Origin of the sequence: Maribacter luteus, from assembly GCF_009674825.1 — a bacterium.
GTDB classification, from domain to species: domain Bacteria; phylum Bacteroidota; class Bacteroidia; order Flavobacteriales; family Flavobacteriaceae; genus Maribacter_A; species Maribacter_A luteus.
On sequence record NZ_WKJH01000004.1, the window covers coordinates 1 to 57,671 of the forward strand.

The 57,671-nt window shown below is 38.8% G+C and carries 47 protein-coding genes and 1 tRNA gene (1 of these 48 running past the window's edge); 12 read left to right on the forward strand and 36 right to left on the reverse strand.

Annotation, left to right across the window (positions count from 1 at the left end; translation table 11 throughout):
* Window positions 1–355: 355 nt before the first annotated feature.
* The 8 genes from GJ691_RS06800 to GJ691_RS06835 all read right to left on the reverse strand — a co-directional run bounded on the left by GJ691_RS06800 (window position 356) and on the right by GJ691_RS06835 (window position 7,068).
* Window positions 356–937 carry a hypothetical protein gene (locus GJ691_RS06800; protein ID WP_154365149.1) on the reverse strand — a complete coding sequence of 194 codons (582 nt, stop codon included), beginning with the start codon at window positions 935–937 and terminating at the stop codon, window positions 356–358.
* Window positions 938–1,206: 269 nt separating this feature from the next.
* Window positions 1,207–1,836, reverse strand: a complete 630-nt coding sequence (locus tag GJ691_RS06805) for an Imm43 family immunity protein (protein ID WP_154365151.1) — start codon at window positions 1,834–1,836, stop codon at window positions 1,207–1,209.
* A gap of 293 nt (window positions 1,837–2,129) precedes the next feature.
* A complete protein-coding gene (locus GJ691_RS06810; protein WP_154365154.1) occupies window positions 2,130–2,813 on the reverse strand; it encodes a lysoplasmalogenase in 684 nt (227 codons plus the stop codon).
* 6 nt (window positions 2,814–2,819) lie between these two features.
* Window positions 2,820–3,002 (reverse strand): CDGSH iron-sulfur domain-containing protein, encoded by a 183-nt coding sequence (locus tag GJ691_RS06815; RefSeq protein WP_154365156.1) that lies wholly within the window; start codon window positions 3,000–3,002, stop codon window positions 2,820–2,822.
* A gap of 41 nt (window positions 3,003–3,043) precedes the next feature.
* A complete protein-coding gene (locus GJ691_RS06820; protein WP_154365158.1) occupies window positions 3,044–4,471 on the reverse strand; it encodes an amidohydrolase in 1,428 nt (475 codons plus the stop codon).
* A 98-nt stretch (window positions 4,472–4,569) separates the two neighbouring features.
* The gene (locus GJ691_RS06825; RefSeq protein ID WP_154365160.1) at window positions 4,570–5,880 is read right to left on the reverse strand and encodes a cryptochrome/photolyase family protein; all 1,311 of its coding nucleotides are present in this window, start codon (window positions 5,878–5,880) and stop codon (window positions 4,570–4,572) included.
* A 1-nt stretch (window position 5,881) separates the two neighbouring features.
* Entirely contained in the window at window positions 5,882–6,571 is a 690-nt protein-coding gene (locus GJ691_RS06830) for an SDR family NAD(P)-dependent oxidoreductase (RefSeq protein ID WP_154365162.1), read from the reverse strand.
* 2 nt (window positions 6,572–6,573) lie between these two features.
* Complete coding sequence (locus GJ691_RS06835; protein ID WP_154365164.1) at window positions 6,574–7,068, reverse strand: SRPBCC family protein; 495 nt, start codon at window positions 7,066–7,068, stop codon at window positions 6,574–6,576.
* Between the two features lie 101 nt (window positions 7,069–7,169).
* Between GJ691_RS06835 and GJ691_RS06840 the strand changes: the two genes are divergently transcribed.
* From GJ691_RS06840 to lacZ, 3 genes are all read left to right on the forward strand, one after another.
* The gene (locus GJ691_RS06840) at window positions 7,170–8,333 is read left to right on the forward strand and encodes a T9SS type A sorting domain-containing protein (protein ID WP_154365166.1); all 1,164 of its coding nucleotides are present in this window, start codon (window positions 7,170–7,172) and stop codon (window positions 8,331–8,333) included.
* Window positions 8,334–8,422: 89 nt separating this feature from the next.
* Window positions 8,423–9,274 (forward strand): DUF2911 domain-containing protein, encoded by an 852-nt coding sequence (locus GJ691_RS06845; protein WP_154365168.1) that lies wholly within the window; start codon window positions 8,423–8,425, stop codon window positions 9,272–9,274.
* 120 nt (window positions 9,275–9,394) lie between these two features.
* Window positions 9,395–12,607, forward strand: a complete 3,213-nt coding sequence (lacZ, locus tag GJ691_RS06850; protein ID WP_154365171.1) for a beta-galactosidase, LacZ type — start codon at window positions 9,395–9,397, stop codon at window positions 12,605–12,607.
* A 58-nt stretch (window positions 12,608–12,665) separates the two neighbouring features.
* On the opposite strand, the gene GJ691_RS06855 is transcribed toward lacZ, so the two are convergent.
* From GJ691_RS06855 to GJ691_RS06885, 7 genes are all read right to left on the reverse strand, one after another.
* Complete coding sequence (locus tag GJ691_RS06855) at window positions 12,666–14,402, reverse strand: sodium:solute symporter family protein (protein ID WP_154365174.1); 1,737 nt, start codon at window positions 14,400–14,402, stop codon at window positions 12,666–12,668.
* Window positions 14,403–14,507: 105 nt separating this feature from the next.
* A complete protein-coding gene (locus GJ691_RS06860) occupies window positions 14,508–17,039 on the reverse strand; it encodes a PIG-L family deacetylase (RefSeq protein WP_154365176.1) in 2,532 nt (843 codons plus the stop codon).
* An 81-nt stretch (window positions 17,040–17,120) separates the two neighbouring features.
* Window positions 17,121–17,654: a mechanosensitive ion channel family protein gene (locus GJ691_RS06865; RefSeq protein WP_154365178.1), complete on the reverse strand. Its 534-nt coding sequence runs from the start codon at window positions 17,652–17,654 to the stop codon at window positions 17,121–17,123.
* Between the two features lies 1 nt (window position 17,655).
* The gene (locus GJ691_RS06870; RefSeq protein ID WP_154365180.1) at window positions 17,656–18,603 is read right to left on the reverse strand and encodes a septum formation inhibitor Maf; all 948 of its coding nucleotides are present in this window, start codon (window positions 18,601–18,603) and stop codon (window positions 17,656–17,658) included.
* 33 nt (window positions 18,604–18,636) lie between these two features.
* Entirely contained in the window at window positions 18,637–19,224 is a 588-nt protein-coding gene (locus GJ691_RS06875; RefSeq protein ID WP_154365182.1) for a Maf-like protein, read from the reverse strand.
* 3 nt (window positions 19,225–19,227) lie between these two features.
* Entirely contained in the window at window positions 19,228–19,755 is a 528-nt protein-coding gene (locus GJ691_RS06880) for a KdsC family phosphatase (protein WP_154365184.1), read from the reverse strand.
* Window positions 19,739–20,503, reverse strand: coding sequence for a Rossmann-like and DUF2520 domain-containing protein (locus tag GJ691_RS06885; protein WP_154365186.1), 765 nt, complete (start codon window positions 20,501–20,503; stop codon window positions 19,739–19,741). The genes GJ691_RS06880 and GJ691_RS06885 overlap by 17 nt, the downstream gene beginning before the upstream one ends.
* A gap of 223 nt (window positions 20,504–20,726) precedes the next feature.
* Here GJ691_RS06885 and GJ691_RS06890 point away from each other — a divergent pair, with 223 nt between their 5' ends.
* A complete protein-coding gene (locus tag GJ691_RS06890) occupies window positions 20,727–23,906 on the forward strand; it encodes a cytochrome c biogenesis protein (RefSeq protein ID WP_154365188.1) in 3,180 nt (1,059 codons plus the stop codon).
* A 33-nt stretch (window positions 23,907–23,939) separates the two neighbouring features.
* Here GJ691_RS06890 and GJ691_RS06895 read toward each other — a convergent pair whose 3' ends face one another.
* Window positions 23,940–24,533 (reverse strand): DUF4405 domain-containing protein, encoded by a 594-nt coding sequence (locus tag GJ691_RS06895; protein WP_154365190.1) that lies wholly within the window; start codon window positions 24,531–24,533, stop codon window positions 23,940–23,942.
* Between the two features lie 278 nt (window positions 24,534–24,811).
* On the opposite strand from GJ691_RS06895, the gene GJ691_RS06900 reads away from it, so the two are divergent.
* A complete protein-coding gene (locus tag GJ691_RS06900; protein ID WP_154365192.1) occupies window positions 24,812–25,993 on the forward strand; it encodes a trans-sulfuration enzyme family protein in 1,182 nt (393 codons plus the stop codon).
* 80 nt (window positions 25,994–26,073) lie between these two features.
* Window positions 26,074–26,796 carry a bacillithiol biosynthesis deacetylase BshB1 gene (gene bshB1 / locus GJ691_RS06905; RefSeq protein WP_154365194.1) on the forward strand — a complete coding sequence of 241 codons (723 nt, stop codon included), beginning with the start codon at window positions 26,074–26,076 and terminating at the stop codon, window positions 26,794–26,796.
* Here the strand turns inward: bshB1 and GJ691_RS06910 are convergent.
* Complete coding sequence (locus GJ691_RS06910; protein ID WP_246200137.1) at window positions 26,793–28,889, reverse strand: ATP-binding protein; 2,097 nt, start codon at window positions 28,887–28,889, stop codon at window positions 26,793–26,795. The genes bshB1 and GJ691_RS06910 overlap by 4 nt on opposite strands.
* Before the next feature lie 268 nt (window positions 28,890–29,157).
* Here GJ691_RS06910 and GJ691_RS06915 point away from each other — a divergent pair.
* Window positions 29,158–29,233, forward strand: a tRNA-His gene (locus GJ691_RS06915).
* A gap of 59 nt (window positions 29,234–29,292) precedes the next feature.
* Here GJ691_RS06915 and GJ691_RS06920 read toward each other — a convergent pair.
* Complete coding sequence (locus GJ691_RS06920; RefSeq protein ID WP_154365196.1) at window positions 29,293–30,852, reverse strand: M28 family peptidase; 1,560 nt, start codon at window positions 30,850–30,852, stop codon at window positions 29,293–29,295.
* Window positions 30,853–31,186: 334 nt separating this feature from the next.
* Between GJ691_RS06920 and GJ691_RS06925 the strand changes: the two genes are divergently transcribed.
* Entirely contained in the window at window positions 31,187–32,770 is a 1,584-nt protein-coding gene (locus GJ691_RS06925; RefSeq protein WP_154365566.1) for an aldehyde dehydrogenase (NADP(+)), read from the forward strand.
* Between the two features lie 58 nt (window positions 32,771–32,828).
* On the opposite strand, the gene GJ691_RS06930 is transcribed toward GJ691_RS06925, so the two are convergent.
* From GJ691_RS06930 to GJ691_RS06960, 7 genes are all read right to left on the reverse strand, one after another.
* Window positions 32,829–33,977 (reverse strand): efflux RND transporter periplasmic adaptor subunit, encoded by a 1,149-nt coding sequence (locus GJ691_RS06930; protein ID WP_179955056.1) that lies wholly within the window; start codon window positions 33,975–33,977, stop codon window positions 32,829–32,831.
* Window positions 33,978–34,039: 62 nt separating this feature from the next.
* A complete protein-coding gene (locus tag GJ691_RS06935; RefSeq protein ID WP_154365201.1) occupies window positions 34,040–38,377 on the reverse strand; it encodes a CusA/CzcA family heavy metal efflux RND transporter in 4,338 nt (1,445 codons plus the stop codon).
* Window positions 38,378–38,446: 69 nt separating this feature from the next.
* Window positions 38,447–38,788: a hypothetical protein gene (locus GJ691_RS06940; RefSeq protein ID WP_246200138.1), complete on the reverse strand. Its 342-nt coding sequence runs from the start codon at window positions 38,786–38,788 to the stop codon at window positions 38,447–38,449.
* A 447-nt stretch (window positions 38,789–39,235) separates the two neighbouring features.
* Window positions 39,236–39,910 (reverse strand): SGNH/GDSL hydrolase family protein, encoded by a 675-nt coding sequence (locus GJ691_RS06945; protein WP_154365204.1) that lies wholly within the window; start codon window positions 39,908–39,910, stop codon window positions 39,236–39,238.
* 120 nt (window positions 39,911–40,030) lie between these two features.
* Complete coding sequence (locus GJ691_RS06950; protein ID WP_154365207.1) at window positions 40,031–40,885, reverse strand: hypothetical protein; 855 nt, start codon at window positions 40,883–40,885, stop codon at window positions 40,031–40,033.
* Between the two features lie 105 nt (window positions 40,886–40,990).
* Entirely contained in the window at window positions 40,991–41,638 is a 648-nt protein-coding gene (locus GJ691_RS06955) for a chloramphenicol acetyltransferase (RefSeq protein WP_154365209.1), read from the reverse strand.
* Window positions 41,639–43,123: a S10 family peptidase gene (locus GJ691_RS06960; RefSeq protein ID WP_154365211.1), complete on the reverse strand. Its 1,485-nt coding sequence runs from the start codon at window positions 43,121–43,123 to the stop codon at window positions 41,639–41,641. It abuts the gene before it with no gap.
* 357 nt (window positions 43,124–43,480) lie between these two features.
* Here GJ691_RS06960 and GJ691_RS06965 point away from each other — a divergent pair, with 357 nt between their 5' ends.
* Complete coding sequence (locus GJ691_RS06965; RefSeq protein ID WP_154365213.1) at window positions 43,481–45,094, forward strand: PhoX family protein; 1,614 nt, start codon at window positions 43,481–43,483, stop codon at window positions 45,092–45,094.
* Between the two features lie 74 nt (window positions 45,095–45,168).
* A complete protein-coding gene (locus GJ691_RS06970) occupies window positions 45,169–46,983 on the forward strand; it encodes a cytochrome-c peroxidase (protein ID WP_154365215.1) in 1,815 nt (604 codons plus the stop codon).
* A 2-nt stretch (window positions 46,984–46,985) separates the two neighbouring features.
* Here GJ691_RS06970 and GJ691_RS06975 read toward each other — a convergent pair whose 3' ends face one another.
* Window positions 46,986–47,750 carry a TIGR02757 family protein gene (locus tag GJ691_RS06975; RefSeq protein ID WP_154365217.1) on the reverse strand — a complete coding sequence of 255 codons (765 nt, stop codon included), beginning with the start codon at window positions 47,748–47,750 and terminating at the stop codon, window positions 46,986–46,988.
* On the reverse strand, window positions 47,747–48,454 hold the full coding sequence (locus tag GJ691_RS06980) for an ABC transporter ATP-binding protein (RefSeq protein WP_154365219.1): 708 nt from the start codon (window positions 48,452–48,454) through the stop codon (window positions 47,747–47,749). Before GJ691_RS06980 ends, GJ691_RS06975 begins: the two co-directional genes overlap by 4 nt.
* Window positions 48,455–48,647: 193 nt before the next feature.
* Between GJ691_RS06980 and folE the strand changes: the two genes are divergently transcribed.
* Window positions 48,648–49,247, forward strand: a complete 600-nt coding sequence (gene folE / locus GJ691_RS06985) for a GTP cyclohydrolase I FolE (RefSeq protein ID WP_154365221.1) — start codon at window positions 48,648–48,650, stop codon at window positions 49,245–49,247.
* A 72-nt stretch (window positions 49,248–49,319) separates the two neighbouring features.
* Entirely contained in the window at window positions 49,320–49,628 is a 309-nt protein-coding gene (locus GJ691_RS06990) for a hypothetical protein (protein ID WP_154365223.1), read from the forward strand.
* Window positions 49,629–49,692: 64 nt separating this feature from the next.
* On the opposite strand, the gene GJ691_RS06995 is transcribed toward GJ691_RS06990, so the two are convergent.
* From GJ691_RS06995 to GJ691_RS07035, 9 genes are all read right to left on the reverse strand, one after another.
* Window positions 49,693–50,247, reverse strand: coding sequence for a type 1 periplasmic binding fold superfamily protein (locus tag GJ691_RS06995; RefSeq protein WP_154365225.1), 555 nt, complete (start codon window positions 50,245–50,247; stop codon window positions 49,693–49,695).
* Window positions 50,248–50,264: 17 nt separating this feature from the next.
* Complete coding sequence (locus GJ691_RS07000) at window positions 50,265–52,658, reverse strand: TonB-dependent receptor (RefSeq protein ID WP_154365227.1); 2,394 nt, start codon at window positions 52,656–52,658, stop codon at window positions 50,265–50,267.
* A 63-nt stretch (window positions 52,659–52,721) separates the two neighbouring features.
* Window positions 52,722–53,006 (reverse strand): hypothetical protein, encoded by a 285-nt coding sequence (locus GJ691_RS07005; protein WP_154365229.1) that lies wholly within the window; start codon window positions 53,004–53,006, stop codon window positions 52,722–52,724.
* Window positions 53,007–53,077: 71 nt separating this feature from the next.
* Window positions 53,078–53,380: a DUF6787 family protein gene (locus GJ691_RS07010; RefSeq protein ID WP_154365231.1), complete on the reverse strand. Its 303-nt coding sequence runs from the start codon at window positions 53,378–53,380 to the stop codon at window positions 53,078–53,080.
* Window positions 53,381–53,412: 32 nt separating this feature from the next.
* Window positions 53,413–53,871, reverse strand: a complete 459-nt coding sequence (locus GJ691_RS07015) for a DUF6146 family protein (protein ID WP_154365233.1) — start codon at window positions 53,869–53,871, stop codon at window positions 53,413–53,415.
* A gap of 136 nt (window positions 53,872–54,007) precedes the next feature.
* Window positions 54,008–54,643: a DUF937 domain-containing protein gene (locus GJ691_RS07020; RefSeq protein ID WP_154365235.1), complete on the reverse strand. Its 636-nt coding sequence runs from the start codon at window positions 54,641–54,643 to the stop codon at window positions 54,008–54,010.
* Window positions 54,644–54,718: 75 nt separating this feature from the next.
* Complete coding sequence (locus GJ691_RS07025) at window positions 54,719–55,669, reverse strand: D-2-hydroxyacid dehydrogenase (RefSeq protein ID WP_154365237.1); 951 nt, start codon at window positions 55,667–55,669, stop codon at window positions 54,719–54,721.
* A gap of 11 nt (window positions 55,670–55,680) precedes the next feature.
* Window positions 55,681–56,745 carry a 3-phosphoserine/phosphohydroxythreonine transaminase gene (gene serC, locus GJ691_RS07030; protein ID WP_154365239.1) on the reverse strand — a complete coding sequence of 355 codons (1,065 nt, stop codon included), beginning with the start codon at window positions 56,743–56,745 and terminating at the stop codon, window positions 55,681–55,683.
* 74 nt (window positions 56,746–56,819) lie between these two features.
* A protein-coding gene (locus GJ691_RS07035; protein WP_154365241.1) for an acyl-CoA reductase crosses the window boundary here: on the reverse strand, window positions 56,820–57,671 show its 3' portion. Its footprint extends 207 nt past the window's final position; only the last 852 of its 1,059 coding nucleotides appear in the window; its start codon lies beyond the right edge, outside the window; it ends in the stop codon at window positions 56,820–56,822.

A 57,671-nucleotide genomic window follows, 5' to 3' on the forward strand; every position in this document is an offset into this window, starting at 1 on the left:
TATTCAATTACTTTATGATAATGGTTTCTAAATCACCAGCGTCACGCTCGTGCCATATTGCTACGATATATAACAGTAATCATCAATGTTCTATTGTAAATAAATATATCTAATTTTTGTTGAATCAATGAGGTCACAACCCTTTTAAAACCTGATTATGGGTTTTCCTGAACCAACACACCTTGGGTAATCAAAAATTGTGCCGTGGCATAGGTGCCCATGATCAATAAGTGGGAGTAGGGGACATCTATTATTGACACTCGCGTTAGCCGGAGGAATTGGTTACGTTGGCGCTAAGAAGGCCGCACCAAAATATTAGGATGATATATAGGTAGTTGTTTTTCATACTACTAGGTTATGATTGTTTTGTATTTAGGTACTTATAGAAAATTGTTTTAAACTTTTCAGGGTATTTGTTTTCTTGTATAAGCTTTTCTCGCATTAATTCAACTCTTGCTCCAGGAGTATAGTTGTTTTTAATTTTTTGATAAAATGGATCTTCTATAGGTAAAAAGGCTATTTCTTTGTTAATATAATAGCGTTCGTCTTCTAATAGCTGGTATTCTTCTTTGTAATTAAAAATACCTTGTAATTCTTGTTGAGAATATTTACTGATAATACGCTCTATATAGGTTAAACCTTTAAGAATGCATTCTCTATCTCTAAATTCACAAATAGGTGTTTTATAAGGGACATTTTTTATAAGGCAACATGTTTCAATATTGTATTCTTCACCTGTTGGGGTTTTAAAAATAAACTCTACCATTTTAGAGTCATCATAGCCGATATAGAGGGTAACAAAAGGGTTTTTAAAATTTACATAGGACACCTCATCTGTACTACCAGTTATAGCAAATTTATGGGTAGCAAAAATGTTGCTGAATATATTTTCAACATCATTCCTCAATTCTTGATATCCCCAATTTTTACTGTACATGTTTTCTATTAAATTTTTATTAACTCTACCTCGTCACGAGTATAATACTCACGCTTGTCTTTATCCTTTACATTTTATATTCGCGCCAACGGGGGCATTTTGAATTTATGTTTTATGTTCATTCTTTATTTATTCTTTCTCATTATTTTGTTGCTCGAGACCTGCTTATTGTTGACGAGACGAGCGTGACGCTCACGCTTTCGAGGAAAGAAAATAAGATGTTTGAATTGTTTTAAGATCATTTTTAAATAATTGATAAAAGATGGGAACTAAATTGGCCTTGGGGAAGTAGTTTCTACTTCCTCAAAAACACATCCCTTAAGATCATTTTTTTCAAGTGCTGATTTCGCACTTTCTGTTATAAGGAGTTTACTTGGGGTTTCTCTTATACGAAAAATTGGCGGTAAATATTCGGTTGATTTCAACACGAGTTTTTCAATAAACCCTGGTTTATTTGGATTCAATTCTGATGGTTGATAAATTGAATTTTCAAAATCGAAACAATCTTCTCTATTGACTATTGTTAATGCTTTATAATTTAATGCCGTTTTAATTTCTGATTTTAAATTACCTGTTTCATCATAAATACTCTCTAAATAAGTATCATCAAGCATTATTACCTTAGTAAATATAGCTTCAAAATCATCTATTTCATTCAAGATTGAAATCATTCTATCACTTAAAATAGGCACATTTAAATCTGTAAGAGGATAATCAAATTCTGGTATAATATTAAAATTGGCTCTAAACAAAATATAATCAGGTAATTTATCTTTATACCTAGAACTCAAAAATAATGTAGAAGCCTTATCACTATTTTCAAAAGGAATATGAAAAGCATCTCTCTCCATATCTTCTGAGTGATTGTAATCCCAATTTATACTATATATCTTTTTCATTAATTTAACTTTGATGGTTGCCAATTAGTTAAAACATTTGTTGCTCTATTCTCTATTGCATTAATAATATTTGTAATCTCAGTATCTGATAATCCATTTAAATTAAAGACATTAATGTCGTCTGTCTCTATTAGGTCATCAATTTGCACCCGAATTGCATCCCCGGCTAGCGCGAGCGTCACGCTCGTGCCCGTATTGATACGAAATATAACAGTAATCATCAATGTTCTATTGTAAATAAATGTATCTAATTTTTGTTGAATCAATGAGGTCACAATCCTTTTAAAACCTGATTATGGGTCTTCCTGATCCAGCACACCTTGGGTAATCAAATATTGTGCCGTGGAATAGGTACCCATGATCAATAAGTGGGAGTAGGGGACATCGATTAAAAATTTATTGATCGCCAATATACTATCGGAGGCAATAAAGAACAATGCTCCCCAAAAAACCAGGTTAAAACTGTATTGCGGCACCTTGCCTTTTCTTCCAAAGGCCGCTAAAGCCATAAAGAGAATAACGGCTACATAAAAGATAACGGGAATTTTAAGGGCTCCAAGTCCGGCTTGTATCTGAAAGAAGAGAAAACCCCCATAAAGGACCAACAGACCTAAAACCAACCAAAAGGCTCTTGAAAAGGGGATATTCCGCTTTCTAATGAAAAGGATGGCGTATACCACATGTGCCAAAAGAAAGGAAAGGAGTCCGGCTACGAAATAATTCGATAAAATACCATCATACATCAGAAAAGCATCACCCAGCCAAGAAAAAAATAGGGCCATCAGCATTAACCCATAGGTAGGTTTCCCAAGTTTACGCCCATTAATGGCAAAATAAACCAATAGGGAGATTAAGATCAAGGGTTTGGTAAAATGACGCATGGCATCATCCCCAATACTACCCACATACAAATCGATCAAAACGATGAGGGTGAATAGGGGCAGGAAATAGGTAGGCTTTCGGTTGGCCTTACTCATAATTATTTAGCTGTCTTTCCAACCCACCTTATTATGGGTGCCGTCGCAGAATGGTTTGTTGTTAGAGGCACCACAACGGCAAAAGGCAGTCGTTTTTTCCTTGGTTTCTTCGTTGCCATCCGCATCGATGATGGTTATTTGACCATCTACCAATAAGGGTCCGTTCGGTTTAATTTTTACTGTTGTCATGGTTATACTATTTTGTTTAGATTCAATTTTAATCAGAAAACCTATATCCCATTTAGTGGTGGTGGCCCATCTGGAATTATAGGCTCGTATTTTTCGCTTCCTTTGCGTTCTATGTATTCGGCTTTTACTTTTTGAACCAATTTCGGATTTTCGAATAGATCAACGGCGGTCATCCCCAAAGCCTTTGCGGCATGTACCATTCCTTTATGACCAATGCTCATTCCCCCGCAGGCAACTACGGCCCATGAATGCCAAGGTGTATCTTTTGGGGCAACGGTGACACCAAGGTTTATATTGGGTACGTTCCAACTTACATCGCCCACATCGGTAGAACCACCTCCGGGATGTTCCTTGGTTTCTTCCAAGGGTCGAATTTGACTATCCATACCAACTTGGGGCTTACCTGTCGATTCTTGTATTTTCTTCCCAAAAGCGGTTTCTTCGGCCGTATAGGTCAAAGGTCCGAGTAATTCGAGGTTCTTTTGCATGATCTCACCTCCTGATCGGTTAACAAGCACTTCGTAAATCCCGGAAATCAAAGAAATCTTATAATCCACATTGGCCATGATGGCAGCCCCTTCGGCCATTTTCTTAACCTGCTCATAAACGGGCATCATCCCACTTCGTTTGGTATCGCGAACCCTGACCCATAATCTGGAATAATCGGGTACCACATTTACCACTTGTCCGCCATCTTGAATATGGTAATGTATGCGCACCGTTGGTTTTATATGTTCCCTGTAATAATTGATCCCTGTCGTATACAATTCCAAGGCATCGGAAGCACTACGGCCGTTCCAAGGGTCACCAGAGGCATGTGCGGCCTGGCCATAGAATTCAACTTTAAAATCTACCAAGGCCAACGAACTTTGAACATCCGCTTCGGTTTTTGCGGAAGGGTGCCAACTTAAATTCACATCAACATCATCCCAAAGCCCTTCACGAACCATCCAGATCTTGGCAAAATACTTTTCTTCGGAAGGGGTTCCCAAAAACTTTATGGTGCCCTTCAACTTCCCATTTTCTATAAGTTCTTTGGTCGCGATGGCAGCCCCTAAACTTGCCGCTCCAAAGAGATTATGGCCACAACCGTGTCCGGCAGCACCTTCTTTTAATGGTTCTTTTGTGGGCTGGGCCTTTTGTGAAATTCCCGGCAAGGCATCAAACTCCCCAAGAATACTGATCACCGGTTTTCCCGACCCGTAGGTAGCGGTAAAGGCTGTGGGTATACCTGCAACCCCTCGTTCAACTTTCATTCCGTTTTTCTCGGCATAATCGGCTAAGATCTTGGATGACTTGTGTTCCTCAAAAGCGGTTTCGGCCGCTGCCCAGATGGAATCGCTAATTTTTATCAATTCCGTTTTGTGGGTCTCTACCGAGGCAACCAAGGCCTTCTTGTTACTGTTCATTTTTTGGGCCGATACCGTAAAGGAAATCAGCACGAGAATCGCAAAGAGGTGTTTTTTCATACTAAAGGGTAAATGGTGGTTAAATGAGAGAATATTTCAAAGGATTTAAATATCTATTGAATTATTCCTTGCTTGGATATAAATATACTAAAAATGTACTATCCAAGTGCCTCTTTGTAAACCTTTAAACAACGTTCCCTAGCCATTTTATGGTCTACCATTTTAGTAGGGTAGGTCAGTTCCTGAAGTTCAGGGACCCATTGGTTGATGTACTCATGTTTTTTATCGAATTTATCGATCTGTGTGGTGGGATTGAAAATACGGAAATAAGGGGCGGCATCTACACCGCTACCAGCTGCCCATTGCCAATTGCCCACATTGGAACTCAGTTCAAAGTCCAACAATTTTTCAGCGAAATAAGCCTCTCCCCATCGCCAATCGATCAACAAATGCTTACAGAGAAAACTGGCGACCAGCATACGTACCCGATTGTGCATATATCCCGTTGCATTCAATTCGCGCATTCCGGCATCTACCAATGGATAACCTGTTTGCCCATGTTTCCATTTTTCGAATTCTTCCATATTGTTGCGCCAAGGAATACGGTCATATTTGGGCTTAAAAGCGTTGTTTATGGTGTGGGGAAAGTGCCAAAGGATCTGCATAAAGAATTCGCGCCAAATCAGTTCGTTCCAAAAAACCTCATTTTTTGAAGCGATGGCTTTCGTTACAATTTTTCTGATGGAGACCGTTCCAAATCGTAAATGTGGGCCAATCCTTGAGGTTCCATTGTCTATTCCCGGAAAGTTCCTCGTCGCTTCATAATTGTCTATCAGGTTATCAGAGGTGGTAAAATCAGGTACTTTTATATCAGAAGTTTCAAAACCTATTTGCTCTAAGGTCAGAAATGGAAGATTTTTATTTGCAATAAAGTTATGGGGTAACTTATGGTCTTTTATTTGCTTTGATAGTGCACTTGAATTGAATTTTTCTTTCCATTTGTTCTTGTACGGCGTATAGACCACATAGGGGTCACCATCGTTTTTGACAATTTCTTCCTTCTCGAAAATAACCTGGTCCTTGTAGGTATGGAAAGTGATGGACTTACTTTCAAGGAACTCCTGTATACGTTTATCACGTTTTATGGCATAAGGCTCATAGTCGTGGTTGGTATACACCGCTTCTATATTGAAATCCTTGTAGATAGATTCGAAAACTTCCAAAGGTTGCCCATGATAAATGCCCAATGAACTATTGAAATCCTTTTTTAACCGCTCAGAAATTCGGGTAAGCGTTTGGTGTATAAAAGTAACCCGAGCATCATTTTTAGGTAATTGAAGCAAAATTTCCTTATCGAAAATAAAAATGGGTAGCACATGGGTAACATTTTTCAAGGCGTGGGCCAGTCCCACATTATCATCGAGGCGTAAATCCCTCCGAAACCAAAATATCGATACTTTTTCTTCCATATTAATTTACGTTCAGGGTTGATAATCCACCATCTACACCAATAATCTGTCCGGTTATCCATGAACTATCCGGACTAAGAAGAAACTGGGCTATTTTTGCCATATCGGTTGCTTCCCCAACTCTTTTCAAAGGGTGTCTTTGTGCCATCATTTCCTTCTTTTTATCATTGTTCAACAATCGAGCGGCCAAGGGGGTATCCACAAGGGAAGGTGCAATGGCGTTTACCCGTATCCTAGGTGCATATTCAGCGGCCAAGGATTTTGTAAAACCTTCTATGGCTCCTTTCGCAGCAGCTACACTGGTATGAAAAGGCATTCCTGTCTGTACGGCCACCGTACTGAAAAAAACGATACTTGAACCATCGGCCAATTTCGGTAAAACATCTTTCACCACATTTACCAAACTAAAAAAGTTCAACTGCATATCTTCCTTAAAAGTATCGACCGAGAGCATTTTAAAGGGTTTAAGGTTAATACTGCCCGGACAGTAAACAAGTCCGTTCAATTGCTCGGGCAATATTGAAGTGTCCAATGCATCGGTAAGCGCATCGAACGGAATGTGTTTTATGTTAGGTAGATCGGTTACCTCCCAGGTTCGGGAAGCAATATAAACATTGTGGTTTTCATGAAGTAACCTTGCCAATGTCAGTCCTATGCCATGAGATCCACCTATTAGTAGAATATTTTTCATTTTTAAATCGTTTTAATGTTCAAAAAATTAGCTTCACCCTTCATCTTACCAAAGAGCTCGGTAAGCTTCTGTTCCCTATAAGCGAATATGGTTTTCAATTGCCCCTTTATCATCGGGTAGGCCAAACGTCCCAGTAAGCCAAAAGGGAGTTTAATATCTATGATGTCTTCCATGAGTACACCATTTGGGATTTGCTTTAAAAAGTGTTTATGGTGCCATAGGGCATAGGGACCAAATCGTTGTTCATCAACAAAATACTCACCTTCTTTCACATGGGTTATTTCTGTTACCCAACGTGTGGAATATCCTGGGAAGGGGGTTACTTTATACTGTATGATCTGTCCTGGAAACATTTCCCTATCTGCTCCCGATAGAATATTGAATCCCATGTGGTCGGGCGTAATCGTCGCCAGGTTCTTGGGATCCGATAAAAACTCCCACGCTCTATCAGGGGTAATGGGAAGGGCTTGACCGGAATGCAATTGATGTAATTTCATGGTGCATGGATAATAATGTTTAACAAATGTAATGAAAGATTAAACAAAAAAGAAATTTGATACTGTTATCATTTTCGTAAATTGTCGTTTTCCAAGATACTATGCGATATCGTTTGTTTTTTATTCTGATCATGTTCACCTTTTCTAGGGTAATCGGCCAAGTTTCGACGGAGACCGTTGGGCAATTGCCAATGGAATTGAATGAATATTCAGGACATATTTTTTTTGATGGCAATTTGATTGCACACAATGATTCCGGCAATGAACCCATTTTGTATGTATTGGATACCTTATCCATGCAAATAACGAAAAGGGTTAACGTAGTAAATGCGGAGAATATGGATTGGGAAGACATTACCCAGGATGATGACCATATCTATGTTGGTGATATTGGTAATAATTTGGGTACGCGTAAGGATCTGGTCATATATAAAATCTTGAAGGGTGACTTTATCGGCCAGGATGAAGTAAATGCAGAAATCATTTCTTTTGCGTTTGAAGACCAGGAAAACTTTGATGATAATGGGGAAAGTGACTGGGATGCAGAAGCATTGACCGTTGTGAACAATGAATTATGGATCTTTACGAAACAATGGGTAACACAGGGGACGGTAGGTTACAGTGTGCCCAAGGAACCGGGGAACCATTTGGCAAAAAGAATGGATTCGTATCAGGTAAACGGATTGGTTACAGGGGCCACATACAATGAACTTAACAATGACTTATTGTTCTCTGCCTATTCCAACACTTTGCAACCTTTCGTTATAAGGATCAAGGATGTAGATACCTCGGGTATTTTTGATGGTACAGTAGAACATATTTCCTTGGATATTGATTTTGCACAAGTTGAGGCGATAACCGCAATCAGTGCCCAACGTTACTTCATCGGTTCTGAACAATTCGAAAGAAGCAACCTATCCATAAGTTTAAATCCAACATTATACAGTTTGCAGTTTAGTCCAGAGGAGGAGGTTAATGAGGAAGAAATCCCTGAGGAGGAAGAATCGCCAAATAATGATCAAGAAGAAGACCGCCTGCTACTTTATGGCACTTATGATTCTGAAGTGCTGAGTTATGATCTGCTGTCAGATAAATCGGTTTTGGCCCAAGCAATTTTCGATACTTCAGGGAAAATGGTCAGGTTTCAATTAGGTGCCGATATTGAAAACAACAATCTATACCTGAATACATTAAAATCGGGTGTATACTATCTCACCGTTTATTTAGGTGATAAAGTACTTTCCGAACCTTTCCTGGCCTATTGACCGTATGGTTTACTTATATTTAAGAGTTTGTTAACAAATGTGACAGTTCTTTATAATTAGTTTTGGAAAAACTATAATTCAACGACAAAATGAAAAAACTAGTAGTATTAGTATGTGTGGCTTTGGTTTCCTTTTCGATGGAAGCGCAAATTACGACGCCACAAGCGAGTCCGTCTTCAACATTGAAACAGACCGTAGGATTAACAGATGTGACCGTAGAGTATTCCAGACCTTCTATGCGCGGTAGAACCATCTTTGGTGATTTGGTGCCTTATGACAAATTATGGAGAACCGGAGCCAATGGGTACACCTTGATTACCTTTAGCGATGATGTGAAAATCGCCGGACAAGATGTAAAAGCGGGTACATATTCTATTTTCACGAAACCGGGCACCGCTTCTTGGGAAGTTTTCTTTTATACAGACACACAAGGTGGTGGCACACCAAGGGATTGGGATGATAACAAAGTTGTTGCAAAAACGACGGCACAGGTATTTCCTATGCCTGAAGGGACTACCATAGAAAGCTTTACGATTACCATTGATGATTTGACCTCTAGTTCTGCAAATCTTGGTTTAATGTGGGAAAATGTATATGTAGCAGTTCCTTTTGAGGTACCTACTGACGTGGCAGTTGAAAAAGATATTGAAAGGGCCTTAGGTGGTCCAAGTGCGGGAGATTACTATGCAGCTGCCGTATATTACTCAAGTGAAGGGAAAGACATAAACAAGGCCAAGGAATGGATGGATAAAGCCATGTCAATGACCGAAAAACCTGCTTTCTGGCAATTAAGGCAACAATCGTTGATCCAGGCAAAGTCCGGTGATAAAAAAGCGGCAATAGCTACTGCAAAAAAATCTTTGGCAGCAGCAGAAGAAGCCGGTAATGCAGATTACGTTAAAATGAACAAAGACTCTTTAAAAGAGTGGGGTGGTATGTAAAATCCACTTTATATGATTTTAAGAAACCCTGTCCTTTTCGGCAGGGTTTTTTTATGCTTTTATGGATATAAATGTGATGGGATCTAGTACTTTTATATAACCACCATTCCATAGAAAACCATGCATAAATGTTTCTATTACCTCGCTATTTTTTTTACAACTATTTCTTGTAACCAGTCTATTGAAAAGCCAGAATATACGGCTGAAATTTGGGAAAATCCTGAATGGGAAAACCCAGAGGTCTTCCAAATAAACCGTGAAGCCCCATCCGCATCTTTTTACCGGTATACGAGTATTGAAGATGCCCTTGAAAACGACAGCTGGGAAAACTCCCCATTGTACAAATCCTTGAACGGCACATGGAAGTTTTATTATGCAGAAAACCCAACGAAGCGCCCAACGGAATTCTTCAAGGAAAATTTTGACCTACGGGGTTGGGATTCCATTCAAGTGCCATCCAATTGGGAAATTCAAGGCCATGGCATTCCTTTTTACACGAACATAACGTATATGTTTCCTGCCAATCCACCCTATATTCCACATGAAATAAATCCCGTAGGTAGTTATGTGCGGGAATTCGCGATACCGGAAACTTGGGACGATAAGGATATCTATCTTCATTTTGAAGGCGTTAGCGGTGCCATGTACATTTGGGTAAATGGTAAAAAAGTAGGCTACAATGAAGGCAGTAAGACTCCCGCTGCCTATAATATCACTGAATATGTACAGGTAGGAAAAAATTCCATTGCCATTCAGGTATTACGTTGGTCAGATGCCAGTTATCTCGAAGATCAGGATTTTTGGCGGTTAAGTGGAATTGATCGGGATGTTTATGTATATGCCACGAACAAAACGACCCTAAAGGATATAAAAGTGATTTCGGATTTAACCGATGATTACAGCAATGGCCATTTAGAAGTACAATTGGCGTTAAAAAATGCTTCAAAAAATGTACCCCTTCTAACGGAAATACAATTATTGGATGGCGATATCGAAGTATATAATGAGGCAAAAAAAGTGGAAGATAGGGAAGGGGGTATATCAATGGATTTCACGAAAGCCATTCCCAATGTAAAGACATGGAATGCAGAAACCCCAAATCTTTATACCTTATTAATCAGCCTGCTCAAAGAAGATGGTACTGTTTTGGAAACTACGTCCATTAAAGTTGGTTTCAGGAAAATTGAAATCAAAAACAACCAATTTTTGGTCAACGGGAAGGCCGTTTTATTAAAAGGGGTAAACCTGCATGACCATAATGATAAAACGGGGCATGTGGTTAGCGAGAAGCTCACTTTTAAGGACCTTGAACTAATGAAACAGAACAACCTCAATGCCATTAGATGTAGTCACTATCCAAAGAACCCCCATTTTTATAGGATGTGTGATACCTATGGGTTTTATGTTATTGATGAGGCCAATATAGAAATACACGGAATGGGAGCCACCAACCAAGGTCTTGATGAAAATTTGGAAGTCCAAAAAATACATCCTGCGTATCTTCCCCAATGGAAGGCCATGCATTTAGATCGAACCATTCGAATGTTCGAAAGGGATAAAAACCATCCTAGTATCATTACATGGTCATTGGGTAATGAGTCCGGTAACGGAGCTAATTTCTTCGCAACCTATGATTGGTTGAAATCCCATGATAAAACCCGGCCCGTACAGTATGAAGGTGCTACTTCCTATGAAAACACCGATATCCAAGCACCGATGTATATGCGAATTCCCAATATGATAGCCTATGCGGAGAACAATCCCAAAAGGCCTTTGATACAATGTGAATATGCACATGCCATGGGGAATAGTGTTGGCAACCTGCAAGAATATTGGGATGTTATCGAAAAATATGATGTTTTACAAGGTGGATTTATTTGGGATTGGGTAGATCAAGGTTTATTGACAAAATCGGAAGACGGAGAAGAATACTGGGCTTATGGGGGTGATTTAGGTGGAAAGGATTTTCAGAACGATGGTAATTTTTGCTTAAACGGATTGGTAAATCCCGATAGAACGGCACACCCTTCTTTACATGAGGTCAAAAAGGTGTATCAATATGTGAAGTTCAAAGCAACCAATGCCGAAATCGGGGATATTACCATTAAAAATGACTACGATTTCATCAACCTGAATCAATTTGCCTTCCGTTGGAAATTGTTCAAGAATGGCCTTGAAATCGCGAAAGGGGATCTACCTACATTGGATATACTTCCGGGGGATTCAAAAAGGATAAACATCGCCTTACCTAAATTGAATACGGGCGAAGGGGAATATTTCTTAAACCTCTATGCGTATACCCGAGAAACAACTCCTTTAGTTCCAAAAAATCATATAGTCGCCTATGAGCAATTTCAATTATCCGATTTTATTCCGGATACTTTTACAACCACCAATAGCAATGGTGGACTAGAGATTTACTCTAAAGAAAAAGTGGTTACCATATTGGGTAATGGCTTTGAAGTGCAGTTCAATTCTGAAAAAGGGGAATTAACGTCAATTGACTATGGTAACGGTAATATATTGGTAAAAGGCATTACCGCCAATTTTTGGAGGGCGACTACCGATAATGACTTTGGGTATGATATGCCAAAAAAACTGAAGGTTTGGAAAGATGCTACGGCAAATCAGGAATTAGGGAAAACCACACTGGACTTAAGTTCTGAAAATGGTTCTTTGGATGTTCTGGAATTGAATGAAACCCCTTTTAAAATCGATAATGGTACTATTCATATTACTACGGAATATACCCTTCCTAGTGTGCAGGGTGGGGTAGGACTTACCTATGATATCAATGACAAAGGAGAAATCAGGGTTACCACAAAACTATCGAATATTTCGAAAGATTTACCGGTATTACCAAGGTTCGGCAATAATTTCATAATAAAGAAGGAATATGAAAATGTAAACTGGTATGGTAGGGGTCCGTTTGAAAACTATCAAGACCGTAAAACCGCAGCTTTGGTCGGAAAATATGGAGCAAAGGTAGATGACCTATACTACCCGTATATCAGGCCTCAGGAAAATGGAAACCGTTCCGATGTACGTTGGGTCACATTCAAAAATGCCAACGGGGCAGGTATTCAGGTTTATACCCTAGATTTATTCGATTTCAGTGCCCATCACCAATACAATTCAGATTTTGATGCGGGGGAAAGTAAACAACAAAGACATACCATAGATATTGTAGAACGCGATTTGATCAATATCAACATCGATTATAAGCAAATGGGTGTTGGTGGTGATAATAGTTGGGGGTTAATGGCATTGGATGAATACCAGATCCAACCTGAAAATTTATCTTTCAGTTATATCATCAAACCACTGAGGTAGTTTCTAAAAACTAAATCGTTTATCCCAGATAATATCCGGTGTTGGTTTTAAAACCCATTTAGGTTTGTATGGGTGGTTTTTTCAACAATCTATCAAAAGCTTCAAATACAAAAGAGAAAAGAATGACCAATGCCGCACCAATAAAGTTCAACCATAAATAACCTAATTTTTCCTGTCCTTCAGGGTAAATATAGATCAGGTTGTAATAGGTAATGCAAACCAATGTCTGCGTTAGTATCGCTGAAATAAATACGGCATTACCTTTTACGTATTTAAAGAAAAATGCCAAAAGGAAGATACCAAGAACATTACCATAGAATATACTACCTATAATATTCACCAATTGGATCAGATTATCGAAAAGGTGGGCGATACAGGCGATAACAATGGCCACTATTCCCCATAGCAGGGTAAACCCCTTTGAAACACGAACATAGTGTTTATCAGAGAAATTGTTATTGTTTTTCCTCCTTTTATAAAGATCCAAGGCCGTTATGGTTCCCAATGCGTTAAGTTCCGAAGCCGTAGAAGACATGGCCGCCGATAAAATTACCGCCAACAATAATCCTATGAGCCCTCTCGGTAGATTGTTCAATATAAAATGGATGAAAACATAATCCTTATCATTGGTTTCAATTGAATCATCGGATAATTTGATCAACGCCTTGGCTGCGACCCTATTGGTGCTATCTTTTTTGTTTATGCCGATAATCTGCATCTTGGCCGCCTCTATCGCCGTATATTCTTTTAAATCCAACGCAATGGCATATTTGTTCTGGGCTATAATCTTTTCAGATTCCAATTCAATTTGTCGTTGTTGTAAAACTTTGTAATCGTCGGCATAATCCGAATTCATAACACTACTGGTTGCCGCAGGATTAAAGTTAAGGGGAGAGGGATTGTACTGATAAAAAACAAAGACCATGACCCCTACCAATAAAATGAAGAACTGCATGGGAATTTTAAAAATCCCGTTGAAAACAAGGCCTAATTGGCTTTCCCGTACCGATTTACCTGATAAATAACGTTGTACTTGACTTTGGTCAGTTCCAAAATAGGCCAAGGCCAAAAACAATCCGCCGGTGATACCGCTCCAAAACGTATATCTACTTTTAGTATTGAAGCTAAAGTCAAGAATATTAAGTTTATCACTAGCACCAGCAATTTTAAGTGCTTTTTCAAATCCAATATCATTGGGTAAATAGCCTAGGATAAAGAAAAAGGCCATGAACATACCGGTAATGATAATGAACATCTGTTGTTTTTGGGTCACACTAACGGCCTTGGTACCTCCGGATACGGTGTAAATAATAACCAATGTGCCAATGATAATATTCAAGGTTCGTAAATCCCACCCAAGAACGGCGGACAAAATAATGGACGGTGCAAAAATGGTAATCCCCGCTGCCAAACCACGTTGCACCAAAAACAGAATGGCCGCCAAAGATCGGGTTTTAAGATCAAATCTATTTTCTAAAAATTCGTAAGCGGTATAAACCTTTAATTTGTGATAGATGGGAACAAAAACAAGGCATATGATGATCATGGCCAAAGGAAGTCCAAAATAGAACTGGACAAACCCCATACCATCATGAAAGGCTTGGCCTGGAGTGGATAAGAACGTAATGGCGCTGGCCTGTGTCGCCATGACCGAAAGTCCGATCGTCCACCATTTAGATTGGCTCCCACCCCTTACATAATCATCAACGTCTTTACTGCCACGGGTTTTCCAGACCCCATAGCCAACAATGAATAAAAGCGTTCCTGAAAGAATGATCCAATCTAATGTCCCCATATTACATAAAAGCTGTCATAAGATAACTAAAAAGCAAGATATAGATGGCATTCAATACCAAAACCAAGGTATATTCCTTTTTCCATTCTAGTTTGTTGTTCATAATCAACCTTTTATAGGTGTTTTTTGTTTTACGTCACTCTTTCCAATAGATAACATATTGGCAAATAATTTATAAGCTCCGGGTACGCCTGCAGGCAATTCCCTGAAAAAACTCAAACCTGTATAAATATAGTTCCCTTTTCCATAAGGCGCTATTAATAGGCTTCCTTCTTTTGCTGTTTCCCCTTCATCATGCATCGATAGGATAGGGGTGAACTTGGAATCCCATTCACTAGGGAAGTACAGTCCCCTTTCCTGTACCCATCCTTTAAAATCATCATTCGTTATTTTATTGGGATAATTGACCAATTCATGATCTTTCCCGATTATTTCAACTTCTGAATCCTCATTGGTAACCCGTTCCCTTGATAATTTTAGCGGAAAAGGGGCAATATCCTCGTATTGTTTGTCCCATCTACCTGCTGTATTGTACTGCAAAATTAAGTTACCACCCTTCTTAACATAATCGAATAAATATTTCTGTTTGAACTTTAATTCAGGTACTACATTATACGCCCGTATGCCCACAACAATCGCACCATACTTGCTTAAAGTCTCCGCATTTATTGAATTTGGATCAATGGTATGTACTTGGTAGCCAATTTGCTCAAGACTTTTAGGTACGTCATCACCTGCACCTACGATATAACCTATATGTTCCCCTACTTTTTTGATATTCAAACGAACTACTTTTGCTTCTGTAGGTAACAAGACCGATTGGGTGGGGATATGGTCATAGGCTATGGTGACCAACTCTTTCGACAATTCTTTTCCATCGACTTTAATAATGGGCGAAATAAAACTTTCATCCTCGCTTTCCGGAGGGGTCAATTCAAAAAACACAATTTGTTCATCCCCTTTATTTTTGATTTCAAAAGGTTTACTTTCTTTGTCCACTATCCAGCCTTTGGAATAACATAATTCAATTTCACCTTTGATATTATCCCTATGGGCCTTAATGGAAACAGGTACTTTTTTAGGTTTACCGTCGGCAAAGATCATAACCTTGTCTTGAAAACTAGCCGTAGCTACTGGTAGAATATCAAAAGGATGGTATAATTCGCCATGATCAGGCTTGGAATACCTATGAATAACGGGTTTGTCAATTGCAATCGGGTAACCTTCTATCTCTAAATTGAAAACCGCATGGAAAGCCGGTGGTGTTTCAGGGTTACCGATTAAATCAGGGTCTTCTACCGTGTACATGCCTAAAGTTCCTTTTTTATTTAACCAATACGGGCTTGTATAAGAAATGTCATCAGGAATATTTAATTGAACCTTAAATTCTTGCTTATCATTATCGGTAAGGTTTATATCCTTATCCGCCGAGACTAAATCACTGATTACAACGGATTTAAGTTTGATATCGGAACTACTACGATTAACGACCTCGATATTTATTTCTGCCGTACTCCCTGGAATGGCCATGGCATCTTTGGATGAAGCCTCTAAATATAAACCTGAAATCGTGGTTATGATGTCTTTCAGTTCTTCCGATTTGATCTCTTTCCAATAGGTGTCAGGAATTTCCTGTAACAATTGATAAGCCTTTATAAGTTCTTTTATATGTGCTGACGGATTTTTGAAATTGTAATTTTTTTCAATTTCATATAAAATCGCACCGATAGCTTCTCCACCTTCAACTCGAGACCATGTGGTATCTATACCATCGAAAACATTGTTTTTATCGGCAGGCATATTGCCTTTCAATAATTCAATATACTCATTTTGGGTGCCCCGGGTCATTAGTCGACCAAAGCCTTGACAGCGGTGTTGGCTACTCGCCAAGGAGGCAATTTCATTGTTCGAAACGCCAAGCATGGGATAGTAAACGCCAATATCGAAACTAAGCATGTTCGACTTATCCGCGGCCTTGAATTTCTCTTCACTACCGTAAAACCACCAGGAGGTATTGAAAAACAACCTTTTGGGTTGCCAAGTTTTTAAATCATTCAATTGATTGGGATAGGATGTAGGATCAGAGGCCAAATCAAAAGCTTCAAAACTCAACATGGCCGAAGATGTATGATGACCATGGGTAGTTCCCGGTGACCTGTGATCGAACCTATTAATAATCACATCGGGTTTAAATTTTCGGATCATCCGAACTACATCACTAAGTACACTATCCTTATTCCATATTTTAAGGGTTTCGTTCGGGTGTTTGGAATATCCGAAATCAACCGCACGGGAAAAAAACTGTTGTCCGCCATCAACGCGGCGTGCTGCCAAAAGTTCCTGCGTTCGTAAAACCCCTAAAAGCTCTCGAAGTTCAGGACCGATTAGATTTTGACCCCCGTCTCCACGGGTCAATGATAAATAAGCGGTTCGTGCTTTAACTTCATTTGATAGATACGAAATCAGCCTTGTGTTTTCATCATCGGGATGTGCGGCTATATATAATGCGGAACCCAAAAAATTCAATTTTTGAATGGCATGATAGATATCTGAAGAAGAATTCTTTGTGGGAACTTGGGAATAAGAGGTGTTTATAAATAGAAGGATTCCTATGAAGGAGGCCAAGTAATTTCGCATAATAAAAATTTAGTTGGATCATAAAGATATAAAGAAACACAGGCAACCGGGAAAATTTACATTTCTTTAACAGCCTTTACCCTAAAGGGTGTCATCATCGGAAACCGTATTTTTGGCGATTAAAGCAACCCCTTTTTGTAACATAAGGCTATTGGGGTAAGTAACCAATTCCCCATTGTCTTTTCTTAAGTATAAATGAAACGCCTTGATGTCCATAATATCAGCTTCTTCGGGAAAATCCCCATCTAGGATACGAATGCGATCACCGATTTTAAAAGGAAAGGACAAAAATAGTATTATACCTGCCGTAACATTGCTCAAAATGGACCAAGAAGCGAACATGGCAACCCCGATTACAGCGAATATAGAGGAAAACAACAACCCGATTTCCTTGAAATTGACCCCCCAAATAAAAATCATGATACCAGTGCCCAGGATAAATAGGCCTATGGATACATATTTGATGATCAAACGGGTTCGGGCTTGGTTCAGATCACTGATCTTACCAATTCTACGTATCGCTTTTGAACTTAGGAATTTCAAGATCAAAAGTATTACGAGGGTAATGGCCGATGCAAAAATCTCTTGTTGGTTGGTGGCAATAAACTCTTCCATATTATAGTCCTAATGTATCGCGCAAATATAAATCCTTATTTCTATTTTGTTGCCAATACGGGGTCTTTATCGTTTTGATCTTGGTCCCTTTTGAAACCATGGTTTTGGCATAATCGCCATACCCACCTTTAAAGGAGTCTGACCAACTTTCAATTGTATACGGAAACTTCTCTCCGAATTTGATTTCCAGAACCCTATTCAGTTCAGGATAGGATATGGTATAGGTTTGTATGCCGTCTATAATGTCCAAAGATGCATTGGCCTTATAAGACCTTAAATCCTTATGTGCCATTCTCAGGTATTCAAAAGAAGGAATCATATTGAATTCACCTGTTGGCAAGGCAGACGGATTGATTCTGATTTTATTCCAAAGTTCGTTTTCAAGGACTTCTTTTTCTAATTTTTGTTCATTGTCCCCCTCCGACTCGAAATAAGAAAATGAGCGTACATCGTATTGCTCACGATTGTTCAATTGCGTAAAAACCTGTCCGCACCATTCTTGTGCTGAAAACGTGACTTTTAATGCGTGTTGATCGTCATGTACTGGATAAAAACTACTGCTCATTATAGCATAGGGGTAGATTCCCGTAAGATATTTTTTAGTACTGTTCAGTTTCAGGACAGGAATATTGTTTGGGTCTTTACTATCCGCTTTTACCTGTTTATCGGCAACAAAAGGCTCAGTAACGTAAATTAAAACTGCCTTTCCATTTCGTAATTCACCATATCTGGCTTGTTCCAGATCATAAGAGGTTATCTCTGCATTGCCCGCATACCAGTAGTCCTTGAATTCTTTGGAAAGAGGTTTGTTTGAAACTGAATTTTTTGAAGTTTCTATCATGGCGATATCCGCATCCCGCTCCGATTTTTTGTCTTTACAGGATTCAAATAAACCACAACACATGGCCAAAAGTAATACGGTCAATTCAAGTTTTATCCAATGCTTCATCACTTTGTTTTGGATAAAACTACTTAAAATCGATTAACCTACCATATCCATTAACGTTTTGTAAACCAATTGGGTGGGTAAGCCTACCACATTAGTGTAAGAACCTTGAATTTCCTCGATTCCTATAAGTCCGATCCATTCTTGTATTCCATAACCTCCCGCTTTATCATAAGGCCTAAAATTCCTTACGTAATATTGGATCTCATCATCGGTCAATTCCTTAAACTTTACTTTGGTGGTATGGTTTACCGTCTTTTGTGAACTGTTCGTGGTAAAAGAAACTGAGGTAATTACTTGGTGCCAACCGTTGGACAATGCTTTCAGCATTTCAAAAGCTTCTTTACTATCTGCTGGTTTGGCCAAGGAAACACCCTTATGCCATACGACGGTATCCGAAGTGATCAGTATTTCATTGGCGGTAAGGCTGTCTTTTAGGGCATTCGCTTTTAATTCGGCCAGATAATCGGATATTTCACTTGCTTTTAATTCCTGTGGATATACTTCATCAACCTCTTTCAATCGTATTTCGAATTGAAGCCCCATATCCTCGAAAAACTGCTTTCTTCTTGGAGAACCTGATGCTAAAATAATCGTATATCCTAAGAACTTATCCTTCCACATATACTAGGCTTTGGCTTCGTTAAAATCTTCGAACCAGTCGCCACGCACTTTCAATACTTGTTCCAGGACATCTCGAACACATCCCTCACCACCATTTTTATGGGAAACATATTTACAGACCGATTTTACTTCCTGAACGGCATTTTGCGGACAGGTTGGTAGGGCTATCATTTTCATAGGAGCTATATCTGGAAGATCATCACCCATATACAATACGTTCTCAGGGTTTATACCATAAACATCCAAGTATTCACCCAAGGGTTCGGCCTTATTATGTGCACCCATATAAAATGTAGTTACTCCCAATCCTTTCAATCGTGATTTAACCCCTTCATTGGTTCCCCCGGTTATAATACAAACATTATAGCCCTTCTTAACAGCTGTCTTAAGTGCAAAACCATCTTTAACACTCATCCTACGCAATAATTCACCTTGAGAGGTCACCTGAACGGTACCATCGGTAAAAACACCATCTACATCAAAAACAAAAGTGGTGATATCCTTTAAATATTGCTTATAACTTTTTTCCATAGGTTTTTCGAATTGATTTACTCAAAAGTGAATATATTTTTTTATGCCTTTTACTTTTTAATTGTGCCTTCTGCTTTTTTAAGGTTCCACGGTCGTTTCGCCTTCCGGGACCGGTTTGTGCATCATATGGGGATAGATCCTCTATTTTTTTGGCGGTTTCCTGGATCAATGGATGCAGTAAGCTGAACGGCACATTGTTTTGCGAACAAAACTCGCTCGATAAATAGTACATGTGGTTCGTGAAATTGTTGGCCATTACCGCTGCCAGATGCAAGGCTTTTCTCTGGTCAGAATCCATGTATTCGACCTTTTTGGATATAGCTGAGGCCAATTGCTTTAAAATACCGGTGTCAGCTTCATTCTCCGATTCTATACAAATGGGGATTTCGGCGAAATCAACCTTTCTGTCAAGACTAAAGGTTTGCAAAGGATAAAAAACACCTCGTTTCGTTTTCTTTGATAAGGCCGCTAACGGCACACTACCAGAAGTGTGAACGACAAGTCCCGCCTTTAAATCCAACTGTTTGGAAACTTCGGAAATCGCATCGTCACTTATGGCCAGGATATAAATATCTGCCTGTTTTAAGGATGAAACTTCCGTGGTTGTTTGATAATCCGAACCTAAGCTTTCTAAAACACTATTTTTTCGACCATAAACCTGCACAACCTCTACATCCTTGGCTTTTTTAAAAGCCCCCAATAAATGTTTGGCAACATTCCCCGTTCCTAGGATTACGATTCTGATCATAATGCGAAAATAGTGATATAATCAATCTTGTTAAAGCATTTTAATAAGTATCGCAGTGCTAAATCCGGTTCAAATTACCGGTAAATCGTTACGATGCATACTTCTTTGTATCTGTTTTTCATTATCATGGCACGTAAAAGATTCAGGGCTTTGTTAAAAGCCTTTCATTGAATATAAAATACCTTATTTTTGCCCACTGTGGATAATTAGGTATGATGCGCTTATGAAAGATCTGTTCAAGAAAATATTCTTCTCAACCCGTTTAATGGCGGTATTGTTCATCGTTTTTGCTACGGCGATGGCCTTTGGTACCTTTATAGAAAGTTGGTACAGCACGGAAACAGCCAGAATTTGGATATATAATACCACCTGGTTCGAGTTGATCATGGTTTTCTTTGTTATCAATTTCATAGGAAATATTGCCAAATACAGACTTTTGCGAAAAGAAAAATGGGCAGTATTGATGTTGCACCTTTCTTGGATCCTGATCATACTTGGTGCTTTTGTTACACGATATATCAGTTTTGAGGGGATGATGCCTATACGGGAAGGAAATTCTGAAAAGGTTTTCTATTCGGACAAGACGTACTTAACCGTGAATATCGATGGGGAGATAAATGGGGAACCTCGCAGAAAAACGTTGGAAGATGATCTTATAGTAACTCCGGAAGCCTTAAAATCCAACCTGCCTTGGAACAATGATTTCAATGGGCAACCCTTAACTATTTCTTATGTCGGTTTTATTAAAGGTGCCGAAAAAGGTCTGGTTCATGATGAAAATGGAAAGGAATACCTTAAAATCGTGGAAGCCGGTGAAGGCCAACGACATGAACATTTTCTTGAAAATGGACAGGTAGCCAATATCCATAATATTTTAATATCCTTGAACAAAGAGACAGAAGGTGCTATTAATATTTTTGAAAATGATGGCAACTATCAAATCAAATCGCCTTTCGAGGGGAATTATATGCGCATGGCAGACCAAATGCAAGGAGTCTTGATCAAGGATAGTTTGCAAACACTAATGTTACGTTCACTGTACACTACGGCCGGAATGCAATTCGTAATCCCTGAACCCATAATCCGAGGAACTTATGATATTGTCAAGATTCCGGAAGAGGAAGTGACACCAATGAGTCAAGACGCATTGGTGGTTGAAGTCAGTACCAATGGGGAAACCGTGCAGCAAAAATTATTGGGGGGTAGGGGCTCATCTAATTTTTCGGATAAAATAAATGTCGGTGGTTTGGTTTTTTCCATGGCCTATGGATCAAAGGTGCATGAACTTCCTTTTAGTATAAAATTAAATGACTTTATCGCGGAAAAATACCCAGGCACGGAAAGAGGATATGCATCTTTTATGAGTAAGGTGACCGTTGAGGACGAACGTCCTTTCGATTATGATATTTATATGAACCATATTTTGGACCACAGGGGGTATCGTTTTTTCCAATCTGGTTTTGATCCCGATGAACGTGGAACCACGCTTTCGGTAAATCATGATTTTTGGGGTACTTGGATAACCTACATAGGATATTTCCTCTTATATGCAGGATTAATGGGCATTATGTTCTTTGGGAAAACCCGTTTTAAGGATTTGGCCGAATCATTGGATAAGTTGAAAGCCAAAAAAGCAGCCTTGACCATACTTTTGGTTTTTGGATTCACACTGGGATCACTTGCCCAAGAACATAACGAACATGACGGACATGACCATTCAGCGGCACCTACACCACATCAAATAGATTCGATACTTATGGCTAGCATCATTGATGCCGACCATGCAGAACGTTTTGGAAAGTTGGTGGTACAGGATGAAGGTGGCCGAATGAAACCCATCAATACCTTTTCATCCGAATTACTGCGGAAATTGAGCTTAAAGGATAAGTATCAAGGCATGAATTCCGATCAGGTATTTCTTTCCATGATGATGAACCCTGCGTTATGGTACAACGTAGAGTTCATGGCACTTGATAAGAAAACCCAAAACGATAGTATTCGAAAGATCATAGGTGTACCAAAAGGGAAAAAATACGTAAAAGCCTTAGATTTCTTCAATGAAAAGGGACAGTACAAATTAGAACCCTATTTAAGGGAAGCTACCACGAAGAGCAACCCGAACAAGTTTGAACAGGATTTTAAGGATGCCAATATTCGCTTAAGTCTATTGGATCAGGCTTTAAGTGGACAGATTTTAAAAATATTCCCCCTCCTGAACGATGAAAACAATAAATGGGTGTCAGCAATTGAATATCGTGGCGGACAATATCAGGTTGCCGATTCACTTTATGCCAATTTCATAAAGAACGCTCTACCTTATTATTTCATGTCTTTGAATAAGGCGAGGGAATCAGGGGATTATACAGAGGCCGATAAGTTATTGGCGGCCTTCAAACAAAACCAAACCAACCATGGTGGGGAGGTTTTACCTAACGAGAACAAGATAAATACCGAAGTCGTATATAATAAACTCAATATTTTCAACCACCTGTATAAGGTTTATGTACTGGTAGGTGTTTTAATGTTCTTTATCTTGATTTTTCAGATTTTCAAGGATAGGGAAATTTGGCGAATAGGAACCTATTTCTTTAAAGGAACGATCATTATCCTATTCTTGTGGCATACTGCCGGTTTGGTATTGCGATGGTATATTTCGGGACATGCACCGTGGAGTGATGCCTATGAAAGTATTCTTTATGTTTCATGGGCCACTATGGGTATGGGACTGCTCCTAGGTCGAAAAAGTGATATGACCATTGCTTCATCAGCTTTTGTAACCTCGATGTTATTATGGATAGCGCACCAAAGTTGGGTAGACCCTTCAATTGCAAATTTGGTCCCTGTACTTGATAGTTATTGGCTTATGATCCATGTTGCCGTAATCGTGGGTAGCTATGGTCCTTTGACCGTTGGTATGATATTGGGGGTCGTTTCCCTCATTTTGATCATCCTTACCAATAAAAAGAACAAAAAACGGATGCAGCTGAGTTTAAAGGAATTGACGATTATTAACGAACTTGCATTAATGGTAGGTTTGGTAATGCTGACGATCGGTAACTTCCTTGGTGGCCAGTGGGCCAATGAAAGTTGGGGTAGATATTGGGGATGGGACCCCAAAGAGACATGGGCATTGATTTCGATAATGGTCTATGCCTTTGTCATACATGCCCGATTGGTGCCGGGTATGAGAGGTAGATGGCTTTTCAATTTCTTAAGCGTTGTGGCTTTCGGAAGCATAATGATGACCTATTTTGGGGTTAATTTCTATCTTGTTGGCCTACACAGTTATGCTAGCGGAGCCCAAGTAATTACCCCGGTATTCATTTGGTATACTGTTTTTGGGGTTCTCGTTTTAGGGGCTTTGAGTTACTGGAGGTACTACGTGAATTATGAAAAGAAGTGAAATTAAATAGGCCATAACCTTCAAAACGTTTGGTCAAGGCCTGTAATCATCCAATGCTTTTCTTAGATCTTCCATTTTAAAATTATACTCGTTTTTGAGGTCTTTTAAAGGTGTGTCTTTTGAAATGTTTTCAGGTAAACCCAATTCCTTTAAAAAATAGGAGAGGGGTACATTGGTTTGTGTTTCAATATCCCTAAAGGTCATTGAGCCCCGTATGGACTCACTCCGTGATATAACAGGAACAACCATATCCGATTTACTGTTATTACCCTTAATGGAACTTTCGACCGGGGTAATGATAGGTGCTATGGCAAGTGCTATGAGCGCTAAGAACCCAACTAATCCCAAGGCTATCCTTTGTCCTGATTTAGGTTGTTTTTTTCCCTTGGTCAAGCTCACGATCCATCGCCAGTGGAGAAATACATGAAAGGCCAAAACCACTAGAAATATTACTGCTATCCAAAAATGGATATCACCCCATTGGTGTCGATCCAGTGTCCAAATCGTATTATAGTGCCCACTTCCCTTTGGAAGATTATAATAAAGGATAACTCCTGTGGATACAAGTAAGACAAAGCAAATAAAAGCTATAATATCCACGAGGTAATTTTTGGTGGGTGTCTTCATTTCTGATGTTTATTAATTATTTATACTACTTTGAAGTAATGTGCTAAAAGGGTTTTACTATTGGTGCTACACTTTTGTTGTTCATATTCAATCCACCAAAATTAGAGTCCGGGTATCAAAAACCATATGATGTAAATCATGTTGAAATCAGCGCTTATTTCGATCGGATTACTTACTAAAAATCCTAAAGCTGGTTGTTCATTATACAATGGCGTATACATTTCTTGATTCGTATTGGTCTAACAAAAGAAATTCATAACTTTAACTCTTCATTAAAAATGAAAAAGAACGTTATGAAAAAAGGGTTGAATACCATATGCACGCATGAGGGTGAATTAAACGATGAACAGTTCAAAGGAGCGGTTTCCCCTTTGTACATGAGTACTTCCTATGCTTTTGAAGATGTTGAAGTAAAACGTTATCCGAGATATTTCAATACACCGAACCAAGTGGCCTTATCTCAAAAAATCGCCGCCTTGGAACATACCCAGGCCGCAATGATTTTTGGAAGCGGAATGGCCGCGGTCAGCACTGCATTATTGGCTTTTTTAAAGGCCGGTGACCATGTTGTTCTACAAAAGACTTTGTACGGTGGTACTTATAATTTCGTGAACGAGGAATTCTCGAAATATGGTATAGCTTATTCCTTTACCAATGGACTTGAGCCTGAAGATTTTGAATCCAAAATAAAGGAGAATACCAAAGTCATTTTCGTAGAAACACCATCTAACCCATTACTTACGATTACTGATTTGGAAGCCGTGGCCAAAATTGCGAAAAAGTATGGATTGGTTTCTATGATCGACAATACATTTGCAAGTCCGGTAAACCAGAATCCTGCCGATTTCGGCATTGATGTCATTATACATAGCGCAACAAAATATATGGGCGGACATTCAGATATATGCGCTGGTGCCGTTGCTTCTACCGAAGAACATATGGATCGTATTTTTCAATTGGCAAAAAACCTAGGGGGGAGTTTAAGCGATTATACCGTTTGGCTCTTAGAGCGAAGTATAAAAACCATGGGTATTCGCGTAAAGGCCCAGAATAACAATGCCCAACATATGGCAGAATATCTTGAGGCACATTCCGAAATTGACAAAGTATATTATCCAGGTTTGCCCAACCATCCGGGACATGAACTGGCCAAATCGCAAATGCATGGCTTTGGTGGAATGCTTTCTTTTGAATTGAATCCAAAATACGATGCTTCCCTCTTTCAAAAAGCCCTACAATTGATAAAACCTTCAATGAGTTTGGCAGGGGTCGAAAGTACGGTACTTTCGCCTGCACAGACGTCACATGCGCTTATCGGGCCCGAAGAAAGGATAAACCAAGGAATATCTGATGGATTGATTCGTTTTTCAGTGGGAATAGAAGAACCAGAGGATTTAATTGCCGATATAGAACAGGCATTAACGAAAGTCAGGGATGGAAAGATTGGGCTAAAAGTATAGTAAATCGTTTAAGCCATTGTGACAACAAGATAATATTGGTTTTACCCTGCAATCGCAGAGTACATAAATAAAAAACATAAATGAAATTAGATATATTGGTTTTCGGCGCGCACCCAGATGATGCCGAATTGGGAGCAGGGGCAACTATCGCCAAAGAAGTTGCCAACGGAAAAAAAGTAGGTATCGTGGATTTAACACGAGGTGAATTAGGAACAAGGGGTTCTGCCGAGATCCGGGATATGGAAGCTGCAAAGGCAGCCAAGATTTTAGGGGTTACGGTTAGGGAAAACCTGGAATTTGCCGACGGGTTCTTTGTGAACGACAAAAAGCATCAAATGGCAATTATACGCATGCTAAGAAAATATAGGCCTGATATTGTATTGTGTAACGCTATCGATGACCGACATATTGATCATGGAAAAGGTAGTAAACTGGTCAGTGACGCTTGCTTCTTAAGTGGATTGATAAAAATAGACACAAAAATAGAAGGTGATGACCAATGGCAAGAACCATGGCGCCCTAAACAAGTATACCATTATATTCAGTGGAAAAATTTGGATCCGGATTTTGTTGTTGATGTTTCTTGCCATATTGATGTTAAAAGACAGGCTATTTTGGCTTATTCATCACAATTTCATGACCCAAATAGCGATGAACCCGAAACACCGATAAGTAGTAAGACGTTTTTGGACAGTGTAGATTTTAGAGCGAGGGATTTAGGCCGCTTGATAGGGGTAGATCATGCTGAAGGTTTTACCGTTGAACGCTTTCCCGGAGTTAAAAGTTTATACGATTTAATTTAACCGGCTTTCTGAAACTTGTTTCTCATTTTAGGCAAGGTAAAATAAAAGCACGATCCATTGGGTATTGTGCTTTCTACCCATATTTCGCCATTGTTCTTCTCTACCATTTCTTTACATAAGGAAAGACCCAATCCAGTTCCTTTTTCATCATTGGTGCCATAAGTGGTTATACTCGAGTTCTTTTTGAAAAGTTTTTTCTGGGTTTCAAGATTAATGCCCACACCGGTATCCTTGACCGATATCTCCCAAGAAGTACTTCGTTCACTAACATCAATGGTTATTTTCCCATTTTCAGGGGTAAATTTTATAGCGTTACTCAAAAGGTTACGAAAAACAATGTCTATATGGTCATTATCGGCCCATGAGAGTACATTCGATTTTATTTTATTCACAATACGAATAGATTTTGCCGTTGCGGTTTCTTCCAATAAGTTTATATTATCATTAACAAGGTTTTCCAAGCATATAATACTTGGTTTGGTCGTAGATCCGTTCATTTGGGTTTGCCCCCAAGAAAGTAAATTGTTCAGGGTAAAAGAAATATTGTCGAGATCTTTACCCAATTTAGGTATAAACTGTAAAAAATCATTAGAACCTATCTCACCGTTTCTATACAATTGTAATAAACCTTGGAAAGCTGCAATGGGACCACGTAAGTCATGACCTATTATTGAGAACAATTTGTCCTTGGTTTCATTGGTAGCACGTAGTTTTTTTTCATTTTCGACCAATTTCGCCGTTTTATTATAAAGTTCAACGTTCAATCTCTTTTGAACCTTTTCATTTCTTCTGACGATTAGGGTAATGACCAAGAATATGACCAAAATAAGTAAAGCGATATAAATGTACCTTTTTTGACTCGCTAGAGCCTTTTCATTTTCAAGAATGAGCTTTTCCTTTTGCTCCTCAAAATCAAGCTTGGTGACTAGCATAGTCAAACTTTTCTCATTCTTGTTTGAAATAATCGTATCATGTAGTGTTTGGTAGAGTTCATGAAACGTTAATGCAGATTTTAGATCGCCTTTGTTTTTATTTATCCTATATAAGGTATTGGCACTTTTTTGTATTTCTTCATGAAATTTCAATCTTTTGGATAATTCAAAAGCTTTTTGGGCATATACTTCTGACAAGCTGTCTTTATGTTGCCCTAAATAGGCTTCGGCAATACCATTCAGTAATGAGGTTTCTCCGCGATCATCATCAACGTTATGATGCATCATTTCACCTTGTTTGTACCAAAAAAGAGCCCATTTATAATCTTTGGATTCAAGATAGGCCTTACCCTTAACTTCGTAAGCATAGGCCAACCAGTCCATTATTTTATGCTTTTCAAAAACACCTATACTACTATTGATATTGTACATAGCATACTCCAATTTACCCATATCTGCATATACTGAAGCTAAATTGCTCATTGTTTTTGCCGTATTGATCTCATCCCCGATTTTTTCATTGAGTTTCTTTACGATTTTGAAAAAACCTATAGCTTGATCGTAATCGTTTTGATCGGCATATAAACTGGCAATGTTCTCATTGAGTATGGCTAGCATCTTATTGTCACCGATAAGACTTGCTAATTCTATACTTTTTAAATACCTACTCAATGATTCTGCATAATCACCTTTATAATAATAAACATTGGCAATACTATTTTCTATTCCAAGTAAAAGTTTATTACCAAGTAAGAGTTCATCGTCCTTGATTCTTTTTGCAACTTCATATGCTTTTTGATAGTAGTAGATTGCTTTATCATAATTACCCTGGTCTTCATAGAAGTTTCCGATTCCGGTCAAAGAATTGCATTGACTGAATTTGTTTCCCGATTCAGAGGCCAATTTTAAAACTTCGTTGGAAATTAGATGAAGGCTATCGGAATTATAATAGCGAATTTCATCACCCAACTTCATTAGCATATTAATGTAATGACTATCATGGGGGTTGAAATCCTTTTTTAAACGTAGCTGTTTTATTTGGTACTGAAGACTATCCCTTCTAGGTACTTGGGAATATAATTGTGTATATCCCAAAATCATAGCAATGAAAATCAAGGCTAACTTTTTAATCGGGGACATTTGGTTAATTTTCGGTTTCAAACTTAGGGTTTTGAAAATAGATATTCTTAATTCGAATAAAATTAATCCCTATTTGCCCTGAGGGACAATAAATGTTGTGAAACTGCGATTTTTGTGTGTTTTATCGTAGTAAAAGTGTATTTCATCGATGAAATGAGATTAGAGCTCTAATATACCCTTCATAATTTATACGAACCATAATTTTAAAAATGATGATTCTTTTAAAAATATACCTTGAATTAGTTGGTAAGATCAATGAAAAAAAATTAACTTTGCACCCGCTTTAAATGGTGGTTGTAGCTCAGCTGGTTAGAGCGCTGGATTGTGGTTCCAGAGGTCGCCGGTTCGAACCCGGTCTTCCACCCAAAAGACAAAGCCCCGACAGAAATGTCAGGGCTTTTTTTGTTATGCATGATGATATAAATTATTTTAGGTCTTTATCCACCTTTATTCTAGTATCGCGATTCGCTATTTCCCAAGCGGTATGGAATATTAATCTAGTACGGTTTTCCAAGAGGTCGTAATTTATTTTATCTGGGGTATCCGAAGGTCTGTGATAATCATCGTGGGTACCGTTAAAATAAAAAATTACCGGAATATTGTTTTTGGCAAAGTTGTAGTGATCGCTCCTATAATAGAAACGATTGGGGTCATGGTCGTCATTATACTTATAATCAAGCTCTATGTCCATGTATTTTTTGTTTACTTCTTCTGAGAGGTTATGTAATTCCGAACTCAACTTGTTGGATCCGATAAGATAAATATAGTTTCGATTGCCATCCCGCTTGGGGTCTATTCGGCCTATCATATCAATATTTAAATTGGTTACTGTCTCTTTCAAAGGGAATATTGGTTGCATATCTGTATAAAATTGCGAACCGAACAGTCCTTTTTCTTCACCTGTTACATGAAGAAAAACCACGGACCGTTTTGGTCCTTTTCCCGCATCGGCGGCTTTTTTGAAAGCTTCCGCAATTTCCAGGAGGCCTACCGTACCCGAACCATCATCATCGGCACCATTGTTTATTTCCCCTTTATCTGTTATACCAATATGGTCTAAATGGGCGGAAATGACCACATATTCATTGGGTTTGGTGGATCCTTTTATAAAGGCCACGACGTTTTCTGACTCAACTATTCCTCCATCGGCATTTAATTGTAGATTCAAATCCGTATTTAAATCCTTACTAATGGAAGTATTCATTATGTCCGGATATAGTGCCGTTGCAACATTTTTATTCAAAACAACATTGATGAAAGTAGGACCGTCAGTTGTTTTTAAGGATAGTTTACCTGAGGAACGTTTTTTTCTTCGATTGAAATAATTCTGATATCTCGAAAAATTTGTATCGTCAAAATATAACATGCCAAGTCCGCCATGCTCCCGTATAGCCTTTGAACGTTTACCATAGGCATCGGAAACCTTACTCCATTTTGAATTATACGTAGTTCCCGTAACCTTATATGTACCATCGGCATTCATGGGTTCACCGAACTTCACCAACACTAATTTCCCTTTTATATCAATACCCTCAAAATCACTGTAATTCTCATCATCAATACCATATCCTGCATATACGATATTGCTAAATTGGCCTTGGGCAGCCTCAAAGGCGAGCACATCTTCCCCCAATTTATATTCCTTACCATTTATTTGCAATTCACCTGTGGGCATTACATCCCTCATTAAAGGGACTTGCTGATAGTAGTCACCATCTTCCTTTGCTGCGGGAATTCCCATAGCTTTATATTGTTCTTTAATATAGGCTGCGGCTTTCTTTTCCCCACGTGTTCCCGTTTCACGACCTTCAAATTCATCCGACGCATAAACGAACAAATGTTCTTTAAGTTCTTCCGAGGTTATGGTTGCAGCATAAACGGTCTCAGCTGATGGGGATGTATTTGCATTATTTTCCGGAACTGTTTTTTGGGAAGAGTTACAGGCCATTGCCAAACCAACAGCGATCAAAACCAATTTATTCATTAGGAATTATTTTTAATGGTATCAAAAATAATGAAAACCCAAGTATAAGTGCTTCTATTTGAAATCTACTTGGTTTTATGGGCCTATTTAATTTTTCTAATGCAATGAGTTATATGTACTTTGATACTAAACAATGATATGTTTAAATAATCAAAGATGAAATATATCATTGAAAAGGGATAAAAACGCTTAAAATGCCAATCCATAATTTAATTAACCGAGGTCTATGAATTATTTTTAAAGAACCTATTTTTCAGCGATTGGGACTAAGTTTAAGATAATATTCTATAATTTGGTCCTTTGATTAATAAAGGATATTTAAATGAGTACCATTATGATTACTGGAAAGAACTATATTGGCAATACCCTATCCTCAAAAGGGAGTAAAACGTATACAACTTATAACCCTCAGTTAAATATCGAAAATGGTTTTTCTTTTGTTGAAGCCGCTTCCGAAGAAATCGATGAGGCAGTAGGTTTGGCTAGAACGGCCTCTATTGGGTTTGGGGCCATGTCAGGGGTAAAAAAGGCCGATTTTTTAAATGCCATAGCCGATGAAATTTTAGCATTGGATGAACTATTGATCAAAACCTATTGTTCCGAGACGGGTTTACCTGAAGGAAGGGCCATTGGTGAAAGGGGTAGGACCATAGGTCAATTGCGGGCCTTTGCAGCATTGGTCAAGGAAGGTTCTTGGGTAGAAGCTTCTATAGATACTGCCATTCCTGATAGAACACCTGTACCTAAACCCGATTTACGAAAAATGCTCATTCCCTTAGGTCCCGTAGTAGTTTTCGGGGCAAGTAATTTTCCTTTAGCCTATTCAACAGCAGGTGGTGATACCGCTGCGGCTTTTGCTGCTGGTTGCCCGGTAATCGTAAAATCCCATCCCATGCATGCCGGTACAGGCGAATTGGTAGCTTCGGCAATTATTAAAGCCGCTAAAAAAACAAATATGCCCAATGGTGTTTTTTCAAATTTGAATAGCAGCGGAATCGAAGTAGGTTCTGCCTTGGTAAAACATCCCGGTATAAAGGCCGTTGGTTTTACGGGAAGTATCGGAGGCGGTAGGGCTTTGTTCAATTTAGCCGCACAACGCGAAGAACCTATTCCTGTTTTTGCCGAAATGGGAAGCGTGAATCCCGTTGTAATACTGCCCGAAGCCGTAAGTAAAAGGGGCGAAGACTTGGCCAAGACCTATGCTGGGTCAATCACTCTAGGTACCGGTCAATTTTGTACCAACCCAGGATTATTGCTCGGTATAAAAAGTGATGCGCTTACTGGTTTCATAACTAGACTTTCTGAAGAAATAATCAAAATAGAACCTAGTTGTATGTTGCATCCGAATATTATCGGGGCCTATGAAACTAAAAAGGAAAAAGCCTTGTCCCAGAACGGATTGCAAGTGGCCGCTGAAATACAACAGAATGTACAAACAAATTATGCCCGACAAACCGTTACCACCGTAGAGGGCAAAACATTTTTACAGAACACCACGCTGCACCAAGAGGTTTTCGGACCTTATTCCATAGTGGTACAATGTGAGGATATTGCACAACTGAAAGAAATCATCAAGAACCTTGAAGGACAGTTGACCGGCACCATAATTGCCGAAGAAAATGAATTGGAGGCACATCAGGATATAACCATTGCCTTGCAGAATAAGGTAGGAAGATTGATTTACAATGGTGTACCGACAGGAGTAGAGGTATGCCCTTCAATGCAACATGGTGGACCTTACCCTGCTTCAACCGATAGTCGTTTTACTGCCGTAGGTATCCATTCCATTAAAAGATGGGTACGACCAATCAGTTACCAGGATTGGCCAGATAGTCTATTGCCCGATGCCCTGAAAAATTCCAATCCGTTGAAAATTTCAAGGTTGGTCAATAACGAGCAGACAAAGAATAGTTTGTAATCAATTCATTAATGGCCTTGATATTAAGGAATAACCATTAAATCATCAATTGTTTACTTTATTCCGTTTCACCGATAAGATTAAACGCTCCTTGAACCAAGAACTTGTCATTAGCTTCAAAATCGCTACTATTTTTAATCATAGTGAATCCATTGAAACTATCACCGGTCATTACTTCCTTACGAGTAAAACTATAGGAATCACCCACTGTTTCATTCAAAAGAACATAATGGGAATCGTCCATTGATATGATGGCACTTTCAGGCAAGGCGGACTCCTTGGTTGAATTTGTGATAATTTGGGCATCGACGAACATACCCACTGCAAAATTGTGGTTTTCGTCATCCAGTAAATGACCATGAACCTTGACCGTCCTATTCTTCAAATCTATTGACGTCCCTACCAAATGCACTTCAGCTTCATAAAATTCATTATCGGCTTCAGGAATCTTAAAAAGGATTTTTTGTCCTTCTTTTACCTTAAGAACATCCTTTTCAAACACCGAAAGTTCAAGATGTACATGGTCTGTATTAATGATTTCCATAATCTCATCGGAAGGGGAAACGTAAGTACCCTTACTTACGTTCAGTTTGGTTACACTACCATGGATAGGGGCGTAAAGGGTAATCGTCGAAGTAATATTCCCGGCCTCCACCGAAGCGATATTGATGTTCAACATTTGAAGTTTTTTCTTTAAGCCGTTGTAATTTGCCAATGCACTCTTGTATTCACTTTCCGCTTTCAGAAAATTTTTCTGTGAGCTGATCTTTTCCTCAACAAGTGTTTTTTGACGTTCGTATTCCGATTTAAGGAAGGTAAGTTGCTGGGCAGTTTCAAGATAAGTTTGCTGCATTTCAACGAATTCCGGATTTTCCAAGGTGACCAAGACTTGTCCCTTTGAGATTTTATCCCCGATCAATAAGGGCGTTGTCTTGACATAACCTCCGATAAAAGAACTGATAATGGCCCGGTTTTGAGGTGGTACATCTATCATTCCCGTTGTGTTGATTACCGTAGGAAAGGGCTGTTCCGATAATTGCCCCAATTGCATTTTATTGCTATCGAACTGGGCCTTAGTCAATTCAATTTCATTTTTTTTGATGGTGTCCTCGGTAGTTGCCGTATTTTCACCATTGCTTTTTGATTCCCCACAGGCTAGAATCATAAAGGCCGATATTAAGAATGCTATATTTTGAAATGATTTCATAACGTTTATTTTGTGTTTCGTACGATTCGTTTTTATGTTCTCCGGAATAAAATAATTGCCGATCATAAGGTCAAATGATTTAAGGCAATTACGGTTTGGTTGTAATTGTTGAGATTCTCTAAATAAGATAGGGTAATACGATAGGCATTTTCCAAGCTTTGTATATATTGGAAAAAATCGATTTCCCCATTTTGAAATCCAACCGAAGCGGTTTTCAATATTTCTTCGGAAAGGTGTTGCCCGTCGTGCTCATAATAGCTTAATGTCTCTTCATATTTACGCAGTTGCCCCATCAATTTCCCATGTTTTAGGTACAATTGGTTCTTATAGTCTACCGACTCCTCAATAGCCATATCCTTTGCGATTTTCGCGGCCCTGATTTTCGCAGCCTTGCCATTGAAGAGTAAAGGTATTTTCAATCCTACCTGATAACCATAAAGATGTTCCCCTAATCCGGAGTTGGTGCCTTGGAAATAATCAAAATTGATATCGGGCAAGAGGGATTGTTTTTCATAACCGCTTTTCGCCTTAAACCATTCATTTCTATGTTCATAAAGGGCTAAACCGATATTCTCGGAAACCCCTGCGGATTGCAATTCCAATTTATTCAATGGCATATGGGCCACCTTGATGGGCTCATCGATCTGAATCGTTTTCTCTAGTTGGTCTTGGGCCAAGACCACATCTTCCTTAGCCTGTTCATACAGGGCTTTGAGTTCTTTTTGTTTGGCTTGCGCCGTAATCTTCTCCAAATAGTTGGTCTCGCCCAATTCGAACCTTCGCTGCGAGGCATGTGCGAATTTCTGATAAATACTGTCTAAATACCGGTATACCTGGGTTTTCTCCCGCTCATACAATAATTGGTAATAGGCAGAGGCAATTTCACGCTCAAGTAGTTGTGTCTGTATTTCAAAATTGCTTTCCTCCATACGCAAGTTTGCCTTGTTGATTCGCTTACCTGCAAAGTAAACCGTCGGAAACAGGATGCTTTGTTGTACCCCATATACGTTCAACGGTTTATCGTTAAAGGCCAGATTGTTTTGATCGTAGGAATAATAGACCTCTGTTTTATCAAAATCAAAGGCACTACCTACCAAAGCCTTGGTAGTTTGGGTTTTAAATTCAGCAGCCTTAAGACCGGCATTATTTTGCAATGCCAATGCCCTAATTTCATCAAAATGCAATCCTTTGTCCTGGCCATTGACCTGTACAGCCAACCCAATAAGCAGTAGAAAAATCCCTAAGCTTTTATTTTTTTTCTTTTTCAAAATACGCTTTGATTTGATTTTTGTGTCAAAAATGGCATATAAGACCGGCAGTACGATCAAAGTAAGAAGCGTTGCGGTAACAAGGCCTCCAATGACAACGGTAGCCAATGGTCTTTGAACTTCTGCTCCTGCGTTGGTTGAGACTGCCATGGGTAAAAATCCCAGTGCCGCCGCGGCCGCTGTTAGTAAAACCGCCCTTAAACGATCTTTAGTCCCTTGTTTTATCCGGGCTTCAATATCTTCCATACCCTGTTCCTTTAATTCCTTAAAATGTTCTATGAGTACAATGCCGTTCAATACCGCAATACCAAAAAGCGCTATAAAGCCCACTCCTGCAGAAATACTGAAAGGCATACCGCGCAACCAGAGTAAAAACACACCCCCAACAGCTGCAAGGGGAATCGCGGATAAGATCATCAACGCTTCCTTGATCGAATTGAAAGCAAAGTAGAGCAAGATGAAAATGAGGACCAATGCTACGGGCACGGCTATTTTCAACCGATTTTTGGCACTTTGTAGGTTTTCAAACTGCCCGCCATACGTAATGGTATACCCAACGGGAAGCTTTAATTGCGATTCAAGCTTATTTTGAACATCGGTAACCACGGATTGTAAGTCCCGATTACGCACATTGATACCCACCACGATTCTCCTTTTTGTATCATCCCTTGAGATTTTGGCAGCTCCTTTGGTATAGGAGATATCCGCAACTTCATTCAATGGTATTTTTGCTCCGGAAGGCAAGTCTACATAAAAGTTTTTGATATCATCAATATTCCTTCTGCTCTCATCATCTAACCGAAGGGCAAGATCAAAACGTTTTTCCCCTTCAAAGATGCTACCCATCGTACTTCCTCCAAAGCCCATGGAAATCACTTTGTTCAAGTCGCTGATATTCAATCCATATCTGGCAATTTTATCCCTTTTGAATTTTATGTTCATTTGTGGAAGGCCTGCTATTTTCTCCACACTGATATCGGCTGCTCCCTTAACATCCTGAATCAACCTTTTGATTTCATTTCCCTTTTTATTGAGAATATCAAGATCATCCCCAAAAATCTTAATGGCGATATCGGCCCGTACACCCGTAATAAGCTCATTGAACCGCATTTCTATGGGCTGGGTAAATTCTACTTCCATACCTGGGATTATACCGAGAGCTTCCTTGAACTTATCGGCAAGTTCATCCTTGGAATCGGCAGATACCCATTCCTTTTTTGGTTTCAGGGTAATGATAACATCGGTTTCTTCCATAGACATCGGGTCTGTTGGTACTTCTGCAGCACCGATCCTGGTAACCACTTGATCTACCTCAGGAAATTTTTCCAATAAGATTCTTTCAATTTGGGTAGTAGTCTCAATGGTCTTGCTCAATGATGTACCTGTCTTAAGTATAGGTTGGATCACAAAATCACCTTCGTCCAAAGTGGGTACGAACTCACCGCCCATGGTAGTGAAAAGATATATGGCGGATACCAGTAAAAGTCCAGCGATCGATAAAACCAATTTTCTACTTGCCAAAGCCCATTTTATGGTAGGGGCATAAAGTAGATTTAGAAAACGCATTAGGCGTACCGATACATTCTTATCGGTAATCCGTGAAGGTTTCAATATTATGGATGAGATTACCGGAACATAGGTAAAACAAAGGAGCATGGCCCCGATCAATGCAAAACTGAAGGTCAATGCCATAGGTTTGAACATCTTACCTTCTACACCACTTAGTGATAGGATGGGAATAAAGACAATAAAAATAATCAACTGGCCAAAAATTGCGGAATTCATCATTTTAGAAGCACTTTGAAGGGTAATCCTGTCCTTGGCCTCTTGTACGTCTTTTTCGGACATTTGCATTAATTCCGTTCGATTAGAGGTAATTTGAAAGGCAATAAACTCCACTATGATCACAGCCCCATCGATGATGATACCAAAATCAATTGCCCCCAAACTCATTAAATTGGCATCGACCCCAAAAATATACATGAGTGAAAGGGCAAACAACAGACATATCGGAATCACAGAGGCCACCACTAATCCCGATCTTAAATTACCTAATAGCAGGACCACAACAAAGATGACGATCAGACAACCTAAGATAAGGTTCTCTGCCACAGTGAACGTTGTCTTGCCGATCAATGCACTTCGCTCTAAAAATGGATTGATGTAAACACCCTCGGGTAACGTTTTGGAAATTGAGGCTACCCTATCTTTAACGGCATCGATGACTTTTTTTGAATTGGCATCCTTGAGCATCATGACTTGGCCCAATACTTTTTCCCCTTCACCATTACCGGTAATAGCCCCGAATCGAGTAGCGCTACCAAAGCCTACCTTTGCAATGTCCTTGATTAAGATGGGAACCCCATCTTCATTTTTCACTACGATATTCTTAATATCCTCAAGAGAAGTTACTAGTCCTTCTCCCCGTATAAAATAGGCTTGGTTGTTCTTTTCAATATATCCGCCACCGGCAACACTATTATTATTTTCCAATGCATTGAAGATTTCACTCACAGAGATATTCATTGCATGTAATTTCTCGGTATTGATAGCAACTTCATATTGTTTTAGATAACCGCCCCAGGTATTGACTTCAACAACCCCGGGTATTCCCGACAACTGGCGTTTTACGATCCAATCTTGTATAGTGCGCAGATCCATGGCGGAATATTGATCTTTATAGCCAGGTTTCGTATCCAAGACATATTGGTAAATTTCACCCAAACCCGTGGTTATGGGCCCCATTTCAGGAGTACCGAATCCGTCTGGTATTTTTTCAGAAGCCGATTTTATTTTTTCCGCAATTAGCTGCCTGGGCAAATAGGTGCCCATATTATCCTCAAAAACAATGGTCACCACTGAAAGTCCGAATTTGGATATGGAACGAATTTCCACAACTCCGGGTAAGTTTGCCATTTCCAACTCTACAGGGTAGGTGATGAATTGTTCTATATCCTGTGTCGAAAGGTTTTGCGATGTGGTAATAACCTGTACTTGGTTATTGGTTACATCGGGTACGGCCCCAATAGGAATCTGCGTAATGGAAAACAGACCGAAACAAATAATAAAAAGGGTAAGCAGAAGAACGAATAGTTTATTCTTTATGCTGAATCGTATGATTTTTGTTAACATAATCCATGGTAATAAGTGATACAAACCATCCAAGTCAATACAACAGGGATGAACGAAATCAATTAAGGATTATGCTTGTTTTGGAGGTTGGAAAATGTCGGATTTTTCTAAAAAGGAATAATTGTCCAGATAATAGAAATTGGTCGTATAATTAAAAACAGGAACTGTATTTACTACCGGAACCTGTAATTTATTGACCATATAGACCACAATACTGTGCGAACAGCAATGATTATTAAAGGGAAGTTGTTCGTGATCCTGTTTTTCTTCTTGATGGTCTTGTGAATGTTCCTCTTCCAAGGCACCGTAATGTTTGGACAAAAAGACCAAAAAATTATCCCCGTATTTATCAGAATGAAACTGGGCATGCTCAATTAAATCGTCTATATGTGCCAAGTCACGAAAATCCATACCAAAACTTTGGATGAGTATCAATATTGACAACGATATGGATAAATATTTAGACATATGTAAAACAAAGATAGCTATTATTTCAAATTTTAAGACAACAACATATCGACAAAGCTTATATAACTATTGTTTTTATATATTGATAATCAGTAGTTAAGCACATTAAAAACAAATTTACGGAAAGATCATCCATTGTGCCATGATATAGGTTGGCCAGACATAAATAATAGGTTAAAATGTAACAACCTTAATCCTTGGCCTTATCATAAAACTGCCAAATAGGGGTATGGTTCAGAAAAAATAAATCTGGAACCGTTAAGATTTTAAAGCATATAGGGTATTGATCAGCCCCTAATTAAATATAAACTTCTATTGAATGGGTCTTATAAGTAGGGATTACCCCAAAATATAAAAAGCACCCTTACTTTAAGAATCGACATTACACGGTTATTTACCCATGGCTTTCGCTATAGCTGCTTCTGCTAAAGGAGCCATTACCTCGTAACCCAATTTTGTGGGGTGTACTTCATCTAAGGCATATTTTTTGGGTAATCCGTTACGTTCATCGACCATGGCTGAAAAATAATCAAGATAAATATGGCCTTTATTTTCAGCATATTCCTTTAACATAATATTCAAATCGATTATTTTTTTTGACGGTTCCAATCCGGGTTTCCATGGATAATCATATGCGGGGAGTACCGAGGAAATCACCACTTTTATCCCGTTGGCATCCGCCAATTCGGCCATCGATTTTATATTATCCGCAATCATTTCCAAGGTAGACGGACCCGTATTGCCTGCTATATCATTGGTACCTGCAAGAATGACCACTACCTTAGGCTGCAAGGCAATAACATCTTGTCTAAATCGTAGAAGCATTTGCGGAGTAGTTTGCCCACTAATTCCCCTGTTGATATATGGTTTACCTTCAAAAAATTCGGGTACGGTATTGATCCAACCAATAGTAATTGAATTTCCCATAAAAACTACGCGGTCTTCCCCTTCTTCCGGCAAACCGATTTTATCATTATCAGCTCTGAATTGTTGAAGATTAGCCCAATCTTGGGCTTGTGAAGAGGTCATCATTAAAAAGGTTATCAAGACTACTATAGATCTCATTGCTCTCTATTTTTTATTTGGATAATAAAGATACGGCATTAAGGGATATGCGTAGTTTGATAAATAAAAAAACCTTGGCAAATCTCTTTACCAAGGTCAATTATATCTTAATTTTTCTATTTACTCACAAACAACATCGGCACCTGTACTATCCCAGCAATACCAAGCATCATTTTCAAAATATGAAGGGGCCATTACCCGACCATAAAATTCCGATCTGCTCCATTCAATATCAACATCTATGAAATCTTCATATTCAGAATCATAAATATGAACATCATAAAACACATTATAATCACCTTCTTGCAAGCCATATTCCAGGTAACTGCCATAAAAAAGGTCATCACCGCCATCTTCATCCAACTCACGTACCCATGTGTATTTGATACTGCCAATTTCATCATTTTCACGACTCCATTGTATATTGATAATAGGAGTAGGGGTTTCCACATTTTGGTTAAGTGTCCATTCCCCACTATTACCGTCTAAAGCCGAAACACCTGAGAACCAAAGGAATTCATTGAAAGGCGCTGTACCTGCCTTGGATACGTACATCTCCCATATTACCCCATCACTGGTCAATTCTCCTGTAAGTCTAGCCGTATATTCACTGGCAAACCCATCAACGGTATACATCCATTGCCATGTATTGTCTCCAATAAATTCTGACTCATGGGAAAATGCACTTTTAAATGAGGCGATTGGTACGGCTAAATTGGTGAATAATGCCGTGTTCCAAAATCCAACGACCAATCTTGGATACAACCAGTTTTCTCCGATTTTGGCTGTCGAAGCAGTTTGTTTGTCAGCGATTGAGGAATCATCAAGAAAATCATCGAAATCAACCGCCATTGATTCATATGGAGGTAACACCAACGCATCGGCATTTACATCATTATTTTCATCCGAATTATCACAGGAGAAATTTAAAATAATAACAAATGCCCACAAGGCATGTATCAATTTAGTCTTCATAACGCTTAGGAATATTTTTTGTTACTAATATGAAAACGGATTTTCAGCCTTAAAATTGTAAATCAACCTATGAGATAAGTAGGTCTTAAAATAAACGTAAGCAGACTATTTTTTAACGATAATACTGGATGGATCGGAAGCCATAGTTTCAAAATCCTGAAAAAATTGTCCAATATGCCTACCATCAACTATAGCATGATGTGCTTGTACCGATAAAGGCATCAAGGTCTTTCCATCCTGTTCAAAAAACTTACCCCAAACGATTCTCGGTACACTGTCCGAAGGATGATAATGCATGGCATGCTGTAAACTAGTAAAACTTACCCAGGGGAAAGTAGACATGAATAAAAAATCATCACGTCCTTCTTCATCTTCCAATGATGGGTTCGTTTTCATCTTTTCCATAACGGCTTTGGCTTTTGCAAAAAACGTTTTTGAATCCAATGAAAAATCAACCGTACAAAAACTAAATACATCCGCGACATCTGTAGAAACTGTAAATGAAGGATGTACTAAAGTATGTTCAACCACTTCATCCCCTCTAATACGCCATCTAAACTCAGGAATCTTATTGGCCGTGTATGACAGGAAATAGACCATTCCTATATTGACCGGCAATTTATTGTCCTTTAAAATGGAGAGTAGTTTGCTGATATCCACATTTGCGGTTACATTGAAATGAGGATGGTTCATTTCCCTAAAGAAATCAAAATGTTTTTTTCGATGCGGGTTACTGAATTCGATTGTTTTCATTCAATATTTTGCACTTTTTCCATTAGATAAAGTTCGTTGGATAAAGGTCCGAATATCGTCATTGGCCTTCTTTAGATCCTCTTTTCTCAAGTACATCATGTGACCGCTTCTGTACCCTTTGAATTCAAAGCGATCTTTCATACGGCCACTCGGATCTACCTGCCACATGGTATATTTTGCATTGAAATAAGTAGTTGCGCCATCGTAATAACCAGATTGAACCAGTACGTTCAAATATGGATTTTGTGCCATGGCCTGTCGAAGATCGTCGCGGGTATTGTCTTTTTCGTTGTTCCAAGGATGAACAGGTCCGAACATATTGTATTTAATATCTGTCTTGAAATTCAATTCTTCCTGTAGGTAATAATTGATCGCCGGGGTGAAGCTATGCAACCAAGAAGTTAATTCAGCATTATAATCGGGACGTTCACCAAAGGATTGACGGTCTATCCCTAAATAACGGGAGTCTAACCGACCTGTGGTATATCCTTTATCCTTTAAGATGTGCTTCCAAAAATATCCCGTTGGCACAACTAAATTTTGATCAAGGATCTCTTTTTCCGACAATCCCGAATAATAAGCCATTTTTTTGGCGACGGCGTTCTTTTCAGCACCATCTATAAATCCGCCTTTACTAAGGGCGGGAATCAAACTGTTGAGGGTAAATTCTTCAGCTTCCGGTAAAATATCCAGAAGGTCTTTTTGTTGTAATTCAGAAGGTAACTGTTTGTGGTGCCAAGCCGTAGCGGTATAATATGGAAGGTTCATGGCATCCGACACAGGCCCGCCTCTGCGTATTACCTTATAATCGGCAGGAGAAACCATGATAACCCCATTCAGATACATCCATTGTTGGTTTTGCAAAGCCAATGAAAGCCCCATAACCCTTGTGCCCCCATAACTCTCGCCAATAATATATTTCGGGGAACGCCATCTATTGTTACGGGTTACGAAAGTGTTCAACCATTCGGCCAAATATTTGATATCGGCATTTATTCCAAAGAATGTTTCCCGATTCACTTCCTTGCCCGTTTCGGGTATCGTTCGTGAATAACCCGTATTTGCAGGATTAACATAGACTATGTCGGTAACGTCCAAGACTGAGTATGGGTTTTGATTAACACCATAAGGTTGCACCGGATAACCTTCATCATCTATTTTGAGTATCCGAGGACCGGTATAAGCTAAATGCATCCAAACCGAAGCGGAACCGGGACCTCCATTAAAAGATATCAGCAAAGGTCTGGAAGCCCTATCCTTTACATTGTTTTTGGTGTAATACGTATAATGTAACGATGCAATGGGTTTGCCAGATTTATCCCAAACAGGTTGCGTACCCGTTTTTGCCGTATAATTGATGGGATTACCGTTTATCATAACATTATGCTGGGTTGTGACAACGGTATCTACAGGTAGTTTTCGCTTTTGGGCATTCATTATGTTCAAGCCTATTGCCAGACTTAAAACAAGCAGTCGAATTTTCATAATATCAATGGGATTGGTCTGGTTTAAAATTAGGGATTTTGATTGAATATATCATCGATTTGGTTCTTAAGCCTTTAAAAAGAAAGTAAATATGATATATCACTGCATAATATCTAAAATAATATTACTTCGGGATACGGAAAATAGTAGAGGGAAACAAGAATAATTATCATGTCACTTCTGTGGTACATGTACCGTAAATACCAGTTTCATGTTCACGAAAACTTAAGTTAACAAAAAAGTTACTTAGTAACGATATCATAATATCCTGTATTCATAAAAACCATTTTCAGTTAACATTATCCTTTATGTGTCCCTATACTTTTGGGTCAACAATAATCAATAAACTGAATGACAATGAAAAACTCAAAAAAATTAATTTTAAAAACCTTGGTTCTTTCCTTGATAGGTTTGACCATTTATAGCTGTGACCCAGAAGATGGAATCGACGGAGTCAATGGTATCGACGGTGTTGACGGCCAAGACGGTGTTGATGGGGAAGATGGAGAAGACGGAGAGGATTTGACCCTTACCGAATTGACCCCTTTGACGAGTTCAGTAATATCCAATGATGTTTTTGAATTGAAAGGCAGCTTTGCCAGTTCTGCAAATCTCGAAATGATTTTATCCTCGGCCGATATACTTCCCTCAGATTCCACCTTCGTATATGGTTCGTATATGGATGGGGCCGCTCTTTATCCCTATGGTGACGGTACTTTTGCATTTATAAACAACCTGGAAGCTGATTATTCCATAGCAAGAATTAGAATGAATGCCGATTTACAACCTTTGGAAGGTGAGTATATCGTTAATTCAACTGCTACTGCATTTACAGCCATGTGTTCCGGTTCTTCCATTACACCTGAAGAACACGGATTTGGACCTTTGTACCTTTCTGGAGGTGAGTGGGGTGGAAGTGCCGTTGGTGTTTACAAAGTAAATCCTTTCCGTTCTACTGATGATAGGGTAGAAGTAGATAGGTTACCTGCACTTGGTGAGTGGGTTACAGAAAATGCAGTTGCTATCGGTAAAGATGCTTTTCCTGGTAAAACAGTTGTTTTTATCGGTGATGACGATAGTAACAACGAATACCCGGAAGCACATTTTGCTATGTACGTCGGTGGTCTTGGTGATCTTAATGGAGGGGATCTGTATGTTCTAAGAGGCAAGAACCCAACTGAATCCGCCATTGGAGAAGGTGGCCAATTATTTGAAATGGGTATGGCCGAAGATATGGAATATGATGTAGAATGGGTAAAAGTAACTGAAAGAACATTAAATGAATTGAACCAAGAGGGAATAGATTCACTGGCAATTGGTTTCCAAAGAATAGAGGATATTGATTGGAGAAGAGGTTCTGCAGAAGCAAATCGTGAGGTTTACTTTAATGCAACGGGTAGAATTCGCGGGGACAACCCTGATTTAAATAATAGGGGAACTGCTTTTGGTCGGGTATATAAACTAGTTCTAGATGCCGAAGATCCTACGGCCGATGCCAAATTAACTGTAGTTGTTGATGGTGATCTGGAAGGTGGTAAAGGTGATGGATTGCACTCTCCGGATAATATCTTGGTAACAGAAAACTATGCATACATTCAAGAAGATCCCAATGGCTATGCAGATCTAAATCCGGAAATCACTGGTTATGCCAAATTATGGCAACTGGATTTGAATACAGGTGCTTTCACTGAAATAATGGAATGTAACCAAACCGCTGCTTCAGGCATGAACATAGGTAATACGAATAGTATGTGGGAAATTACCGGTTTAATCGATGTTACTGACATTATAGGAGCTTCAGAACCTACTTTCGTTGGTGGCGCACAAGTTCACGGTTGGAGACCAGATGCAAATCCTGAAACTGCTGTTAGAGCTGATGGGCAACTATTTGTTGATCCTACAGCTATTGATGAAGATGTTGCAACCAAAGAAGGTTCTTTCTTATTTAAGATCACCGGCCTTCCTAGATAAGTTTTTTTTGACAATCAAATTCAAAGGTTCCCTCTACGGGAACCTTTTCCATACTCAAATAGCACCTATTATAAATGAAATTTTTAAACCTGGTTTTAGTCTTAAGTTCCTTTTTATTACTGTTGTTTTCCTGTAAAAACGAGCCTATAAAATCGATTACCACGGACAAGGACTCCCTTTTCAACGAGGATATCAAACAGTATTATTTTAAAGTATTGGACAGTGCTTCTTTCTATATGGCGAAAATCGATACTATTTCTTCTTTATCCGACAATAAAGCTTACTTCCTTAAAAGCCGCGAATGGTACAAACGGGCCGAACCGATTATGATAGCCTACGATTATGAAAATTACCTCTCTATGAACGCACCAAACCTTTTGAAAGTGGAAATGGAGGATTTTACCGATATCAAAAAACAAAAACCTAAAAGTTACCAAGTAATCGAAGAACTTTTGTTTGCGGAAGAAAAGCCATTGAACAACGAACTTCAGAGTGTATTGGACTATTTGAAAGCGAGGATTCCGTACATGCGAAAAAACCACATTATCTATAAACAAAGGGATAGGCACCACCTAAAAATGCTGCGAGATGCGATTGTCAACATTGCAACAAAGGGAATAACGGGATTTGATTCACCAATTTTGGCAAATTCATTAAAAGAGGCTGTTTATAATTACGAGACAATCAGTACGGTTATAGGGATGTATAAAAATACCTTTAAGGATAACAACCTATACGAATCTTGGTCAAAAGAGATAGCAAGTTCCATAAAAATGCTCAAAGACGGGGATTTTGACACCTTTGATAGATACACCTTCATAAAAGACCACACCAATAAACAATTACAATTGGTAAATAGTACGGCCAAGGACTGGGGAGTTCAATTAAACACCTCACGGGCTCTGGATCCTACAGCTACCAACGTATTTTCAAAAACATTCTTCAACAAGAAAATGTTCGCCCTACAAGGCTCACCGCCAATTTCAGAAGAACGGATAGCCCTGGGGAAACAGTTGTTCAATGACCCGTCATTTTCCAGTACGGGAACCATGAGTTGTGCAACTTGCCATATCAAGGAAAAGGCTTTTACCGATGGAAAGCCTAAAGGAATAGGAAAAAATGGAGCTGAGCTTCAAAGAAATACACCAACCTTACCTTATGCCGTTTATCAAAGGACTTTCTTTTATGACGGAAGGGGAGATGGTTTGGAGGGACAAATCGTAGGCGTAGTCAATAATGAGAATGAGTTTCATTTGGATTTGAATACCATGGATGATAAAATAAAGGGAAACCCTAAATATATTGAACAGTTCAATGCATTATACGGAGGAAAGATCAACAACTTGAATGTACGTAATGCCATAGCTACTTATATACGAAGTCTAACCCCGTTCGATTCCAAATTTGATCGCAACATGCAAAACCTTGAAAACACCCTCACCACGGAAGAAATAGAAGGTTTTAATCTATTTATGGGAAAGGCCGCCTGTGCTACTTGTCATTTTCCTCCTGCATTTTACGGTACGGTACCACCAAAATATGATGAAACGGAGTTTGAAAACCTTGGGGTGACACAAAATACCGATTTTGCACATCCGGTTTTGGATAATGACCCTGGTTTATATTATCCCTATGAAGTTGATGAAAAGCGCAATTTTTTCAAAACTTCAACGGTACGTAATATAGACAAGACCGCCCCTTACATGCATAATGGTGCTTTTGAAACCTTGGAAGATGTATTGGAATTTTACAATGCGGGTGGGGGACAAGGTCTAGGCCTTGATGTGCCATACCAGACTTTACCTCCCGATTCCTTACTACTAAGTGATAATGAGACCAAAGCCATAATCGCTTTTATGAAAACCTTGACGGACAAAGATTACGAGTAGTGTTAGAATTTTTCAAAAACCCCAAGCCCAAATAATGCGAAATCATATTTTACGGGATCATTGGGGTCTAGTTTTCGAAGGGCCGTATCCAACTCCGATAAGGCCTTGGCATCATTCTGTTTTCTTTTTAACAACCCTAATTTTCTGGCAACATTACCAGAATGCACATCTAACGGACATGAAAGCTGTTTGGGATTTAATGTACTCCACAACCCAAAATCAACGCCCGTTGATGCATCCCTGACCATCCAACGTAAAAACATATTAATGCGCTTGGCGGCCGACCCTTTCATTGGGTCGGATATATGTTTGGTGGTGCGCTGTTGGTGAGGTAATTCAAAAAAACCCTTTTTAAATGAAGAAATCGCTTTTTGTACAGAATCGTCATCTGCATTTGTAGCAAAAACAGCTTCCATTCCTCCAAGATTACAGTAAATATTTCGTAAACTTTGGATAAAATATGCCAAATCGATATTGTTAAAGGTTCGGTGTACAAAACCATCAAACCTTTCTAGATCATCTGAAGTATGGTTCATTATAAAGTCATAGGGAGAATGATCGAGTAGGTCCATCATCTTGTTGGCATTTTTTATAATGCTTTTTCGATTGCCCCAAGCAATGGTTGCCGTTAAGAACCCACTGATCTCAATATCCTCTTTTAGGGTGAATTGGTGTGGAATTTGAATGGGATCACTGTCCAAAAATTGTATCTGGTTGTATTCGGCTACTTTAATATCCAAAAACTCCTTTAATTCCTTTTGGGTCATAATAGGGGCCTATTGGTGAAATCGGCCCATTCAATACCCGTTGAATCGGTAATACGCCCATCGACCATGGTCAACTTACGGTCGGCTAGATCCGCCAATTCCTTATTATGGGTAACTATAACGAAGGTCTGACCAAATTTATCACGTAGTTCAAAAAACAATTTATGTAAATTATCGGCACTTTCAGAATCAAGGTTTCCACTGGGTTCGTCGGCAAAAATCACCGAGGGGTTATTGATCAAAGCCCTTGCCACGGCCACACGTTGCTGTTCACCTCCCGACAATTCATTGGGTTTATGGTGCAGGCGATGGGAGAGACCTAAAAATTCCAACAATTCCTTAGCACGTTTTTCCGCTTGGTTACGAGGTGTTTTCTTGATAAAGGCAGGTATACAAACGTTCTCTAGGGCCGTGAATTCGGGTAATAATTGATGAAATTGAAAAATAAACCCAATATTCTCATTCCTGAACCGCGCTATTGCGTTATCGGATAAATCCGTGACTTCAACATCCTTTATTAAAAGTCTGCTGTCCACTTTATTACTTTGAACGTCCAATGTACCCAAAATTTGTAGGAGTGTGGTCTTCCCAGCTCCGGAAGGCCCCACAATAGAAACGATTTCCCCTGATTTTATATGAATATCTACCCCCTTTAGAACTTGTAGATTCCCGTAATATTTTTGGATATTTGTGGCTTGGATCATTGAAGTTTTTTTTCAGTTCGAAAATTAAACAATAGCACAGACATACCAAAACAACACAGTAGATAACAATACGGTATTCTTGTTTTATATTAATGAATTTAGCGTTAAATTGTCGTGCTGTAAAATTATCACGGCCTAGAATAGAAAAAGGAACATCCGCATAGGATGAAAAACATAAGTAATTCCGTATTAAATGAAACCATATAGAAGTTTTGAGGAGTATAATTTGGAAACAACAAAAGAAATTCAAGAACGATACTCCAAAATCATTGAGGAAATAGGGGAGGACGTGTCCCGAGAAGGTCTAATGAAAACGCCTGAACGGGCATCCAAGGCCATGCTTTTCCTTACCCAAGGTTACGATCAAGATGCGGCACAGATTTTAAAAAGTGCCATGTTCAAGGAATCATATAATGAAATGGTCATTGTTAAGGATATTGAATTGTATTCCTTATGTGAACATCATATGCTGCCTTTTTTCGGGAAGGCACATATTGCTTATATTCCTGATGGGCAAATAGTAGGTTTAAGTAAATTACCACGTATCGTGGATGTATTCGCCCGTAGATTACAGGTTCAGGAAAGATTGACAGAACAGATTTTGGATTGTATAAACGATACCCTAAAACCCCAGGGAGTAGCTGTTGTAATTGAAGCTTCCCATATGTGTATGATGATGAGGGGCGTACAGAAACAAAACTCGGTAACTACAACTTCCGGTTTTCGGGGAAGTTTTGTTAAAGAAGAGACCAGGAACGAGTTCCTGAAATTGATCAGTTCAAGTTTGTCCTAGACCTTAAGACCCAAAGGCTTCAAAATTGGCATTCTTATTGCTATTTTATTGATTGGATACTAAATCAAAAAAATGTCAAAAACGAAAGATAATAAATATAAGACCCTTTTATTGGGATTGTTGTTCGATGGTATTGGTATGTTGTCCTTTGCCGTACCGTTCATCGGTGATTTTTCCGATGTTATTTGGGCGCCCTTGGCAGGTTGGTTAATGACCAGACTATATAAAGGGAAAATTGGGCAGGCAGCAGGATTGGTCACTTTTATCGAGGAAATCATACCTGGATTGGACGTGATACCTACATTTACCATTATGTGGATCTACACCTACATCATCAGTGATCGTAAAAAGAAAACAATAGAAGTAAACATTAAAGAGTAAACATATAAAAAGGGGTTGATAGATCAACCCCTTTTTTAATTTTTAATCGGCTTTTGTCCAATTCTTATTCCACGGTAATAGCGAAACTGGCACTAAAATCCGTTGAACCACCTACACCACTTAAAGAACCATCGTTCGGTTTTGTAGGTTCATGTCTCAATACGACTTGTAATGCTGCCTCTCCGGCATCACCAGTGTCCAAATCAAAAGAAAGGCCTAAATCGTTACCATCATCATCAGTGTCAAAATTGTAAACCTCTGAAATAGCTCCAGTATGCACATACACCAACTGATGTTCTGTGTTTTCCTCTTCAACCTCTTCTGTAATGTCTTCTACCGGATCTTCTGTTACATTTGAAAAAGTTACACTTCCACTATAAGTAGAGTTTGCTACTAAATTTCCAGAAACAGTTATTTCCGGATCATTGGGGCCATCCCCATCAGAATCTTCGGATTTTAGGATAATCGCTGTTCCACCTGCATCTGGTGTTAAGGAAACCGTCATTGTTGTTATTGTTTCTTCTTCATTCACTTCTTCTGGATCATCATCATCAGAACATGAGGCTAGAACGATTCCTGCAAAAGCTAGCATTGATAATAGTTTAATGGTTGTTTTCATAAAATAAAAAATTAAAATTAATAATTGAGTTTAAATTGTAATATGATATTTCTTCCTAGGTCATCGGCAAAATATCGAAGTCTGTTTAAATAGTCCCTGTAGGACACATCTAGAATATTGGTTGCAATAAGATTGACCGTTAACGTACTTTTATCAAATTTAAAATCCATACCACTATTCAAGGATAATACATGATAAGCAGCAGGGGCAGTGTTTATTTCTAAAAGTACATCTTCCCCTTGTTCGGGTGAATAGACATAGATATCGGCAGGTGTTTCATTTTGCTTGAATACATATTTGCTTTCCAGACCTACTTCTAAGTTTTTCCAAGGTATGTTATATGAAATTTTGTTTCTGATATGGGCCGCAGGAATATTAATAAGCGGTTCATCTTCACTAGTATCCTTTCCTTTGGTCAAAGAAAATTTATGATCAGTTTTCCAATGATCTGTCCAATTCGCATAAAGAGATAAATCCAAGCCTAAAATCCTAGCATTGGTTTGATGGTATTCCCAAACCGGGAATGCACCCCTCACCGTATATTCAACATCCGTAGGTTCCAAATAAATGAAATCATTGATAAAATTTACATAAGGCTCCAAAGTATACCCCCAATCACCATTCTTAATCAAGGATAGGGAAGCTTTATGTGAAGTTTCACTGGTAATCCTTAGATCCCCTAATTCGATTCTGGCAGCTGAATGATGTAAACCATCACTGAATAATTCAGAAGGATTAGGGGCCCTATTGGCCAAGGCATAGTTGAAACTCATTGAATGTTGGTTGTCCGTACTATAATTTACCCCCATGGTGGCAGAAACATTATGGTAATCAAAAATCGGTTGGGTCAAATATTGTGAACTTTCGGTTTCCCTTATGATTATATCACTGAAATCCTCATCATAACCGCGTTCTTCCCATCTAGAAGTCCTGTAAAACTTTTTTGCATCGATTTTACTGTAGTCATATCGTAGGCCGGCATCCAATTTCCAATCTTCATCCAAGCTAAGCTTCATCACAGAAAAAATACCGGCATCATATTTATCATAATCGGGGATAAGCCTTCTAACCCCGGTATCCGGATTTGCGAAATTATTCTGGTATCTGCCCATGACACCAACGGTAAGATCAAAACCCGATTTGGCATCCCATTTAAAATCAGATGTAAGGGCATGAGTGGTTAATTCAAGATCAATGGATGGTTTGAATTTATCATCTCCTGTCCTAACATCATATTCAAATCTTCTATTGTTTTGAAAATCATATTGCACATTTAATTTACCCAGACCTTCGAATCTATTATAGTACTTGAATTTTCCCAAATGGTGCGTAACTTCCTGCCTAGGACTAGCAATGTCATAGGTAAACGGATCGATAACCGTGGGTTCGTCATCGTTGATGGCCCTGATTAAATCATCTACACTACCTATATGTGAAGCGGAAAGTATACCGATTTCCGTATTGAAATAGGAATAACTACCTCGCCAGCCCGAGGTAAAATTCTCTTTTCCGAAATGAAGCGAAGCTCCAATCTCATTCACCCCTGTATTGGACAGGACATAGCTAGGTGCTTCCTGATCTCCTAATTTCTTATATGAAGCCTGCCCTTTAATAAACCACCCGTTTTTATAGGTTTTTATTAAATCAGTGTTGATTTTTCCACCGCGACCGTTTAAGATTCCAGTAACAATGGTTTTACCAAAAATTGAATCCTTTTTTAGAAATCTATTCTGCTCAATTAAAATAACACCGCCTATGGCGTCACCACCATACTGCAGTGCAGAAGCCCCTTTTATAACTGAAATAGACCCTGCCGCATTAACATCAACGTTTGGGGCATGCTCTGCCCCCCATTCCATATCTTGCATACGCACACCGTTGTTAAGCACCAGAACCCGGCTTCCTGAAAGTCCGTGAATAGTCGGTTTTACAATGTTTGCACCAGTATTTAATGAAGAAACACCATTGATTTCTTTTAAAGCATCTCCTAAACTTGCACTCCCATATTGTTCAATGGTTTTCAACTCTAATGTCTCCTCCATTGCCGAGTTGGTCTTCGTTATCTTATTACCAGTAACCTTTACCTCTTCCAATTCCTCTAGATGATGTTCTAAAGGAATATTTAAATCCAAATTTGTATCCAAGTCAACTTTCATAAAGGCTGTTTGGCATTCGGCATGGTAAATTTCCAATTCATAGATACCATTACATAGATTGGGTATCTTAAAAAATCCGTTTTCGTCTGTGTAGAATACAGAATCACTTTTACCAATTAAAGAAATAGAGGCCCTAACCAAAGGAGTCTTATCGTGAAAATCGGTAACTACGCCTGTAATGACACTTTTGCACTGTTGAGATTGAACAGTGAACTGAACAAACAACATTGCAAACATGATAAACCATGCTCTCATAAATTGATATGTATTAAATGAATGATATACCTCAAATGAAAAATGAGGAAAAAGAATGCTTTTTTAGGAAAGCAAAGAAGGGGGAGGCCTAGAAAAATAGGAAAAAACAGGTTGGGTTGAAATAATCTCGTTATTATCAATCCCAAAAGATCGTATAATATCAACTAAGATAACTTCGGGGTCAAAGACTAAAGTATCGGGTTGATCATGAACTGTTTGCTGCATCTCCATGGCCATGGTACAAACCAAACAATTCTCTATATGGGTACCATCTTCATCCTCATGTGCAAATACATGGAATGCAGATGCCTTAACGAAAATCAAAATCGCTAGAAAGAAAAAACTCAAAATTTTTTTCCACTTACCCATACTTATCGCAAAACTAAACAATCAGCTAGATTATAAAAGTTAAAAAACACTTAATTAAAAAGAAAACCCATGCCTATTCTTTTCAACATTTTCTTTTCCATATTCCAGAAAAATTTAAATTGACCGAAAAGCCAACCATAAGCAACAAGTAAAACCTGGTAAATCGGAAATATTATCAGTATTCTAACGGTCCAATAAATCCAAGGGTTTACGCTTTCTTTATGAAGGCCGATAAATTCGGTCAATGGTGCCGCGAATTTAACCGCTGTTGAACCCGTTACTGCGAATACTATGAATATAACCACAATTTGAAAATTGGATTCTATGCCCCAACGTTGCTTTAGTTTTTCCATGTAATATTTTAACAAAGTGCCAAATATACCTTTTAAATCCGAGGTATAAAAGGCCCCAAACGTTGGTTGTACTTACGTTGAAAATAAATAAAGTAATTATATAGTTTATAGTTTACCTCATACCCGTAATCAATATTCGGCGAATAATCTATCTGAAGTTCATATAAATCGGGGTCATATACTTGCGGCTGCAATACACGCTGGTTCCACTCAATTACATATACATTGTTTCTATTTTCCAAATACGATTGGGAATAATAACCTTCCGGTTTTGCTATGCTATTAAGCCAAAAATTAAAGCCTGGTTCAATAATTATTATTTCATATTCCGTTTTCGTATCCGCAATGTTTATGGTATCACCGACTTTTTGGGTAAAGGCCTTTTTTTCATCGTCGGATATGCTCAAGGATTCTTTTGCACCACCACAACTACTTACCATCATAAAGACCATTATGAGTATTCCGAAAATCTTAAGGAATGTATGTTTCATAGCTATGGGATTAATTGTTTCTTTAATTATTCATTATCAATCTATTATGTGAACAGATAGATTACCATAAGATACAAAAAAAATCGCCTTGACAATATTGGTCAAGGCGATTTAATTTATAATCGTTTATTGGGTTTTATTTTCCGAAAAGACCTCCGAGCAATCCACCCAGTCCACTTTTCTTCTGTCCGCCACCCATTACCATTCCGGCAACGTCATCTAGGATACTACCATCACCGTCAGCGTCTAACAACGTTGTGATAAGGCTTTGGTTTTCCTGGGGCTGACCACCTAACATACCTCCCAGAAGGCTATTCATACCGCTTGCATCGTTAACATTGCTTTGGGCTGTTTGTTTTCCTAGGAATCCCATGACGATAGGAGCTGCTATTTTTAAGATACTAGCGACAGAACTGGCATCCAATCCTGATTTTTGACTCAAGGCACTTTCTACTTGTGGTTGTTTATTTCCAAAGACGTGGCCTAAAATCCCGGCACCATCATTCATCACCGATTCATCTACACCTCCGCCGAACAATCCGCCAAGATTATCCAAGATACTTCCATCATGTTTTGAAGAAAGGGCACTCATTAAACCTTCTGCTCCTTGTGGAGAAGAGGATACATTTTTTTTCATGGCACCCAAAATCAAGGGCATGGCCATACTCATTACATCAGCGGTCTTACTTTCTGGTTGACCAGTTTGGCCAGCTACACCACTAATTAATTGTTTGCCCATTGGGCTGTTTAGTAAATCTAATAATCCAGACATGTTATAGTTAATTTAATATTTGGTGCCGTAATGTACAAAAAAAGGATTTAAGTTCCTTAAATTGGTCTACAAGCATCATTTTAATAGGGAAATGATCTGTGTGGCCAACTCACTTCCTATACGGTCTTGGGCTTCCCCTGTGGCAGCACCTATATGGGGTGTCAAGGATATTTTGGGATGCATAAGTATTTGTATCTCTGGTTTAGGTTCCGATTCGAAAACATCCAGACCAGCGAAAGAAACCTTCCCTTTTTCGATATATTCCAACAAGGCCACTTCATCTATAACACCGCCACGGGCAGCATTAACTATGCCGACACCGTCTTTCATAGAATCGAATTCTTTGCTTCCGATAATGTATTCTTTTTGGGCCGGAACGTGCACCGTAATAAAATCTGCTTGTTGTAAAAGTTCGGATTTACCCATGCTTTCAAAATTGAAAGAGACCGATTGTCCGTCAAAAAAGTCGACCTGTACATTTCCTTTCTCGATGTATGGGTCAAAATATATTACTTTCATCCCAAGTCCCAAAGCAATCTTTGCAGTTGCCCGGCCGATTCTTCCAAACCCTATAATACCCAAGGTTTTCCCCCTAAGTTCTGAGCCTTTAGCATACGACTTTTTCAGCTGTTTAAATTTGCTGTCCCCTTCCAGTGGCATATTCCTATTGGCATCATATAAAAAACGTACTCCACCCAATAAATGGGCAAACACCAATTCGGCTACGGATTCGGAAGATGCTGCAGGGGTATTGATTACATGTAATCCTTTCTCTTTGGCATAAGCCACCTGAATATTGTCCATACCAACTCCGCCTCGGCCGATAAGTTTTAGGGTCGGACAATTATCTATTACATCTTTTCCTACTTGTGTGGCACTACGAACCAATAGTACGGTAATACCCTGTTCATTTATAAAATTGATCAGTTGTTCTTGTGCCACTCTCGTGGTATTGACCTCAAAACCGGCTGCCTCTAGTTCGGATACCCCGGTTTCGGAGATACCATCGTTTGCTAAAACTTTCATTTAAATACAGATTAACCTTTTCTTTCCATTTCACTCATAACATCGACCAAGGCGCCAACACTTTCCAAGGACAATGCATTGTACATTGATGCCCTGTATCCTCCAACGGAACGATGCCCGTTTAGTCCGTTGATACCCGCTTCTTTCCACATGGCATCAAAAGTATCTTTCAATTTGGCATCGGTTAAATTAAAGGTGGCGTTCATATTTGAACGATCTTCTTTTTTAGCAAAACCATTGAACAATGGGTTCAAATCGATTTCAGAATATAATAACCGTGCTTTTTTCTCATTAATTTCCTCAATAGCGGCAATACCACCTAGATTCTTTAACCATTCCAATGTAAGCATTGAGGTATAGACCGCAAAAACCGGAGGGGTATTGAACATGCTCTCCTTGCTTATATGCACTTTATAATCCAACATCGATGGTATTTGACGGGATACCTTACCCAAAATGTCTTCTTTGACCACCACTAAAGTCGTGCCTGCAGGACCCATGTTTTTCTGTGCACCTGCATAAATCAAATCGAATTGTGAAAAATCCAATTGGCGTGAGAATATATCAGAACTCATGTCACAGACCAAAGGCACATCAACCTTTGGGAATTTTTTCAATTGGGTTCCGAAAATGGTATTATTCGAGGTTAAATGCAAGTAATCCAATCCTTCCGGAATGGAATAACCTTTAGGGATATAATTAAAGTTTTCATCTTTAGAAGACCCTACTTCAACGACCTCCCCAAAAAGACGGGCTTCTTTTAAGGCCTTTCCACTCCATGTTCCCGTGTTCAAATACCCTGCCTTGGTTTCAAGAAGGTTATATGCCACCATTAAGAACTCCATACTCGCTCCTCCCTGGAGAAATAATGCCTGGTAACCTTTGCCTTCCAATCCCAAAAGTTCTAGGGCCAGGGCACGTGCTTTATCCATCACTTCAACAAAATCCTTACTCCTATGCGAAATTTCGATTAGGGATAGTCCTGAACCATTAAAATCCATTATAGCCTCTGAGGCGTTTAAAAAGACTTCCTTTGGCAATACACAAGGACCGGCACTAAAATTATGTTTTTTCATTATTTTTAGAAATTTAAGGTTCAAAGATCATAAATAATAAGGGAACAACCAGTATTATTTATATAATTGTTAGACTATGTTTTTAACAGGAATTCAACAGTATCAACACCATCGGCATAGTCTGTTAAACTAGGGTTTTGGGTATGGCCAAAGGTCACCTCGTCCTGAAACAGACCACTTGCGACTACACATTGTATTTTCTCCCGGTCCTCAGCTATTCGTACTTTAAGCTCATCCAGTAAACGGTATTCCTCATAAAAAAGGGTTGCAATGGGCGAGGAGTAACCATCGTCCTTTTTGAGCATTAAAAATCCGTTTTCAAGAATTTTGAATTCACTCATTAAGTAAACGGCTTTGTTATAATCGTAATTATTGGCGTATTTGGCTTGATTGATTATTGGATTATAATCAAAAATCGCTTCAAAGAACCCATCAAAAACATAACCTTCGGGAACGAATATTTTTGAGACACTCCGGCATCCCAATCCATAATATCGAAAAATATCCTCTCCAAATGCCTTTAGTTCTTCTTTGGATTCGTTACCCGTAAGAACGGCGACAGAATTCCTGTTTTTGCGTATTATATGGGGTTTGTGACCAAAATAATGTTCAAAATAACGGGCGGTATTATCACTACCTGTTGCTATTACCGCATCGAAATGTTCAAGTTTACCTTCTGTGAATTCAATTTCATTTTCTAAGGATGGACATTTTTCGATTAAAAACTGGGCAACCAAAGGCAATAAAATCGCATCGTTTGAAGATAACTTAACAAGTGCCTTATTATTGGACAAGAGCACTGAAAGAAAATCATGAAACCCGACCAAAGGAATATTACCTGCCATGATCAAGGCAACGGTCTTATGTTTGTTTTTATCTATTTCGTAAAGTGATAACCAACCCTCTAAATCCTTAGGAGTTAAGAT

Coding starts and splice junctions, on each gene's coding strand:
- GJ691_RS07010 (WP_154365231.1), bottom strand. CDS start 53,380: ATGGAAAAACTAAAGCAACGTTGGGGCATAGAATCCAATTTTCAAATT.
- GJ691_RS06920 (WP_154365196.1), bottom strand. CDS start 30,852: ATGAATAAATTGGTTTTGATCGCTGTTGGTTTGGCAATGGCCTGTAAC.
- GJ691_RS06800 (WP_154365149.1), bottom strand. CDS start 937: ATGTACAGTAAAAATTGGGGATATCAAGAATTGAGGAATGATGTTGAA.
- GJ691_RS07000 (WP_154365227.1), bottom strand. CDS start 52,658: ATGAGAGCATGGTTTATCATGTTTGCAATGTTGTTTGTTCAGTTCACT.
- GJ691_RS06875 (WP_154365182.1), bottom strand. CDS start 19,224: ATGTGGAAGGATAAGTTCTTAGGATATACGATTATTTTAGCATCAGGT.
- GJ691_RS06945 (WP_154365204.1), bottom strand. CDS start 39,910: ATGAGATCTATAGTAGTCTTGATAACCTTTTTAATGATGACCTCTTCA.
- GJ691_RS06870 (WP_154365180.1), bottom strand. CDS start 18,603: ATGAAGCATTGGATAAAACTTGAATTGACCGTATTACTTTTGGCCATG.
- GJ691_RS06805 (WP_154365151.1), bottom strand. CDS start 1,836: ATGAAAAAGATATATAGTATAAATTGGGATTACAATCACTCAGAAGAT.
- GJ691_RS06935 (WP_154365201.1), bottom strand. CDS start 38,377: ATGTTAACAAAAATCATACGATTCAGCATAAAGAATAAACTATTCGTT.
- GJ691_RS07025 (WP_154365237.1), bottom strand. CDS start 55,669: ATGAAAGTTTTAGCAAACGATGGTATCTCCGAAACCGGGGTATCCGAA.
- GJ691_RS06895 (WP_154365190.1), bottom strand. CDS start 24,533: ATGAAGACACCCACCAAAAATTACCTCGTGGATATTATAGCTTTTATT.
- GJ691_RS06890 (WP_154365188.1), top strand. CDS start 20,727: ATGAAAGATCTGTTCAAGAAAATATTCTTCTCAACCCGTTTAATGGCG.
- GJ691_RS06860 (WP_154365176.1), bottom strand. CDS start 17,039: ATGCGAAATTACTTGGCCTCCTTCATAGGAATCCTTCTATTTATAAAC.
- GJ691_RS06815 (WP_154365156.1), bottom strand. CDS start 3,002: ATGACAACAGTAAAAATTAAACCGAACGGACCCTTATTGGTAGATGGT.
- GJ691_RS06820 (WP_154365158.1), bottom strand. CDS start 4,471: ATGAAAAAACACCTCTTTGCGATTCTCGTGCTGATTTCCTTTACGGTA.
- GJ691_RS06970 (WP_154365215.1), top strand. CDS start 45,169: ATGAAATTTTTAAACCTGGTTTTAGTCTTAAGTTCCTTTTTATTACTG.
- GJ691_RS06965 (WP_154365213.1), top strand. CDS start 43,481: ATGAAAAACTCAAAAAAATTAATTTTAAAAACCTTGGTTCTTTCCTTG.
- folE (WP_154365221.1), top strand. CDS start 48,648: ATGAAACCATATAGAAGTTTTGAGGAGTATAATTTGGAAACAACAAAA.
- GJ691_RS06840 (WP_154365166.1), top strand. CDS start 7,170: ATGCGATATCGTTTGTTTTTTATTCTGATCATGTTCACCTTTTCTAGG.
- GJ691_RS06975 (WP_154365217.1), bottom strand. CDS start 47,750: ATGACCCAAAAGGAATTAAAGGAGTTTTTGGATATTAAAGTAGCCGAA.
- GJ691_RS06900 (WP_154365192.1), top strand. CDS start 24,812: ATGAAAAAGAACGTTATGAAAAAAGGGTTGAATACCATATGCACGCAT.
- GJ691_RS06950 (WP_154365207.1), bottom strand. CDS start 40,885: ATGAAGACTAAATTGATACATGCCTTGTGGGCATTTGTTATTATTTTA.
- GJ691_RS06825 (WP_154365160.1), bottom strand. CDS start 5,880: ATGGAAGAAAAAGTATCGATATTTTGGTTTCGGAGGGATTTACGCCTC.
- GJ691_RS06930 (WP_179955056.1), bottom strand. CDS start 33,977: ATGAAATCATTTCAAAATATAGCATTCTTAATATCGGCCTTTATGATT.
- GJ691_RS06845 (WP_154365168.1), top strand. CDS start 8,423: ATGAAAAAACTAGTAGTATTAGTATGTGTGGCTTTGGTTTCCTTTTCG.
- GJ691_RS07015 (WP_154365233.1), bottom strand. CDS start 53,871: ATGAAACATACATTCCTTAAGATTTTCGGAATACTCATAATGGTCTTT.
- lacZ (WP_154365171.1), top strand. CDS start 9,395: ATGCATAAATGTTTCTATTACCTCGCTATTTTTTTTACAACTATTTCT.
- GJ691_RS06960 (WP_154365211.1), bottom strand. CDS start 43,123: ATGAAAATTCGACTGCTTGTTTTAAGTCTGGCAATAGGCTTGAACATA.
- GJ691_RS06865 (WP_154365178.1), bottom strand. CDS start 17,654: ATGGAAGAGTTTATTGCCACCAACCAACAAGAGATTTTTGCATCGGCC.
- GJ691_RS06980 (WP_154365219.1), bottom strand. CDS start 48,454: ATGATCCAAGCCACAAATATCCAAAAATATTACGGGAATCTACAAGTT.
- bshB1 (WP_154365194.1), top strand. CDS start 26,074: ATGAAATTAGATATATTGGTTTTCGGCGCGCACCCAGATGATGCCGAA.
- GJ691_RS06885 (WP_154365186.1), bottom strand. CDS start 20,503: ATGATCAGAATCGTAATCCTAGGAACGGGGAATGTTGCCAAACATTTA.
- GJ691_RS06830 (WP_154365162.1), bottom strand. CDS start 6,571: ATGAAAAATATTCTACTAATAGGTGGATCTCATGGCATAGGACTGACA.
- GJ691_RS06810 (WP_154365154.1), bottom strand. CDS start 2,813: ATGAGTAAGGCCAACCGAAAGCCTACCTATTTCCTGCCCCTATTCACC.
- GJ691_RS07020 (WP_154365235.1), bottom strand. CDS start 54,643: ATGTCTGGATTATTAGATTTACTAAACAGCCCAATGGGCAAACAATTA.
- GJ691_RS06925 (WP_154365566.1), top strand. CDS start 31,187: ATGATTACTGGAAAGAACTATATTGGCAATACCCTATCCTCAAAAGGG.
- serC (WP_154365239.1), bottom strand. CDS start 56,745: ATGAAAAAACATAATTTTAGTGCCGGTCCTTGTGTATTGCCAAAGGAA.
- GJ691_RS06955 (WP_154365209.1), bottom strand. CDS start 41,638: ATGAAAACAATCGAATTCAGTAACCCGCATCGAAAAAAACATTTTGAT.
- GJ691_RS06880 (WP_154365184.1), bottom strand. CDS start 19,755: ATGGAAAAAAGTTATAAGCAATATTTAAAGGATATCACCACTTTTGTT.
- GJ691_RS06990 (WP_154365223.1), top strand. CDS start 49,320: ATGTCAAAAACGAAAGATAATAAATATAAGACCCTTTTATTGGGATTG.
- GJ691_RS06995 (WP_154365225.1), bottom strand. CDS start 50,247: ATGAAAACAACCATTAAACTATTATCAATGCTAGCTTTTGCAGGAATC.
- GJ691_RS06940 (WP_246200138.1), bottom strand. CDS start 38,788: ATGGATTTTCGTGACTTGGCACATATAGACGATTTAATTGAGCATGCC.
- GJ691_RS06835 (WP_154365164.1), bottom strand. CDS start 7,068: ATGAAATTACATCAATTGCATTCCGGTCAAGCCCTTCCCATTACCCCT.
- GJ691_RS06855 (WP_154365174.1), bottom strand. CDS start 14,402: ATGGGGACATTAGATTGGATCATTCTTTCAGGAACGCTTTTATTCATT.